Annotated in this window: 61 protein-coding genes (1 of these 61 running past the window's edge); 35 read left to right on the forward strand and 26 right to left on the reverse strand. The window is 41.5% G+C overall.

Annotated elements, in window-relative coordinates; all coding sequences use genetic code 11:
- Positions 1 to 232: 232 nt before the first annotated feature.
- Positions 233 to 1,114, forward strand: a complete 882-nt coding sequence (locus BA1_RS01070; protein WP_008354793.1) for a Cof-type HAD-IIB family hydrolase — start codon at positions 233 to 235, stop codon at positions 1,112 to 1,114.
- A 56-nt stretch (positions 1,115 to 1,170) separates the two neighbouring features.
- Here the strand turns inward: BA1_RS01070 and BA1_RS01075 are convergent, their stop codons facing one another.
- The 5 genes from BA1_RS01075 to pgsB form a co-directional block, all read right to left on the reverse strand.
- On the reverse strand, positions 1,171 to 2,394 hold the full coding sequence (locus tag BA1_RS01075) for a C40 family peptidase (protein WP_008354795.1): 1,224 nt from the start codon (positions 2,392 to 2,394) through the stop codon (positions 1,171 to 1,173).
- A gap of 101 nt (positions 2,395 to 2,495) precedes the next feature.
- Positions 2,496 to 2,666 carry an extrachromosomal elements maintenance protein EdmS gene (gene edmS / locus BA1_RS19220; RefSeq protein ID WP_008354797.1) on the reverse strand — a complete coding sequence of 57 codons (171 nt, stop codon included), beginning with the start codon at positions 2,664 to 2,666 and terminating at the stop codon, positions 2,496 to 2,498.
- The gene (locus tag BA1_RS01080) at positions 2,663 to 3,829 is read right to left on the reverse strand and encodes a CapA family protein (RefSeq protein WP_008354799.1); all 1,167 of its coding nucleotides are present in this window, start codon (positions 3,827 to 3,829) and stop codon (positions 2,663 to 2,665) included. The genes edmS and BA1_RS01080 overlap by 4 nt, the downstream gene beginning before the upstream one ends.
- Positions 3,830 to 3,847: 18 nt before the next feature.
- The gene (pgsC, locus tag BA1_RS01085) at positions 3,848 to 4,297 is read right to left on the reverse strand and encodes a poly-gamma-glutamate biosynthesis protein PgsC (RefSeq protein ID WP_007497520.1); all 450 of its coding nucleotides are present in this window, start codon (positions 4,295 to 4,297) and stop codon (positions 3,848 to 3,850) included.
- Positions 4,298 to 4,312: 15 nt separating this feature from the next.
- A complete protein-coding gene (pgsB, locus tag BA1_RS01090) occupies positions 4,313 to 5,494 on the reverse strand; it encodes a poly-gamma-glutamate synthase PgsB (protein WP_008354802.1) in 1,182 nt (393 codons plus the stop codon).
- 748 nt (positions 5,495 to 6,242) lie between these two features.
- Between pgsB and BA1_RS01095 the strand changes: the two genes are divergently transcribed.
- The 9 genes from BA1_RS01095 to rbsB all read left to right on the forward strand — a co-directional run bounded on the left by BA1_RS01095 (position 6,243) and on the right by rbsB (position 15,694).
- Positions 6,243 to 7,724: a spore germination protein gene (locus tag BA1_RS01095; protein ID WP_008354804.1), complete on the forward strand. Its 1,482-nt coding sequence runs from the start codon at positions 6,243 to 6,245 to the stop codon at positions 7,722 to 7,724.
- Positions 7,714 to 8,811, forward strand: coding sequence for a GerAB/ArcD/ProY family transporter (locus BA1_RS01100; protein ID WP_008354806.1), 1,098 nt, complete (start codon positions 7,714 to 7,716; stop codon positions 8,809 to 8,811). The genes BA1_RS01095 and BA1_RS01100 overlap by 11 nt, the downstream gene beginning before the upstream one ends.
- Positions 8,801 to 9,943: a Ger(x)C family spore germination protein gene (locus BA1_RS01105; protein WP_008354808.1), complete on the forward strand. Its 1,143-nt coding sequence runs from the start codon at positions 8,801 to 8,803 to the stop codon at positions 9,941 to 9,943. The genes BA1_RS01100 and BA1_RS01105 overlap by 11 nt, the downstream gene beginning before the upstream one ends.
- A 117-nt stretch (positions 9,944 to 10,060) precedes the next feature.
- Complete coding sequence (locus BA1_RS01110; protein WP_008354810.1) at positions 10,061 to 11,047, forward strand: LacI family DNA-binding transcriptional regulator; 987 nt, start codon at positions 10,061 to 10,063, stop codon at positions 11,045 to 11,047.
- Positions 11,044 to 11,922 (forward strand): ribokinase, encoded by an 879-nt coding sequence (gene rbsK / locus BA1_RS01115; RefSeq protein WP_008354812.1) that lies wholly within the window; start codon positions 11,044 to 11,046, stop codon positions 11,920 to 11,922. The genes BA1_RS01110 and rbsK overlap by 4 nt, the downstream gene beginning before the upstream one ends.
- Positions 11,919 to 12,311: a D-ribose pyranase gene (rbsD, locus tag BA1_RS01120; RefSeq protein ID WP_008354814.1), complete on the forward strand. Its 393-nt coding sequence runs from the start codon at positions 11,919 to 11,921 to the stop codon at positions 12,309 to 12,311. The genes rbsK and rbsD overlap by 4 nt, the downstream gene beginning before the upstream one ends.
- Positions 12,312 to 12,326: 15 nt before the next feature.
- Entirely contained in the window at positions 12,327 to 13,808 is a 1,482-nt protein-coding gene (locus BA1_RS01125; RefSeq protein ID WP_008354816.1) for a sugar ABC transporter ATP-binding protein, read from the forward strand.
- Position 13,809: 1 nt separating this feature from the next.
- On the forward strand, positions 13,810 to 14,763 hold the full coding sequence (gene rbsC / locus BA1_RS01130) for a ribose ABC transporter permease RbsC (RefSeq protein ID WP_008354818.1): 954 nt from the start codon (positions 13,810 to 13,812) through the stop codon (positions 14,761 to 14,763).
- 13 nt (positions 14,764 to 14,776) lie between these two features.
- Entirely contained in the window at positions 14,777 to 15,694 is a 918-nt protein-coding gene (gene rbsB, locus BA1_RS01135) for a ribose ABC transporter substrate-binding protein RbsB (RefSeq protein WP_008354820.1), read from the forward strand.
- A gap of 36 nt (positions 15,695 to 15,730) precedes the next feature.
- Here rbsB and BA1_RS01140 read toward each other — a convergent pair whose 3' ends face one another.
- Positions 15,731 to 16,348, reverse strand: coding sequence for a flavin reductase family protein (locus tag BA1_RS01140; RefSeq protein ID WP_034738156.1), 618 nt, complete (start codon positions 16,346 to 16,348; stop codon positions 15,731 to 15,733).
- A 32-nt stretch (positions 16,349 to 16,380) separates the two neighbouring features.
- Positions 16,381 to 17,295 carry an acetoin biosynthesis transcriptional regulator AlsR gene (gene alsR, locus BA1_RS01145; protein ID WP_008354824.1) on the reverse strand — a complete coding sequence of 305 codons (915 nt, stop codon included), beginning with the start codon at positions 17,293 to 17,295 and terminating at the stop codon, positions 16,381 to 16,383.
- Positions 17,296 to 17,445: 150 nt separating this feature from the next.
- Here alsR and alsS point away from each other — a divergent pair, with 150 nt between their 5' ends.
- The 5 genes from alsS to BA1_RS01170 all read left to right on the forward strand — a co-directional run bounded on the left by alsS (position 17,446) and on the right by BA1_RS01170 (position 21,713).
- Positions 17,446 to 19,146 carry an acetolactate synthase AlsS gene (alsS, locus tag BA1_RS01150; RefSeq protein ID WP_008354827.1) on the forward strand — a complete coding sequence of 567 codons (1,701 nt, stop codon included), beginning with the start codon at positions 17,446 to 17,448 and terminating at the stop codon, positions 19,144 to 19,146.
- A gap of 35 nt (positions 19,147 to 19,181) precedes the next feature.
- Positions 19,182 to 19,952: an acetolactate decarboxylase gene (gene budA, locus BA1_RS01155; RefSeq protein WP_008354828.1), complete on the forward strand. Its 771-nt coding sequence runs from the start codon at positions 19,182 to 19,184 to the stop codon at positions 19,950 to 19,952.
- Positions 19,953 to 20,105: 153 nt separating this feature from the next.
- Positions 20,106 to 20,582, forward strand: coding sequence for a chromate efflux transcriptional regulator ChrS (locus BA1_RS01160; RefSeq protein WP_008354830.1), 477 nt, complete (start codon positions 20,106 to 20,108; stop codon positions 20,580 to 20,582).
- A gap of 16 nt (positions 20,583 to 20,598) precedes the next feature.
- Positions 20,599 to 21,180, forward strand: coding sequence for a chromate efflux transporter ChrB (locus BA1_RS01165; protein WP_008354832.1), 582 nt, complete (start codon positions 20,599 to 20,601; stop codon positions 21,178 to 21,180).
- Positions 21,177 to 21,713, forward strand: a complete 537-nt coding sequence (locus tag BA1_RS01170) for a chromate efflux transporter ChrA (RefSeq protein WP_008354833.1) — start codon at positions 21,177 to 21,179, stop codon at positions 21,711 to 21,713. The genes BA1_RS01165 and BA1_RS01170 overlap by 4 nt, the downstream gene beginning before the upstream one ends.
- A gap of 39 nt (positions 21,714 to 21,752) precedes the next feature.
- Here BA1_RS01170 and BA1_RS01175 read toward each other — a convergent pair whose 3' ends face one another.
- Together BA1_RS01175 and BA1_RS19225 are read right to left on the reverse strand one after the other, a co-directional pair.
- Positions 21,753 to 23,072 (reverse strand): UDP-glucose dehydrogenase family protein, encoded by a 1,320-nt coding sequence (locus BA1_RS01175; protein WP_008354835.1) that lies wholly within the window; start codon positions 23,070 to 23,072, stop codon positions 21,753 to 21,755.
- Between the two features lie 122 nt (positions 23,073 to 23,194).
- Entirely contained in the window at positions 23,195 to 23,338 is a 144-nt protein-coding gene (locus tag BA1_RS19225) for a YwzD family small protein (RefSeq protein ID WP_003214884.1), read from the reverse strand.
- A 186-nt stretch (positions 23,339 to 23,524) separates the two neighbouring features.
- Here BA1_RS19225 and BA1_RS01180 point away from each other — a divergent pair, with 186 nt between their 5' ends.
- Entirely contained in the window at positions 23,525 to 25,132 is a 1,608-nt protein-coding gene (locus BA1_RS01180) for an SWIM zinc finger family protein (RefSeq protein ID WP_008354837.1), read from the forward strand.
- Positions 25,119 to 27,896 carry a DEAD/DEAH box helicase gene (locus BA1_RS01185; RefSeq protein WP_008354839.1) on the forward strand — a complete coding sequence of 926 codons (2,778 nt, stop codon included), beginning with the start codon at positions 25,119 to 25,121 and terminating at the stop codon, positions 27,894 to 27,896. Before BA1_RS01180 ends, BA1_RS01185 begins: the two co-directional genes overlap by 14 nt.
- Before the next feature lie 71 nt (positions 27,897 to 27,967).
- Here the strand turns inward: BA1_RS01185 and ytvA are convergent, their stop codons facing one another.
- From ytvA to BA1_RS01200, 3 genes are all read right to left on the reverse strand, one after another.
- A complete protein-coding gene (ytvA, locus tag BA1_RS01190) occupies positions 27,968 to 28,756 on the reverse strand; it encodes a YtvA family blue-light photoreceptor (RefSeq protein ID WP_008354841.1) in 789 nt (262 codons plus the stop codon).
- Positions 28,757 to 28,907: 151 nt separating this feature from the next.
- Positions 28,908 to 29,768, reverse strand: a complete 861-nt coding sequence (locus BA1_RS01195; protein ID WP_237739176.1) for a Cof-type HAD-IIB family hydrolase — start codon at positions 29,766 to 29,768, stop codon at positions 28,908 to 28,910.
- 402 nt (positions 29,769 to 30,170) lie between these two features.
- Positions 30,171 to 30,527, reverse strand: coding sequence for a hypothetical protein (locus tag BA1_RS01200; protein ID WP_008354845.1), 357 nt, complete (start codon positions 30,525 to 30,527; stop codon positions 30,171 to 30,173).
- A 117-nt stretch (positions 30,528 to 30,644) separates the two neighbouring features.
- Between BA1_RS01200 and BA1_RS01205 the strand changes: the two genes are divergently transcribed.
- Positions 30,645 to 31,055, forward strand: a complete 411-nt coding sequence (locus BA1_RS01205; RefSeq protein WP_008354847.1) for a YwpF-like family protein — start codon at positions 30,645 to 30,647, stop codon at positions 31,053 to 31,055.
- Between the two features lie 28 nt (positions 31,056 to 31,083).
- Here the strand turns inward: BA1_RS01205 and mscL are convergent, their stop codons facing one another.
- Positions 31,084 to 31,479, reverse strand: a complete 396-nt coding sequence (gene mscL / locus BA1_RS01210; RefSeq protein WP_008354849.1) for a large conductance mechanosensitive channel protein MscL — start codon at positions 31,477 to 31,479, stop codon at positions 31,084 to 31,086.
- Positions 31,480 to 31,605: 126 nt separating this feature from the next.
- Entirely contained in the window at positions 31,606 to 32,040 is a 435-nt protein-coding gene (gene fabZ / locus BA1_RS01215; protein WP_008354851.1) for a 3-hydroxyacyl-ACP dehydratase FabZ, read from the reverse strand.
- A 219-nt stretch (positions 32,041 to 32,259) separates the two neighbouring features.
- Between fabZ and BA1_RS01220 the strand changes: the two genes are divergently transcribed.
- Positions 32,260 to 33,315 carry a tetratricopeptide repeat protein gene (locus BA1_RS01220; protein WP_008354853.1) on the forward strand — a complete coding sequence of 352 codons (1,056 nt, stop codon included), beginning with the start codon at positions 32,260 to 32,262 and terminating at the stop codon, positions 33,313 to 33,315.
- 14 nt (positions 33,316 to 33,329) lie between these two features.
- Here BA1_RS01220 and BA1_RS01225 read toward each other — a convergent pair whose 3' ends face one another.
- The 4 genes from BA1_RS01225 to spoIIID all read right to left on the reverse strand — a co-directional run bounded on the left by BA1_RS01225 (position 33,330) and on the right by spoIIID (position 36,617).
- Positions 33,330 to 34,148, reverse strand: a complete 819-nt coding sequence (locus tag BA1_RS01225; RefSeq protein ID WP_008354855.1) for a flagellar hook-basal body protein — start codon at positions 34,146 to 34,148, stop codon at positions 33,330 to 33,332.
- Between the two features lie 30 nt (positions 34,149 to 34,178).
- Positions 34,179 to 35,018 (reverse strand): flagellar hook-basal body protein, encoded by an 840-nt coding sequence (locus BA1_RS01230; protein WP_008354857.1) that lies wholly within the window; start codon positions 35,016 to 35,018, stop codon positions 34,179 to 34,181.
- 134 nt (positions 35,019 to 35,152) lie between these two features.
- Positions 35,153 to 36,154, reverse strand: a complete 1,002-nt coding sequence (gene mbl, locus BA1_RS01235; RefSeq protein WP_007497573.1) for a cell shape-determining protein Mbl — start codon at positions 36,152 to 36,154, stop codon at positions 35,153 to 35,155.
- A 184-nt stretch (positions 36,155 to 36,338) separates the two neighbouring features.
- The gene (gene spoIIID / locus BA1_RS01240) at positions 36,339 to 36,617 is read right to left on the reverse strand and encodes a sporulation transcriptional regulator SpoIIID (protein ID WP_008343327.1); all 279 of its coding nucleotides are present in this window, start codon (positions 36,615 to 36,617) and stop codon (positions 36,339 to 36,341) included.
- Between the two features lie 347 nt (positions 36,618 to 36,964).
- Between spoIIID and BA1_RS01250 the strand changes: the two genes are divergently transcribed.
- The 3 genes from BA1_RS01250 (at position 36,965) to BA1_RS01260 (ending at position 39,290) form a co-directional block, all read left to right on the forward strand.
- The gene (locus tag BA1_RS01250) at positions 36,965 to 37,378 is read left to right on the forward strand and encodes a MarR family winged helix-turn-helix transcriptional regulator (RefSeq protein WP_008354859.1); all 414 of its coding nucleotides are present in this window, start codon (positions 36,965 to 36,967) and stop codon (positions 37,376 to 37,378) included.
- A 15-nt stretch (positions 37,379 to 37,393) separates the two neighbouring features.
- Positions 37,394 to 38,581, forward strand: coding sequence for an MFS transporter (locus BA1_RS01255; protein ID WP_008354862.1), 1,188 nt, complete (start codon positions 37,394 to 37,396; stop codon positions 38,579 to 38,581).
- Between the two features lie 109 nt (positions 38,582 to 38,690).
- Positions 38,691 to 39,290, forward strand: a complete 600-nt coding sequence (locus BA1_RS01260) for an undecaprenyl-diphosphatase (RefSeq protein ID WP_034738166.1) — start codon at positions 38,691 to 38,693, stop codon at positions 39,288 to 39,290.
- Between the two features lie 38 nt (positions 39,291 to 39,328).
- Here BA1_RS01260 and BA1_RS01265 read toward each other — a convergent pair whose 3' ends face one another.
- Entirely contained in the window at positions 39,329 to 40,714 is a 1,386-nt protein-coding gene (locus BA1_RS01265) for an MFS transporter (RefSeq protein WP_008354867.1), read from the reverse strand.
- Between the two features lie 184 nt (positions 40,715 to 40,898).
- Between BA1_RS01265 and BA1_RS01270 the strand changes: the two genes are divergently transcribed.
- The 5 genes from BA1_RS01270 to BA1_RS01290 all read left to right on the forward strand — a co-directional run bounded on the left by BA1_RS01270 (position 40,899) and on the right by BA1_RS01290 (position 45,019).
- Positions 40,899 to 41,777: a transporter substrate-binding domain-containing protein gene (locus BA1_RS01270; RefSeq protein ID WP_008354869.1), complete on the forward strand. Its 879-nt coding sequence runs from the start codon at positions 40,899 to 40,901 to the stop codon at positions 41,775 to 41,777.
- Between the two features lie 60 nt (positions 41,778 to 41,837).
- On the forward strand, positions 41,838 to 42,500 hold the full coding sequence (locus BA1_RS01275) for an amino acid ABC transporter permease (protein ID WP_008354871.1): 663 nt from the start codon (positions 41,838 to 41,840) through the stop codon (positions 42,498 to 42,500).
- A 10-nt stretch (positions 42,501 to 42,510) separates the two neighbouring features.
- Positions 42,511 to 43,251 carry an amino acid ABC transporter ATP-binding protein gene (locus BA1_RS01280; RefSeq protein ID WP_008354875.1) on the forward strand — a complete coding sequence of 247 codons (741 nt, stop codon included), beginning with the start codon at positions 42,511 to 42,513 and terminating at the stop codon, positions 43,249 to 43,251.
- A 193-nt stretch (positions 43,252 to 43,444) separates the two neighbouring features.
- Positions 43,445 to 44,653 carry an ammonium transporter gene (locus tag BA1_RS01285; protein WP_008354877.1) on the forward strand — a complete coding sequence of 403 codons (1,209 nt, stop codon included), beginning with the start codon at positions 43,445 to 43,447 and terminating at the stop codon, positions 44,651 to 44,653.
- 18 nt (positions 44,654 to 44,671) lie between these two features.
- Entirely contained in the window at positions 44,672 to 45,019 is a 348-nt protein-coding gene (locus BA1_RS01290) for a P-II family nitrogen regulator (RefSeq protein ID WP_007497589.1), read from the forward strand.
- A gap of 86 nt (positions 45,020 to 45,105) precedes the next feature.
- Here the strand turns inward: BA1_RS01290 and BA1_RS01295 are convergent, their stop codons facing one another.
- Positions 45,106 to 46,002, reverse strand: coding sequence for a stage II sporulation protein SpoIIQ (locus BA1_RS01295; protein WP_008354880.1), 897 nt, complete (start codon positions 46,000 to 46,002; stop codon positions 45,106 to 45,108).
- Positions 46,003 to 46,129: 127 nt separating this feature from the next.
- Between BA1_RS01295 and BA1_RS01300 the strand changes: the two genes are divergently transcribed.
- Positions 46,130 to 46,627 (forward strand): GNAT family N-acetyltransferase, encoded by a 498-nt coding sequence (locus BA1_RS01300; RefSeq protein ID WP_034738194.1) that lies wholly within the window; start codon positions 46,130 to 46,132, stop codon positions 46,625 to 46,627.
- Between the two features lie 186 nt (positions 46,628 to 46,813).
- Here the strand turns inward: BA1_RS01300 and BA1_RS01305 are convergent, their stop codons facing one another.
- From BA1_RS01305 to BA1_RS01315, 3 genes are read right to left on the reverse strand one after another with little or no spacing between them, the layout of a single operon-like run.
- Positions 46,814 to 47,344, reverse strand: a complete 531-nt coding sequence (locus BA1_RS01305) for a TlpA family protein disulfide reductase (RefSeq protein ID WP_008354884.1) — start codon at positions 47,342 to 47,344, stop codon at positions 46,814 to 46,816.
- On the reverse strand, positions 47,341 to 47,910 hold the full coding sequence (locus tag BA1_RS01310) for a MauE/DoxX family redox-associated membrane protein (RefSeq protein WP_008354886.1): 570 nt from the start codon (positions 47,908 to 47,910) through the stop codon (positions 47,341 to 47,343). Before BA1_RS01310 ends, BA1_RS01305 begins: the two co-directional genes overlap by 4 nt.
- 1 nt (position 47,911) lies before the next feature.
- Entirely contained in the window at positions 47,912 to 49,702 is a 1,791-nt protein-coding gene (locus BA1_RS01315; RefSeq protein WP_008354888.1) for an ABC transporter ATP-binding protein, read from the reverse strand.
- Between the two features lie 98 nt (positions 49,703 to 49,800).
- Here BA1_RS01315 and BA1_RS01320 point away from each other — a divergent pair, with 98 nt between their 5' ends.
- Positions 49,801 to 50,310, forward strand: coding sequence for a hypothetical protein (locus BA1_RS01320; RefSeq protein ID WP_008354891.1), 510 nt, complete (start codon positions 49,801 to 49,803; stop codon positions 50,308 to 50,310).
- Positions 50,311 to 50,356: 46 nt separating this feature from the next.
- Here BA1_RS01320 and BA1_RS01325 read toward each other — a convergent pair whose 3' ends face one another.
- Entirely contained in the window at positions 50,357 to 50,761 is a 405-nt protein-coding gene (locus BA1_RS01325) for a hypothetical protein (RefSeq protein ID WP_008354893.1), read from the reverse strand.
- A 529-nt stretch (positions 50,762 to 51,290) separates the two neighbouring features.
- On the opposite strand from BA1_RS01325, the gene BA1_RS01330 reads away from it, so the two are divergent.
- From BA1_RS01330 to rpsN, 4 genes are all read left to right on the forward strand, one after another.
- The gene (locus tag BA1_RS01330) at positions 51,291 to 51,713 is read left to right on the forward strand and encodes a DUF5362 family protein (protein WP_008354895.1); all 423 of its coding nucleotides are present in this window, start codon (positions 51,291 to 51,293) and stop codon (positions 51,711 to 51,713) included.
- A 142-nt stretch (positions 51,714 to 51,855) separates the two neighbouring features.
- Positions 51,856 to 52,005, forward strand: a complete 150-nt coding sequence (rpmG, locus tag BA1_RS01335) for a 50S ribosomal protein L33 (protein ID WP_003214771.1) — start codon at positions 51,856 to 51,858, stop codon at positions 52,003 to 52,005.
- An 82-nt stretch (positions 52,006 to 52,087) separates the two neighbouring features.
- Complete coding sequence (locus BA1_RS01340; RefSeq protein ID WP_008354898.1) at positions 52,088 to 53,284, forward strand: GTP-binding protein; 1,197 nt, start codon at positions 52,088 to 52,090, stop codon at positions 53,282 to 53,284.
- A 16-nt stretch (positions 53,285 to 53,300) separates the two neighbouring features.
- Complete coding sequence (gene rpsN / locus BA1_RS01345; RefSeq protein WP_008354900.1) at positions 53,301 to 53,570, forward strand: 30S ribosomal protein S14; 270 nt, start codon at positions 53,301 to 53,303, stop codon at positions 53,568 to 53,570.
- Between the two features lie 254 nt (positions 53,571 to 53,824).
- On the opposite strand, the gene moaA is transcribed toward rpsN, so the two are convergent.
- The gene (moaA, locus tag BA1_RS01350; RefSeq protein ID WP_034738170.1) at positions 53,825 to 54,832 is read right to left on the reverse strand and encodes a GTP 3',8-cyclase MoaA; all 1,008 of its coding nucleotides are present in this window, start codon (positions 54,830 to 54,832) and stop codon (positions 53,825 to 53,827) included.
- 10 nt (positions 54,833 to 54,842) lie between these two features.
- Positions 54,843 to 55,631, reverse strand: coding sequence for a formate dehydrogenase accessory sulfurtransferase FdhD (fdhD, locus tag BA1_RS01355; protein WP_008354904.1), 789 nt, complete (start codon positions 55,629 to 55,631; stop codon positions 54,843 to 54,845).
- A gap of 133 nt (positions 55,632 to 55,764) precedes the next feature.
- On the opposite strand from fdhD, the gene BA1_RS01360 reads away from it, so the two are divergent.
- Complete coding sequence (locus BA1_RS01360) at positions 55,765 to 57,030, forward strand: L-lactate MFS transporter (RefSeq protein ID WP_008354906.1); 1,266 nt, start codon at positions 55,765 to 55,767, stop codon at positions 57,028 to 57,030.
- Between the two features lie 82 nt (positions 57,031 to 57,112).
- On the forward strand, positions 57,113 to 57,671 hold the 5' portion of the coding sequence (locus BA1_RS01365; protein WP_008354909.1) for an FdhF/YdeP family oxidoreductase. It continues 1,790 nt past the right edge of the window; only the first 559 of its 2,349 coding nucleotides appear in the window; the start codon lies at positions 57,113 to 57,115; its stop codon lies beyond the right edge, outside the window.

Below are 57,671 nucleotides of genomic sequence, written 5' to 3' on the forward strand. Positions count from 1 at the left end.
AATTTAACATTCTTGAGCACCGGCACGCAGGACTGCGGGAGAATGAGAGGGTTTTTTCTACACGCTGAAAGCGTCCCTTTGGGCGCTTTTTCTTTTGACCTTGATCATTTGTCCATTTTTGTTTAGCCTTGATCATGAGGAACCCACGATTTTTTATTCTTTCATGAGAATGAAGGAAATCGTACATACTTTTGAAGAAGCGATTGCTTGAACGAAGGAGGATTTGACAACAATGAGAAAGATGATTGCGATTGATTTGGACGGCACACTCTTAAATACAAAAAGTGAAATTTCCATACAAAACCGGCAGGCACTGATTCGTGCGAAGGAGGCTGGATATATTGTAACCATTTGTACAGGGCGGGCGACTTTTGATGTGAAGAATCTTCTTGGTGATTTGGACATTCCCATTATTGCGGCAAACGGAGGAACAGTCCATACCGAAGGATACAAGCTCTTCAGCAGAATCACACTTGATCAAGAAACAGGGAAACGTGCTGCTAAGGCATTAGTGGAACGGAACATTTACTTTGAGGTATATACAGACGATGCCCTCCTCTCCCCCTTTGATGGAAAAGAGAAGCTGAAAGCAGAATTTGATGTGCTCAAAAGTGCAAATCCAAATGAGGATGCAGCTGATTTATGGGAAGGGGCCATGACCCAATTTAAACAATTTGGCATCAAACCAGTAGATGATATCCGCCAGATTTTCGAATCGAATGAATCGACCTATAAATTACTGTGCTTCTCATTTGATATGAACAAGCTGCAGGAAGCACGAAATCTTCTTGCCGAGATGCCTAAGCTCTCATTGACTTCGTCTGGAAAACATATCATTGAGGTGCTGCCGAAAGAGTCAGGGAAAGGACATGCCCTTAAAAAGCTCGCCGCCCATTATGGCGTAGACCGCTCCAATATTTATGCGATCGGTGACAGCCCTAATGATCTATCCATGTTCGAAGAAGCAGGTCACCGAATTGCGATGGGGAATGCGGTGGATGTCATTAAAGAAAAGAGCACATACGTCACAAAAGGCAACCACGAGGATGGCGTCGCCTATTTTATTGATCTGCTTTTACAGAATCAATTCCAAGAAAAAAAGACGCTTGTCTGATCAGCGCCTAGTGAGAAGTCCAGAAGTCCGATTCGCGTGTTGGTCGGGCTTTTTCTTTATTTTTCGATTCTAACAGCCGTCTCATATTTATCCTTCCAGTACGAGCTTGTTTTCATATTGGTAATGACAACGCCATTTGAGACCGTCACATGAATGACTTGATTTGATCCTGCATAAATGGCCGGCATCAATGAAGTCCCATTGAAGAAAACGAGATCTCCCGGCTTAAGTTCCGAACGTTTCACAGGCGTTCCTGCTTTGATTTGTCCTGATGCATAGCGGGGCAACTCAATGCCAAGCACTTCTTGATAGATAAACTGTGTGAATCCTGCTGTATCAAATCCTTGTTTTGGGTTCGTACCGCCTTTCACATAAGGAACTTCCCCAATATACGTAGCGGCTTTTGAAACGACCTTGTCTTCCTTCGCTAGTTTCAATTCAGTTAATCGTTTCGCACCTGTCCATTTCTCGCGCCAATATGATTCAGACAAATAAGAGATCGTCACACTTTCGGAACGGCTCGCGTGAATAAAGCGGTCACCTCCAATGTACATCCCTACATGAGAAATCCCTTTTTTATACGTGTTGCTAAAAAAGACAAAGTCCCCAGGACGAATATCGTCTAGTGCCACTTTCTCTCCAACCAGCCATTGCTGTTCAGCACTTCTAGGCAAATAAATCCCAAGTGATTTTTCAAATAAATATTGTAAAAAGCCTGAACAATCAAAACCGACTTTTGGATCTGCTGCACCAAACACATAAGGAATTCCTAGATATTTCATCGCATCTTTCACAAGTTGATCATCCGAGATTTCTTGGGAGGAAGGCAGCCGTTTAACCGCATAAAACCGGTCTGTCCAATATTTGCTTTTGCTGATATCTGTTTTCACCACACCTTGACTGAGCGTGATGTGGATCACCTGATTGTTTCCAGCATACAAAGCCACATGTGTCGGAATATCTTTTGTTTCATCAAGACTGCGGAAATAGACAAGGTCTCCAGGCTTTGCTTTCTCCCATGATACCTTTTCCCCAAGCTGATATTGATCAATCACCTTTCGCGGCAAATCGAATGTACCGGATGTTTTGTATACATATTGAATAAAGCCAGATGCATCAAACCCCGTTTTTGGATCGGTTCCTCCTTTATGATAAGGGGTACCCATCAGCGTTTCCGCTTGCTCTAAAGGAGATTTTGTTTGAGCAGACACCTCTGATTGAGACATAAACATCAGTCCTACGAGTGCACATCCTCCAAGCAGCATCCCTTTCCATTTCATAATCTATTCCCTCCTTTCTTCTATAGTTTCGGCAAGACACCTTTCATTTTACACCTTTTTTCGCCAAAAAAGAGCACGCAAGGCGTGCCCTCATTTCACCATTATTTACTTGCTTCCATTTTTGACTGCTTTTGCTGTTCGATTTTCTGCATTTCAACTGAGATCTTTTGTTTTTCATGATCTGTGAGGCTATCACTAAATTTAAAAGCAGACATAAAGACAAATACTAAAATTAACGCAACAAACGGCCAGCTTGCTTTTAGGAATTTCATTTCTTATCCTTCCTTTCGTTTTCTTTTAATGTTTGAACTTTATCGGCATGATCGACTTCAAAGAAAATATGTCCGTCTTTTTCTTTCCAATCCGCATTCGTGCCATTTGTCAGCATACGGATAATGGATTTTGATTCAAAGGATCCTGCTTTGACTGGAGCAGGCGTTGCTTCTTTGATATACATTGGGATCACTTCAAAAGTTGCTTTTCCATCTTCATTCAGATGATACTGAACAAGTGCAGAATCACGTGTTCTTGACCAGCCTTGGTCAAAAACAAAGTTCCCTAGGCTATAGAAAATCGCTGTTCCATTGTAGACTTCCATAGGCTCAAGAACGTGCGGATGTGCACCGATAATGATATCAGCACCAGCCTTTGACATCGCTCTTGCCAATTCTCTTTGTCTGTCGTTTACTTCATTGTTGTACTCCTGTCCCCAGTGAGCATGAACAACGACGATATCTGCCTTTTCAGCAGCTTGTGAAATCATCGGAATAAAGATAGATGGATCGGCTGGCAAAATACCTGCCTTGCGATTCGATGCTTTAAAAGCTTTTCCATATACATCTGTAAAACCAAGGGTAGCGATTTTGACACCATTCACTTCTTTGTACGAAATGTTCTGCTTCGCATCTTGGAGGTTACGCCCTGCCCCTGTGTATCCAATACCTGATTTTTCAAAGGCATTGATTGTGTTGTTCAACCCTTTTTCACCGTAGTCTGATGCATGGTTATTCGCAAAGTTTAGTACGGAAAAATTCAAATCCTTTAGCGTTTGGACAGATTCTTCATCTGTTTTCAAATGAATATTCTTTTGCGCCGCCTGTTCTTTATCTGATGCAACTGGATGCTCAAAATTCCCTGTTACATAATCTGACGCATCAAAATATGGTTTAGCGTAGCGAAAGAGATGCTGTTTTCCATAGCGGTCTGTCACTTTCTCTACATTTCTTCCAAACATAATGTCGCCAACAAACGAAGCGGTTAGGATGTTCTCTGGATTCTTTTCTACAGTTGGCACTTGTGCTTTCCCGATAAATGTAAATAGGAATGTACAAGCAATGACAATCGGTAAAGCAATCAGTACGTGTTTATTCGTCTTTTTCTTTTGATTCTTTGTGATTTTCAGCAGCTTTTCCTGAAAGCTCAATTTTTTATTCATCATTGGACACACCTTATCTTAAAATAGATAGTAAACATACATGATGGCAAATGTTGCACCACTTAGAAGTAACGTGCTTCCAAGGGTAATCGTAAGACCTTGCTTTTGAATTGTATTCGCAATCAATCCAGGTACGATAATTCCGATTCCGCGGAATTCTGCTATTTCAAAAGGGACCACTGGATAGAAGAAATCAAATATGAGCTTTAAGGCAATCCCTGTAATCAGCATCGCCGCAAACTTTCTGCGTCCGTACAAAATCATAAATTTTGATAGACCAAAGCGAACGATCACGTACGTCAGCAAGCTGACAGATAAGACGACTAAGATGAAGACTGGCTGGTTAAATACAAGCGCAAGATAACCTGGAACAACCAGTCCAGCTGGTACGATACCTGTTTTTTCTGCAAAGATTAAACTGAGTAGAACACCTAAAATTAACGAGATATAAAGATCTGATCCGAACATTTTCTATATTTCCTCCTAGCTGACAAGCTGCTTAATTTTGTATTCTTGAATTTTTTCGATTAAAGGTTCAGCGGCTCCGTGAATATTGCCGACTCCATAAACCACTCGATTATGAAGCTTTTTCTCAAGCATGTTCATAATTTGTTCTGTAGATTGATATTCAAGGTTGTGTAAGTGGTCAGCCGGGATTTTTCCTTCCTCAAATGCCTTCACAATTGGATCAGTCGTTTCACCAATTAAGACAAGATCACTTGCTTCAATATAAGGGAGTACATCCTCTGCAAACTGGATCGTTCTATCTACACGATCCGCACGGCAGTTCATAATAATAATCGGTTCATCTGTTGGATATCCAATTTCCTTCACACGCTTCCAAATGTTCAATGTAGATGCTGCGTCATTTGCCGCAAATCCATTTACAAAGTGGCCAGGTGTTTTCGCGTCCATTAATGGAAGAATTCTCATCGCTCCTGGATCAGGCGGCGCATTTAACATTCCTCTGAATGCCGTATCTTCATCAATCCCTAATGCTTGAGCGACACCAAGTGCAAGCGAAGCATTATCTGGGAACACCATGTACTCAAATTTCCGTAAATACTCATCAGTAATCTTGGAATTATCTGCAACAATCACTTCAGTGTTGCGTTTTTTCGCAATCTCTTTAAAGAAATCTGTATATTCACTATCCGTAATAACCAAGTGTCCATTGTAAGGAATTGTCGCTGTAAAGGCTTCAGCTATTTCATCAAGAGTTGGCCCCATTACATCCATATGATCTTCAAGAACGTTTACGATCACGCCGATATTCGCTTGAAGCAGCTCTTCCTGAAAGATAATTTGGTAATCTGGATTGACCGCCATACATTCACTGACGATGGCATTTGCTCCTCTTTCAACTGTTTCTCTCATAACTTCTTTCTGCTCACCGATATTTGGTCCTTGCGGTTTCCTTTTAATCGGTTTCTCTTCTGGCGTATCCCAATAAATCATTCTTGCATCCGTTCCTGTTGTTTTGCCGACAGTTTTATAACCTGCCTCCATTAAGATACCGGTTGTCAATCTTGTAACGGTGGACTTTCCGCGAATACCATTAATATTGACGCGCACCGGCAGGGCATCGATATTTTTCTGATGACGCTTCTTTTCAATAAAGCCAATCCCTAACATGATGACACAGGCTATAACGATTAACCACATCGCTTATCTACATCTCCTTTTTTATATGAGTGTGATATGTAAATTCAATCAACAGTATATCTGTTCAGCATAAAATCACAATCGGTATTATGTAACATAATCTTTCGCTTCCTCGTATGCCAAATTCCTCTCATCAGAAGGCGTATTTGCCTAGCTCTCGCTCAAATGAAAAGGCCAAAAGACGGACTAAAACTATTCTAAATTTCTGCTTTGAAGATGAGAAAGCGTTACCATCAAACACCCCAAAATTTTTTGTCCTTTTCTCCCTAAATTTTTCGACAATTATTAAGATGTATTTCGAATCAATGTTTTAAAACCCTTTCATCTCGATGAAATCAGTCATATCAACGCTTTAAACGAATAGTGTGTGTTTTAGAATGTTTTATCTTTTTAAATGAACAGGTTAGAAAGTCATCCTCATTCATCAGAATGCTGCACGTTGACCTATGACAAAGGTCATATCCAAAAAAATCAAGTCTTATGCTTATTTTCGGGTCACGAAAAAATGGTATAAGATGTCAAATGTTGATCAATTTGTTATAGCTTCTCTTTACGATATTCGCTCCTTATGACCTAAACAATGAAACATTATTCATTTCTTTTTATCAAGATTCATCATTTCTTAACATTTTTAATATGATTTTAGTTGAAAGTTGTCGGTTCATGTCATCCTTTCTCCAAAGATGACGCATAAAATCATCTTCTCCGCTTACACTATGGTTAAAAAATCTGTGAGAGGAGGCTAAAGATGCCAAACACGAATGAGCAAACACGCTTACACTTCCTATCAGGCAATTTCGAGGAAAAAATTCGAATACTGAAAAAAGCATTTCAGCAAAGTGGGGATTTTGAATATCGAGAATTGATGGTAAATGAAACGAAATCTGTCCTTTTCTTTATTAAGACAAGAATTGATGAAGGCAAACTAAACGATTTTATTATCGGAAACTTGTTAGGCCCTCCTGGAAAGCAGGACTATACAAAATCTCTTAGTACGCTTGAAACAGGAGACTTAACGCTGATTACCGACAGCATTATTGCAGGAAGTATTGCCTTTCTTGATGAAAAATCCTCGCAGATCAAATTATTTGCCGTTGGACAGCCGCCGCTGCGCTCTATTTCTGAACCTTCTTCTGAGAGTATTATTGCGGGCGCACATGATGGGTTTGTTGAGAGTCTGGATACCAATTTATATTTGCTGCGTTCACACTTAAATGATCGCAAACTCGCCATCCAGTACCATAAGGTCGGCACAAAATCAGAAACAAAGATTGCCACTATTTATATTTCTGATATTGCCAATCAAGAAAAGGTAGACGAGGTCAACAAACGAATTTCTTCTATTAAAGTAGACACGCTGCTAAGCCCTGGGTCTATTGTGGAGGCAATTGAGGATGATTCGTATTCAATATTCCCGCAGCTCATAGATACGGAAAGACCAGACAAGGTGAGATCAGCGATCCTTGAAGGGAGAATTGTGGTGTTGATGGATGGCAGCCCGATGGCCCTCATTCTGCCTATTACGTTCTTTAGCTTCTTTCAATCTCCAGATGACTATAATAGCCGATGGATTCCGGCTACGTTTATTCGTATGCTACGTTATCTTGCCTGTATGATCGCTGTGATTTTGCCATCTTTTTATATTGCTGTGATTGGTTTTCATTATGAGGTTGTCCCAGATGAATTAGCGATTACGATGAAGAATTCCATTATCGGCATTCCTTTTCCACCTTTAATAGAAGCGATGCTGATGGAAATTACGATTGAGCTCATACGCGAGGCTGGGGTGCGTCTGCCAAAGCCAATTGGTCAGACGATTGGGATTGTAGGCGGTTTGGTCATTGGGGACGCAGTTGTCAAAGCTGGACTGATTTCAAACGTCCTTGTCATTGTGGTCGCAGTAACAGCCGTAGCATCCTTTGTCCTGCCATCCTTTGAAATGACGTCAACCATTCGTATGTTGCGTTTCCCCCTCATGTTTATGGCATCAATGTTTGGGTTTATTGGCATTTCCTTCGGCCTTTCTATCGTACTGATGAATTTATGCCGCCTAGAATCACTAGGTGTCCCGTATTTATCTCCAGTTGCCCCATTTAACTGGCAGGACTTAAAAGACACTGTGATTCGATTACCGATGTGGATGTACAAAAAGCGCCCTGTTTACTTAAATCCACAAAAGAAGGAGCAAATTGAAAATTTGAGAGGATGGAAAAATAAAAATGAAAAATAAAATATCTCCACCTCAAGCTGTCTTTTTTATCATTCAATCTCAAATTGGTGTCGGTATTTTAGCTCTCCCCAATTTGCTCATGAAAGACATGGGACACGATGGCTGGATGGCGATTATTTTAGCCTGTTTTTTTATCCAAATCATCAACACTATTTTTATATATATTATCCACAAGTATCCAGACACATCATTTTTTCAAACGTTAATTGAGGTGTTTGGAAAATGGGTCGGCCGGTCTTTGGCGGCGCTTTATACGATATATTTCGCATCGGTTTGCATCGTCGTGCTCTCCATTTTCACAAGAATCCTTGGTATTTGGGTGCTGCCACTTACGCCCAACTGGGTCATTAATCTGTTATTGATGATATCCATTATCTATATTGCAAAAGAACAAATTACAGCGATTGTCAGGTTAAACTTTATTTTGACTCCCTTTTTACTCTTTCTGTCTCTCTTAATGTTCTATTCGTTAAAAGGGACCAATATCGACTATCTCATGCCCTTTTTCCAAATGGACCTTTCTGAAGTTGCACTTGGATTAAAGGATGTCGTTCTATCTATGAATGGATTTGAGATGATTCTTATTATCTCACCATTTATGAAAGGCAGCATCAAAGTACGGTATAAGGTGATGACCATTGCAAATATATGCACGACGCTTTACTACCTATTCATTACATTGATTTGCTTTATGTTTTTTAGTCCGATTGAGCTGAAGGTGATTCCGAGTCCTGTCCTTTACTTACTAAAGACCATTTCATTCGGTATCATTGAGCGGACAGACTTAATTTTTCTCAGTTTCTGGGTGTTTGTCATTCTTGCCACACTTAGCAACTACCTTTACTTCTGTGCAAACGGTTTATCCAGCATTCTAAAGAAAAAGGATCACAGAAAATATGTGTATTATTTTGCCATTTTGGTCTATGCTGCTAGCTGCTTTCTTTCAACTGATAACTTTAGGATTCAGCGCTTTAATGACTTTACCACCATTGCACAGTATTCATTTATTTACACACTTCCGGCCTTTATGGCCATTATCATTTTCATCAAACATCGCAAAGGGAAGGTGAAATCACATGCGTCATAGGTTCATACTGACGCTGCTTATGTGTATTTCTCTCATCTTCATGCCTGGCTGCTGGGATCAGAATTTATTAAAAAATATCTCTCTTGTATTAACATCTGCTGTTGATCAAGGAGAGGATGACAACGCAAAGTATTCAATTACCTATCGAAAGGTGCAGCAGTCCCAAAGCATGGAGCAAGGAAATACAGGCAGTTACTTAACCACACTCCTCACAACGGAAGCACCTACTTTACGCAAGGCAAGATCGAACTTCAGCCGGATTGTGGACCAAAAAATCGACATATCCAAAATGCGGGTCATGCTCATTGGTGATGAGTTTGCACAAAATCGCCTGCTCCCTTACCTAGATATGTTTTATCGCGATCCCAAAAGCCCTTTACTCGCAAACCTGGCTGTGGTACAAGGGGGAAGCTGTGTGGATGTGATCAACGAGCTACTGAAGGAAAAGCTCATTGTAAGCGACTATTTAAATAACTTAATCACAACCGCATCACGCTCCTCCCAAGTAGCACCTAAAAACATTCAAAGTATCCGGTCTAAAATGCTCCAAACCGGCGAGGACTTCACACTGCCATTAATTCATTTCGATCAATCGAAGAAATTAATCAGCGTAAAAGGGGTTGCACTATTTGATAATGAGAAAAAGAAGGGCGAGCTGTACGGTCAAGATGCGATCTTGCTCACCGTGATGGATAATAAAATGGGCAGGTATGCCAATTTCACCAAAAAAATCAGAAATGACATGAAATTAAAGGAGAACAATTACATCACCATTCAAGTCACAGATACAAAGAGAGATATCAAGATTGAGAATCCTGGTCACCGAGACTTAACATTTTCACTCGAATATGAATTCAAGACCTCGGTTCTCGAATACCCAAAAGATAATCTAGATACAGACAAAAAAATTGAAATGCTCAACAAAAGACTTTCAGTCATTTTGACAAAAGAAGCAGAAAAAATCATCGCTACGATTCAAGAAGCGAATTCTGATGTTCTCAGCCTCGGCAGAAAATATCGGGTGAAACATTATGATGAGTATATGAAAATGAACTGGATAAAAGATTATCGCAAGGTGAAAATCATTCCAAAAATCAAAGTGAATATTACACAAACAGGCATTATTAGTTAAGAAAAGGAAGACACCCTCTTTCTTTTCTTTTTTTTATTTTTTAAGATTGTCTTTTCAATGCTTTCGTGATAACCTATCTGTGTAAACGGTTACACATTGACGAAGGGAGGCACTCCATTGGCTACAATTAAAGATGTTGCAAAAGCTGCACAAGTGTCTGTTGCGACTGTTTCACGCGTGCTCAACGATACTGGATACGTCCATATTGATACGAAAACCCGAGTGACACAAGCGATGCAGGAGCTGAACTACTTCCCCAATGAAGTGGCACGATCCCTTTTTAAAAGAGAATCAAGATTAGTTGGTCTTATCTTACCTGATATCACTAACCCCTTCTTCCCTCAGCTGGCTAGAGGCGTTGAGGATGAGATACATGCGAACGGTTTTCGGTTATTATTCGGAAACAGTGATGAAGATCGAGAGAAGGAAATGGCCTATTTACAAACCTTTAAGCAAAATCAAGTGGTCGGTGTCATCGCTGTCACAAACGAACCTGAATCGGATCTGTACAATGATGATGAGCTGCCTGTTGTGTTTTTAGACCGAACCGTTCCAAACGCACCTTCTGTTTTTGCAGATGCTATGGCAGGCGGGAAAATAGCTGCAATGGAATTAATCAAACGCGGCAGCCAGCAGGTCACATTGCTAAAAGGGCCCGCTCATCTTCAAACAGCGCGGCAAAGATTCAAAGGCGCTCTCGATGTTCTGACTGAAGAAGGTGCCAACTTCCATGTGATGTCTAACGCTTCTTTTTCCTTTCAGGAAGCCCGAAAAAGCGCCAAGGCTCTGTTTCAGCTGTACCCTGAAACAGATGGCATTATTGCCAGCAATGACATCGTAGCAACAGCCGTCATACACGAAGCGCTTCGAATCGGAAAAGCCATTCCAGATGAAGTCCAAATCATTGGATTTGATGATATTCCGCAAAGCGAACTGCTTTTCCCTTCTTTATCAACGATACGGCAGCCCGCCTATGACATGGGGAAAGAAGCTGCAAAGCTGATCATCAAAGCCATTCAGAAGCAGCCAATAGATCAATCAGTTATTCAAATGCCCGTCTCTTTTATTGAACGAGAGACCACAAGAAAGGTGGATTCACAATGAGTCAAATTGTTGTCGTAGGAAGCTGTTCCATGGATTTAGTTGTCACATCGAATAAGCGGCCGAATGCCGGAGAGACCGTCTTGGGCGAATCATTTAAAACGGTCCCAGGCGGAAAAGGCGCCAATCAAGCCGTTGCAAGTGCAAGGCTGGGCGCAGATGTATATATGGTTGGCAGAGTCGGTGATGACGCTTACGGTCAGGACATTATTCGCAATTTACAAGCACAAGGTGTTCGCACCACCTATATGAAACCGGTTACCGATATGGAAAGCGGAACAGCTCATATCATTTTGGCAGAAGGAGATAACAGCATTGTTGTCGTCAAAGGAGCAAACAATGAGGTCACACCTCACTATGTAAATGAGGCACTTTCTTCTATTGAAGACATTGGAATGGTCCTCATTCAGCAAGAAATTCCTGAAGAAACAGTCGAAGCCGTCTGCGCCATTTGCAGTGAGAAAGGGATTCCAGTCATCTTAAATCCCGCACCAGCTCGTCAAGTGTCTCAGCAAATATTAGATCAAGCTGCCTATATTACACCAAACGAGCACGAAGCAGCTCTTATGTTTGATGGACTCACAATAGCAGAAGCTTTGCGTCAATATCCAAACAAATTACTCATTACAGAAGGAAAAAATGGCGTACGATATTTTGATGGATCAAAAGAAGTATTAGTCCCGGGCTACCCTGTCAAAGCAGTCGATACAACAGGAGCGGGCGATACCTTTAACGGAGCTTTGGCTGTAGCACTAATAGAAGGAAAGTCTCTGTATGACGCACTGGCCTTTGCAAATCTCGCAGCATCCATCTCTGTCACTAAATTTGGCGCACAAGGCGGCATGCCGACAAGAGACGAATTGGAGAAGAAAGAATGAAAAAAAACGGCATATTAAATAGTCATATCGCCAAGGTGCTTGCTGACCTTGGTCATACAGATACAATCGTTATCGCTGACTGCGGTCTGCCAATTCCAGCAGGTCCAATCAAGATCGACCTTGCATTATCAATCGGCACACCATCTTTTCAGGAGGTCACCTCCCTCCTGCTTCAGGAAATGGCCGTTGAAAAAATCACCGTAGCCAGTGAAATCAAAGAAGCCAATAAGAGCGATCATTTGTTTTTAAAGAAAGCGCTCTCACATCCGTTAGATGAAGTAGACCACGAGACTTTCAAAGACATGACCAAACAGGCAAAAGCAGTCATTCGAACGGGCGAAGCGACCCCATACGCAAACTGCATTCTTCATGCCGGTGTCATCTTTTAAAAGGAGGAACCACATATGAACATTGAGATGCATAACATCCATAAGGCCTTTGGGAAAAACACCGTTCTATCCGGGGTCTCCTTTGACCTCGTCACAGGTGAAGTCCATGCGCTCATGGGTGAAAACGGAGCAGGAAAATCCACTTTAATGAACCTGCTGACAGGCCTTTATTCAGTGGATCAAGGAACGATTCAAATTGACGGAAAAGAAACCGCTTTCAAAATTCCGAAAGAAGCTGAACAGCACGGAATCGCCTTCATTCATCAGGAGCTGAACATATGGCCTGATATGACCGTACTCGAGAATTTATTCATTGGAAAAGAAATCTATACAAAGCTTGGTCTCCTAGACACCAAGAAAATGAAAGCCCTCGCCCAAGCGCAGCTGGACCGATTGTCTGTCAACCTCTCACTTGATCAAGAGGCAGGAAGCTGTTCTGTAGGACAAAAACAGATGATTGAGATTGCAAAAGCGTTAATGACAGATGCGAAGGTCATCATCATGGATGAACCAACGGCTGCTCTCACAGACCGAGAGATTGACAAGCTATTTCAGGTCATTGAATCACTCAAAAAAGAAGGCGTTTCCATCGTCTATATTTCTCACCGTATGGAGGAAATCTTTGCGATCTGTGATCGGATCACGATCATGCGTGACGGAAAAACGGTTGATACGAAAGCTATACCAGACACGAATTTTCATGAAGTCGTCAAAAAAATGGTCGGCCGCGAATTAACAGATCGTTACCCTGAGCGCACACCTTCTAAAGGTGATGTTGTCCTAGAGGTCAAACAAGCGACGAGGAAAGGACGATTTCAAGATATCAGTTTCTCAGTCAGAGCAGGAGAAATCGTTGGTGTCGCCGGCTTAATGGGAGCTGGCCGGACGGAAATGATGCGATCGCTATTTGGCCTCGATTCACTTGACCAAGGGGAAATCTGGGTACACGGAAAAAAGGCTGTCATTAAAAAGCCCAGTGATGCCGTCAAGCTAGGCATTGGCTTTATCACAGAGGATCGCAAAGATGAAGGACTGATGCTGGATGCATCTATTCGAGAAAACATCAGTTTACCTAACTTAGACAGCTTCTCTCCAAAGGGGCTGATTGACAAGAAAAATGAACAAGATTTTGTAGACCTGCTCATCAAAAGGCTGACGATCAAAACTGCTTCATCTGAAATTTCTGCACGCAGCCTGTCTGGTGGAAATCAGCAAAAAGTCGTCATCGCCAAATGGATCGGCATTCAGCCGAAGGTATTGATTCTAGATGAGCCGACAAGAGGTGTTGACGTCGGGGCGAAACGAGAAATCTATCAGCTCATGAACGAGCTGACGGATCGAGGCGTTGCGATTTTGATGGTCTCCTCTGAGCTCCCAGAAGTTCTAGGGATGAGCGACCGAGTGCTGGTCATTCATGAAGGAACCATCAGCGGAGAATTAGATAAAACAGAAGCCACACAAGAACGAATTATGACACTAGCTACAGGAGGGAAGTAACATGAAACCACTTACTTCAAATGGACGATTCGACCACATCATGCAAAAGCTTGGGCCATTCTTAGGACTCATCATCCTTGTCGCCATTGTTTCTATTTTAAATCCAGCCTTTTTAGAGCCATTAAACATTTTAAACTTACTAAGACAAATCTCCATTAATGCCCTCATTGCCTTTGGAATGACGTTTGTTATTTTAACCGGAGGGATTGATTTGTCTGTCGGTGCAATTCTAGCGCTGTCTAGTGCTCTGACCGCCGGCTTTATTGTGTCTGGCATGGACCCGATTCTCGCCATCATCGTTGGATGTATCATCGGTGCCATTCTTGGAATGGTCAACGGTCTTTTAATTACAAAAGGAAAGATGGCTCCTTTTATCGCAACACTTGCCACGATGACGATTTTCAGAGGATTGACGCTTGTTTATACAGACGGAAACCCCATTACAGGGTTAGGCTCTAACTATGCGTTTCAGCTATTTGGCCGCGGATATTTCTTAGGTATCCCTGTTCCAGCGATCACCACGCTTCTCACCTTTATTGTGCTTTGGGTGCTGCTTCATAAAACACCTTTCGGCAGAAGAACGTATGCCATCGGAGGAAATGAAAAAGCTGCGCTCATCTCAGGCATTAAAGTACCACGCGTGAAAATCATGATTTATTCATTAGCGGGCTTCATGTCTGCTTTAGCAGGGGCGATTTTAACCTCTCGACTAAACTCTGCTCAGCCAACAGCTGGTACGTCGTATGAGCTTGATGCGATTGCTGCCGTTGTACTTGGCGGGACAAGCCTGTCTGGCGGAAGAGGACGCATTGTTGGCACACTGATCGGGGTACTCATCATCGGGGTCTTGAACAATGGGATGAACTTACTTGGTGTTTCATCATTCTATCAGTCTGTTGTGAAAGGGATTGTCATCTTGATTGCAGTCCTACTCGACAGAAAGAAATCTGCTTAAGGAGGCAGCTGCTATGAAAAAATATGTAATCCTGATCATGACTCTCTCATTATTCATGCTTTCTGCCTGCTCGCTAGAACCGCCAGAGTGGGCCAAATCAACAAAGGATGGCAAGAAAAAAGATATTAAAATTGGTCTGTCGATCTCGACGTTAAATAACCCATTCTTCGTTTCTCTCAAAAACGGTGTGACAAAAGAAGCGAAAAAGCTTGGCATTGAAGTGGTCATTGCAGATGCACAAAATGATTCAGCCAAACAAACAAGTGATGTTGAAGATTTAATTCAACAAGGGGTCGATGCATTACTCATTAACCCAGCCGATTCCTCTGCCATCTCAACCGCTGTCGAATCAGCAAATGCTTCAAATATACCTGTCATCACATTAGACCGCTCAGCAGAAAGTGGAAAGGTAGAAGCACTCGTTGCCTCAGATAACATCAAAGGCGGCGAAATGGCAGCGAACTTTATGATCGACAAGGTTGGTAAAGGAGCAAAAGTGGCTGAACTAGAAGGTGTACCAGGCGCTTCTGCGACACGTGAACGAGGAAAAGGCTTCCATCAAATTGCAGACAAAGAGTTAGATGTGACAGCCAAACAAGCCGCTGACTTTGACCGGACAAAAGGACTGAATGTCATGGAAAACCTGCTTCAAGGTAATCCAGACATCAAAGCCGTTTTTGCCCATAATGATGAAATGGCACTTGGCGCTTTAGAAGCGATCCAAAGTTCTGGAAAAGACATCCTTGTCGTCGGCTTTGACGGAAACGAAGATGCACTGAACTCGATCAAAGCAGGAAAGCTATCCGCAACAGTCGCGCAGCAGCCAGAGCTGATCGGTCAGCTGGCAGTCGACGCTGCAAGCGATGTATTAAAAGGCAAGAAAGTAGAGAAAAACATTGCAGCTCCATTGAAACTCGAACAAAAGAAATAAACACTAAACCCCCGGCAACCTCGGGGGTTTTTCACATTATTCTGGTCTTTTCAGCACAAAGGACGTGCCTAAATGGGCATAATCATTTCCCGCTAAACGCGCAACTGGCTTCAATTCATGAGTAGAAACATAGCCTTTTTCCGCATCATAAACAGTCTCATCTAAATGCGCACACACCACCCGTCCAATGATATGATCGACTGTGATCTCCCCTTCATCATTTTGAAAGGTGAGATGCTTTTCCAGCTGACATTCAAAGCGAATGCGCGCTTCCTGAACCCCCGGCACTGAAACGACATGGCTCTTCACTTGATGAAGACCGGTGCGATCCAGCTCACTCTCTTCCTGCGGCAAAGTAGCAGCTGTTTCATTAATATCTTCGATCATCGCTTCATCACTCACATGGACCACAAACTCTTCCCTGTCGATGATATGCTGCGCTGTATCTTTCATCTGTCCTTGACGTCGCCCGATAGAAACAGCGATGAGCGGCGGGTGTCCGCTGACGACATTAAAGAAACTAAATGGTGCGGCATTGACGACATGTTCTTTAGACAGACTTGTAATAAACGCAATGGGTCTTGGAACAATGGAACCAGATAATAATTTATATGCTTCTTTTCGTGACAGCTGATCCATTTGTAATGTAATCACTTCAAGCACGCCTCCTCTTTTATGTAACGACATCATACCATGTCTATCTCTGTCTGCCCTTGCTCCGGCTCAGCGCGATGGAGTATATGGTGGACAAGATGAAATAAAGCCGGATTATGGTTTTCTCGTCTATAGGAAATGGTCCATTCCGCCAGCAGCTGTTCATCTTCAATTGACCGATACACCACATCTAAGTTAAATAAACGACGGGCTGATTTTGGAATGACAGCAATACCGATACCTGCTGTAACAAGTCCAATAACCATTTGATATTCCGCCGCTTCCTGCACGATATTCGGAGAAAATCCATACTTTTCACATAGCAGAATAAAGTGCTGATAAAGGGACGGCCACGATTCCTTACATAAAGAAATAATCGGTTCATGACGAATATCTTCAATGGTGACCGTTTCTTTTTTGGCCAATGGATGATTTTTCGGAATCGCAAAAATACATTCACTTTGTTTCATTAAACGACTGACCAGTTCTTCATGCGGTGAGGTAGGATGTAAAAATCCAATATCAATTTCCCCGTTCAAAAGTGCCCTGAGCTGCTGCGGTACAGAAAGCTGCTTCAGCTCAATACTGACAGAGGGATAGAGCTCTCTGAATTCACGTACAACTGGCGGCAGAATATCATACGTCGCTGTTCCAACAAAACCAATGATGATTTTTCCAAGCTCCCCTCTTGCTGTATGACGGGCATGATCGACGGCTTTATCCAGCTGATGCAGCACGCCCCGGACCTCATGTAAAAAAACCTTCCCAGCAGCCGTTAACTCCACCACTCGTTTAGACCGGTGAAACAAAGGAAATCCCAATTCTTCCTCAAACTGCTTAATTTGCTGACTAAGTGGAGGCTGTGTCATATTCAATCGTGCGGCCGCTCTGCCGAAATGCAGCTCCTCCGCCACTGTGACAAAATACTGCAAATGTCTCAGTTCCATCCTTTCACTCCTCACACACTTATTCGTGAAACATATTAAAACTACGTTAAACATATATTGGAAAATCTAATTTGTGAAATGTATAGTAAATCATATCATGAAAATATATTTTCATAAAAAATTTTACTTGCCGAAAGGAGTGCGGGGTACATGAATTCTCAGACACAACCCCTAACAAAACGAGGAGCAGAGTTGATTGTCGATACGCTGATTGCTCAAGGTGTGACCCATGTTTTTGCGATTCCAGGCGCAAAAATTGATGCGGTATTTGATGTATTGAAAGACAGAGGTCCAGAGCTTGTACTATGCAGGCATGAACAAAATGCAGCCTTTATGGCAGCAGCTGTCGGCCGTTTAACTGGTAAACCAGGTGTTTGTCTCGTCACATCAGGTCCTGGCGCATCCAATTTAGCGACAGGTCTATTAACAGCCAACACGGAAGGTGACCCTGTTGTTGCAATCGCTGGAAACGTCATGCGTGCGGATCGGCTCAAACGAACACATCAATCACTCGACAATGCGGCATTATTCAAACCAGTGACAAAATATAGCGTTGAAGTACAAGACGTAAACAATATACCAGAAGCATTAACAAATGCTTTTCGCGCGGCACAAAGTGGTCAAGCTGGAGCAGCATTTATCAGCTTTCCACAAGATGTCGTGACAGAACACACCACACAAACACCAGTGTCTGCTCACCCTTCTCCAGAACTAGGTCCTGCACCGGATGCTCTCATCAGTTCGGCCATCGCCAAAATTCAAAATGCGCACTTATCTGTTGCGATTGTGGGAATGAAAGCTAGTCGTCCTGCTGCGGCAAATGCCACAAGAAAATTATTAAAAACACTTGGTATCCCATTTGTCGAAACGTACCAAGGAGCCGGCGTTCTTTCAAGAGAGCTTGAGCCTCAATATGTGGGCAGAATCGGCTTATTCCGTAATCAGCCAGGAGATCTTCTCATTGAACAAGCAGATGTTGTGTTAACCATCGGCTTTGATCCCATCGAGTATGATCCGAAGCATTGGAACCTAAAGCCGCAGCAGCGTCAAATCATCCATGTTGATGACATCCAGGCAGATATCGACCATTTTTACGAACCTGCGCTTGAGCTTGTGGGCAATATATCTGAAACCGTCCAACATCTAGCCCTCGACAGCGTTCCACTTTCACTATGCAAAGAGAACGTAGATCTCGTCACTGATTTACAAGAGCTTTTAAACGACATCGAAAAAGCACCGGAAAGAGAAAGTCATTTATCTCACCCGCTGGATGTCATTCATACGTTGAGAAGACTCATTCCAGATGACACGAAGGTCACATGTGATATCGGCTCTCATGCCATTTGGATGTCACGTCACTTCCGCGTCTATGAACCGAATACTTTCCTGGTGAGTAACGGCATGCAAACCCTCGGCGTGGCCTTACCATGGGCGATTGCCGCTTCCATACTGAATCCAGATGAAAAAATTATTTCGGTCTCTGGGGATGGCGGTTTTCTCTTCTCTGCGATGGAATTAGAAACAGCCGTACGAATGAAAACAAACCTCGTTCATCTCGTTTGGAACGACAGCACATACGATATGGTGGCTTTCCAGCAGGAAATGAAATATAAGCGCACATCTTGTGTTGAGTTCGGCCAGATCGACTTAGTGAAATATGCCGAAAGCTTTGGAGCAACTGGATTACGCGTGAACTCACCTGAAGAGCTTTCAACAGTCCTTCAAAAGGGTATAAACATAGAAGGACCTGTCATTATTGATATACCGATTGACTATCAAGACAACCCAGACCTCGCCAGTCAAAAATGGCCAGAAGTCTTTCGTGAAAAACGAACGTTACATGTCAGATAAGACTTCCATACATGACATCAAAGGAGTGAGCGAATATGGGGATGATGCACCCAATGAATCAACAAAACGACAAAAAACAGCATGACAAACGGCATGAGATCTATCAAGTATCAACGATGACCTCATTGCTTGAAGCCGTATATGATGGAGATTTCTCTCTCTCACATATTCCTGAACATGGTGATTTCGGCATTGGTACATTTAATCAATTAGATGGAGAGCTGATCGGCTTTGACGGCACATTTTATCGACTGCGCTCTGATGGAACAGCCACACCGGTAACAGATCAAGATTATTCACCTTTCTGCTCTCTAGCCTTCTTTGAAACAGACATCGTTCATCGAATTGATACACCGATGACGTCCAAAGAGCTAGAGGAAGAAATCGACCGTATCTTACCAAGTAAGAATATCTTTTATGCGATTCGTATTGATGGCTCCTTCAAAAAGGTTCAAACCCGTACGGTCGAAAAACAGGGAAAACCTTACGTTCCAATGGTGGAAGCAGTCAAGTCACAGCCTATTTTCGATTTTGAGGATATTCACGGGACTATCGCAGGCTTCCGAACACCGCAGTACGCACATGGCATTGCGGTGAGTGGATATCATCTTCATTTTATTGACGATGATCGAAGTGTCGGCGGGCACGTATTTGATTACACCGTTGATCAAGTGACCATTCGAGTGTCTCAAAAACGTCATATGAATTTACATCTGCCAAATACGCAGGATTTCTTCCAAGCAGACATTGATCGAGCTGACCTTGCACAGCAAATTGCCAGCGCGGAAAGCAGCCCAGAAAAATAAAATGATAACACCTCGGTGATCCGAGGTGTTTTTTATATACATAAAGACTGTTTATTGATCATTATATTTTCATTTCGTTAGCAAACGATAAAATAAACATTCTATTCGTAATAAAATATGATAGAATATCAACAGAAGAAAGGTGGTTATATGGTGTCTAACGACTATAGTATTCCAAACTTAACATTAGACGAAAGAGACAAACAAATTTTATCCATCTTACATGAGGACGGTCGTATGTCCTATACAGATCTCGGAAAACAAGTCGGTCTTTCGCGTGTTGCCGTTCAAGCCCGGATTCAGCAACTCATTGAGGCAGGTGTCATTGAACGATTCACCGCTGTCATTAACCCAGCCAAGATCGGCATTCATGTCTCTGTCTTTTTTAATGTAGAGGTTGAGCCGAAATTTTTAGAAGCGGTCGCTCTTCAGCTTGAGGAGGAAACAGCCGTTACAAGCCTTTATCATATGACAGGACCAAGTAAGCTGCATATGCATGGCATTTTTCAAAACGAACAGGAAATGGAGACTTTCCTGACAAAGAAGTTATACCCGCTTGAAGGCGTCGTCAGTGTCGACTGCCAAATGCTCATTAAACGATACAAAAGCCGAATGGGCATGAAATTGTAGATAGGAGTTGAACCACTTGCAATCATATATTGAACTGATTATCGCTATGGTACGAACCGGTATTCTCGGCTTTGGCGGAGGCCCTTCCGTGATTCCGCTCATTCGCCATGAAGCGGTGGTCAAATACCAATGGATCAATGACGACGAATTTGGAGAAACACTCGCCATTGCTAACGCATTACCCGGTCCGATTGCCACAAAAATGTCGGCTTACCTCGGCTATCGATTAAAAGGCGTATCCGGTGCAATTGTCGCAACAGCTGCTCATATTTTACCGACCTGTCTCGCCATGGTGGCACTTGTCACACTTGTCGGTGTCTTAAGCTCCTCAGTTATTATTCAAAATATGATCGGCGCTGTGACACCTGTCATTGCCGTTCTGTTAGGCATCATGGCATATGAATTTGGACAAAAAACGCTGAAAGGCTTCGGCATGATCTTTGGAGTCGCTTTATTTCTTTTGGCATTTGTCGGTCTTCAGGTGCTGTCGATCCATCCAGGAATTATTGTCATCATCTTTTTATTCTACGGTGCCCTTCATTTCAAACTGAAAAATCGCTGGAATCGGACAAATAAAGAGAAAGGAGTGTCTTCATGATACTGATTCTCTTTTTATTCTGGGCATTCTTCTTGTCCAATCTATTAGGGTATGGAGGAGGCCCTGCATCTATTCCGCTCAATTATGAAGAAATTGTTCATCATTTTCATTGGATGACGAACGAAGGGTTCTCCAATATGCTGGCTTTAGCCAATGCACTCCCAGGACCAATCGCGACGAAAATTGCGGCATATGTGGGCTATGATGTCATGGGCTGGCCAGGATTCATTGTGGCACTACTTGCCACCGTATTACCTTCAGCTGTTGGATTAATATTGTTACTAAAACTCATCGACCGCTTTCGCCAATCCCCTGTCGTAAAAGGCATGACCTTATCCGTACAGCCTGTCATCGCAATGATGATGCTTTTATTAACTTGGGAAATTGGCGAGGATGCCGTGAAAGCCATTGGCTGGACTCAATCGCTCACCATTGCCGCTATTTCATTTTTCTTAATGACCAAATTCAAATTGCACCCTGCCTTTTTGATTGTGGCTGCATTTTTATATGGCGGATTCATTCTTCCACATTAACGTGAAAACCGATAACATCAGCTGTTATCGGTTTTCTTTTTACATATAAATAGGCGAGACTGGACGACGCCCGATCGAATGATATTCGACCCCTGCTAATTCTGCCGCTTCAAGCGTATGACAGTTTCGTCCATCAAAAATAAGCGGGTGTCTCATCCAACCCTTGTAGGCTGAGAGCGGAAAAGTCTGAATATCCGCCCATTCTGTTAAAATACAGACGGCATCGGCATCCTTTATCGCTTCTTCAATGGTTTGAGCAAAAAAGACTTGCTTAGGCAATTCACGAGCTGCTTTGTGTGCGGCAACTGGATCATAGGCCACCAGATCGGCACCTAGCTCATGCATCTCATGGGCAATCGCAATCGACGGCGCTTCCCGCATATCATCGGTATTCGGCTTAAAAGACAGACCAAGAAGGGCGATTCTCTTCCCTTCCAGGTTTGCCCCCATCCGCTCCTGCACACCTCGAATAAAACTTGCTCGCTGCTCATTGTTCACTTTAATCACAGCCTTTAAAAGCTCAAAATCATGGGACACATTCCCTGCAATTTGGACAAGTGCATTTGTATCCTTCGGAAAACAAGAACCACCGTAGCCAATGCCTGCCCGGAGAAACGAAGAACCGATCCGCTGATCCAGTCCCATCCCCTCTGCCACCCTTTCAACATCAGCCCCCGTTTTTACACAAATCGAAGCAATTTCATTCATGAAGCTGATTTTTGTGGCAAGAAAAGCATTTGATGCGTACTTGATCATTTCTGCACTTTTACGATCTGTTTTTACAAATGGCAGGTGAAAATCAACATACATGTCCTCTAGCTGGTCTAAGACGTTCTGTGTTTCCGCTCCAATCACAAGCCGATCCGCCCTCAATGTATCTGAAATGGCAGACCCTTCCCGTAAAAATTCTGGATTAGATGCGACAGATAATGGCTCCTTCCGGCCTAATTCTTGATGAATCAAACGATCAATTTGATCACCCGTTCCGACAGGCACTGTACTTTTCACCACAAGCACCGCGCCTGGCTTCGCTTTTAAGCCCATTTCCTTTGCAGCCTGAAAGACATACTGCAAATCAGCTTGACCATCTGCCTGCTGCGGGGTACCGACAGCAATCATTAACACATCAGCCTCTGAGTAGGCTGCCGCTCCATTGATGTGAAAATGAATGTGTCCTTGCTCTAGATTTCGTTTGAGAAGCTCTTTTAATCCCGGCTCATACATCGGAGGAGTCCCTTGCTTCAGCTTCATGACCTTGCGCCGGTCAATATCAATACATGTCACATGATGCCCTGCCTCCGCTAAACATACCCCCGTGACAAGCCCCACATACCCACAGCCTGCAATCGCAATATTCATGATCCATCAGCTCCCCATACTCCTTATGCTTGTAATGTCATCGTATGCCGGGAGTTTTCGTTCCATTCATAAAAGCATACAAAAACCCCCTGCTGTCACGAGCAGGGGGTTTTTGTATGCTTTTATGAAACAAGACCATTTCGAATATGAGCAATCAGATTTTCAAGCATTTCTTTTGTTGTGACATCATTTGAATTTTCACCAATATCATGAGCGTACATCAAAATCTTTAAAAATTCTTCTTGATTTAAACCCTTATTATCCATGTCTGTATCCTTTCGAATCCACTAATTTCATTATTATATGCTGTATGGTTGGTTTATGCAATACTCTAATACATCATTCGACAGCTTTTGAAATTTATGACCATTTTCATGAAAAACTTTTTTATAAATCACCATTGAGCTATAATAAAAGAATTGGAATCTTTTACTTGGTTAGGAGCGGATCAAATGCTTCAGCACAACATCAACGAGGAAGAAATCAAACAAACAGCCGAACAGATCAAAGAACTTCTTCCTGCAACAGATGAAAACAAACAACTCATCAAAAAAGCATTGATTACTTATAGACAGGACAGCGTATATCGTCTCAAGCAAGAGTCTGATACCGAATGGTCAGCTTATGTCCATGATGTCGTGGTAGCAAAGGTGAATCTGCAACTATTATTACCAATCATCAGTAGATGCACTTGTCCAGCTGATGGATTTTGTAAACACATCCTCGCTGTCTTCTTTTCGCTGTACGCTCAAGTAGAGAGTGTGACCGGCTTTACAGAGAATTGGTCAGAAAAGGATGAGTTACAGCGCAGCAAAGAACTGCTTCGCCAGCACTTCCAAGTGAAGCGCCCAAACGAACAATCACTCCAAAGCTGGCTGACTTTTTTCCAAGAGGAATTTAACCTCTGGCTTAAACGAACACCGAAGCATCAGCAAACACCACAGCATTTGTATTACGGCTATTTATCGGTTCTGAAAAAACACGCACCCACTTCACCTGAATTCAAGAGTTTGTATGCGATTCATATGTCTATCGATGTGTGGCTAAGGCTTCATGAGCTCATCGACCTCGGCCGGCTTGATGCCGAAAAGGACTTTTATTCCATGAATCCTTATGTAGAACAGCTCATGAACACCATTTTTGATTCAGTGGATCATTTAAAGACATATGCACTTTCCTTTTCCCTCGATCCGTTTCTTGAAAACACACCAACTGCCGTTCGGACACTTCTTCAAATAGACGGACCTTTCCAGCATGAACGAGTCGTGGTCTTTATGGAGATTTGGGGAACTATATTAAATAGAGGGAAATGGGTCAAAAATGAAACCACATTACTCAAAAAAGCACAGCAGCAAGAACAAACAGTTGAGCGCACCATCGGGCTGATGCATATGGATTATTTGCTAAAAGAAGACGAACGACTCTTTCAGCAATTACAGCTGCTCAATGCAGATATGCTGCCAAATGTGCTCAATTGGCTAAAGGATCTCACAAACCGCAAAGATTGGAAGCGGCTTAATCACTGGTATCACGAGATCACATATATATTAGAAGAATATTGCCAGCTGGACCTTTCCTACAGAGAACTGCGAGGAGCCGTCAGTGATTTCTTCTTTTATTTAGATGCATACTTTAAGCAGACGAAAGATCATCACTTGTATGAACGCTACCTCCAAGTCTGTATGCCTTATGCATTTACTGAATATAGCCAGCTTTTATATGCACAGCAGCGCTACGCAGAATGGATTGAAATACACAGCCTCGTTGGTTTCTCCATCAGCGAATTGGAGAAAGAACTGATCAAACAGATTGCAAAAGAAGAACCTGAAGCGCTCATTCCTTCGTACCATCGTGAAATCTCACTGCTCCTCGATCAAAAGAATCGAAGTGCCTATCGAGAGTCTGTGAAAATGCTCAAAAAACTGCGTACGCTTTATCATAAAACGAAAAAAACCGTGATTTGGGAAAGATATGTAAAGCAGCTGCAAGATTCAACGAAACGGCTGCGTGCGTTCCAAGAGGAAATGAAGAAAGGAAAATTGATTGATGACACGCCATAAACAAATTGTCATTCATGCAGAACAAACAGAAGATTTCTCTTTCACCATTTCAGCGCAAGCAGAGGACGGACACCCTGTTCCGCTTAATGAAATGAAGAGGCAGCTTTTTCAATGGCACGAATCTTCTTTTTATGGAACATTCTTAGAAGATGTGAGCTTTATTGGCACACCTGCCTTCCTATTAAGCCCTTGGATGACCGTGGAATTGCTAGGAAAAAATTCATTTAATACCTTCAGCCATGTGACATTAACGGATGAAACAGAGCCGCTTATGAAAACAGCCTCTACCATTTACGAATTCATCGAGGATGAAGATTTCGTTCCAGATTACGAGGCATGGACAGAGGGCGTGCTCCGGTTTAAAGACAAAGAAGGCTTATTAGAGGGCTATACGGCTGATTGGTTTTCCGCTGCCGTACAGGATTATATTCAATATGATGATGCCCTGCAGCACAAATGGAACCGAATGACTGCACAATCGCCTGCCCTTTCATCCTTCCAAGGACATTTTTTAGATGAGCAGGATTTCTTGGAGACGATTGGCTGGATTGAAGATGAGACGCCTTTCACTGTCGGCTTGCGCTTAAATGAGCCGGAATTCGACGGGGATGATTGGAAAATCGAATTGTTTTTGCGCGATAAGAAAAACAGCAGTCTTCACTTCTTTGAAGGCAACCGTTCATTAAAAAAATCTTGGCGTCCATATCAAGAAAAAATCGCAAGAGAACTGGAGCGATTCAGTCAAATTGTTCCCTGGCTCTCTTTCACATCTGGTACAACGCTCATGTCAGAAGAAGAAGCCTGGCTTTTCCTATCTGAAGCAAGTGAAACACTTGTGAATATGGGCATCGAGATTCTGCTTCCATCGTGGTGGCAAATCGTCAAAGAAAGCACCATGATGCTAAAAGCAAAGGTTTCCTCAACACCGCGAGGCGAATCGCATGTTGGAATGGATGCCTTAATGGACTTTAATTGGCGCTTTGCCACAAATGGCATTGAGCTGACAGAAGATGAGTTCAATGAGCTTGTTCAAAGTAAACGCCGCCTTGTCAACATTCGTGGACAATGGATCAAAATCGACCCGACCTTCATCCAGCAAATGAAAAAATGGATGGCGCGCGCCGAAAACGAAGGGCTTCACATGTCTGATATTTTATCTCGTGAACTAGCAGATCAAGAGGCCTCCTCTGAAGCGGTTCCAGAACTATTGGACAGCTCGGCATTTGCTCATATTCAATTTGAACTTTCTTCTCAATTAAGAGGCCTTGTCCATCAGCTAAATGATACAAAAGAGCTGCCTTCCTACAAAATGAGTGAATCCTTTAAAGGTACACTGCGCCCATATCAGCAGCACGGTGTCAATTGGCTTTTATTTTTAAGATCTCATGGATTCGGCGCTTGTTTAGCAGATGATATGGGACTTGGTAAGACGATTCAAATGATCGCTTATTTCACCTATTTGAAGGAGCAGGAGCAAGACGCCGCTCCTTCTCTCATCATTGCGCCAACCTCTGTTTTAGGTAACTGGCAAAGAGAGCTGGAAACATTTGCACCACACTTGAATGTCGCTCTGCACTACGGACCATCACGTCCACAAGGCGAAAACTTCACCAAAGCATATGAGTCAACAGATATTGTCCTGACATCTTACGGACTCTCTCACTCTGATCGTGATGAATTAACATCAGCCAAGTGGAATACCATTTGCTTAGACGAAGCCCAGAACATTAAGAATGCCCATACGAAACAATCGAGAGCGATCAGGCAATTAAAAGGGCAGCATCACATTGCCCTCAGCGGGACACCGATGGAGAACCGCTTGACAGAGCTGTGGTCCATTTTCGACTTCGTCAACAAAGGGTATCTCGGCAGCCTGACCAGCTTTCATAAAAAATTCGTCCTTCCAATTGAAAAAGATCGTGAACAAAAAAGAATTGAACAGCTGCAGCAGCTGATCAAACCTTTCTTATTAAGACGAACAAAACAAGACGAAGAGGTCGCCCTGAACCTGCCTGAGAAACTAGAAGAAAAAGAATTCATCCCGTTATCGGCTGAACAGGCATCTTTATACGAACAGCTCGTCAAGGATACATTCGAACACATGGCTTCATTAACAGGGATGCAGCGGAAGGCCATCATCTTAAGTATGCTCGGCAGACTCAAACAGATTTGTGATCACCCTGCCCTCTATTTAAAAGAAAGCGGGACAGATGTGAAGCTGTTGAAACGTTCATTAAAAATGGATAAATTAGCAGAGCTGTTAAAAGCCATACATGATCAAGGAGAAAGTTGCCTCATCTTTACGCAATATATTGAAATGGGCAACATGATCAAACAACTTGCGGAAAAGATGTTTGGAGAACCCGTTCAATTTTTAAATGGCAGTTTATCAAAACTTGAGCGGGACAAAATGGTGGAACGCTTCCAGAAAAAAGAGTTCAACATCTTAATTCTTTCTCTAAAAGCAGGAGGAACAGGACTGAACTTAACCGCCGCCAATCATGTCATTCATTATGATAGATGGTGGAATCCTGCCGTGGAAAACCAGGCGACAGACCGTGCGTATCGTATCGGACAAAAACGATTTGTGCACGTCCATAAAATGATCACAACCGGCACAATTGAGGAAAAAATTGATCAAATGCTCGAAACAAAACAAACACTAAATGATCAAATTATCCAAAGTGAAAGCTGGATTACAGAGCTATCGACGAACGAACTAGAAGATTTATTTACATTAAGTGCGGCCGCTCAATCATCTTAAACACAGCAAAAAGAGGACTTTTCTCAAGCTCGATGAAAAGTCCTCTTTTTTCATTTTCATATGAAAAAATGTTAAATTTGCAGATTTTTCAAAGCAGATTTTACATTCATATACGTATTCAAATCACGGAAGTCTTCTCTCATTTCTCCCATTTTCATCGCAAGATTTGGTTTAATTCCTGTCACAATCAGTTCAGTGCCAGTCATTAAAATCAAATCGTTCAACTTAAAGATGGCATCCGCCACAAATGAATCGACCTCTAATAAACCGGACAGATCCACAATAAAATAATCGTCCTTGGATTGAGAGATATAGGTGGAGACCGTTGAAATGATTTTATTAAATCTTGGCGCTGTTAACGTACCAATGATCGGTAACACAGAGATACCATCCTTCACCGGAACAATCGGTACAGAAATATTCAACACTTCATCAATTGATTGCTCAAGAAGCTCCTGCTGTTCCTTCTCCTTCGTGACATCCTTTTGCAGGCCAACGAAATAAAGACGTTTCCCTTCATTTTCGTCTATCCAAAGAGGAGCCACACTTAACTCGTTCCAAAACATTTGTCCAGATTTTTTATAATTTTTCAGCTGAACAGTGACAGCCTCTTTGTTTTCAATGGCTGCCCTCATTTGTTTTAACACGATTTGCTCAGTTTCATCCCCTTGAAGGAAACGGCAATTCTTCCCTAATACTTCGGTTTCTTGATAGCCTGTCATATCTAAAAAGCCCTTGTTCACATATATTAAAGGATTATCAGGTAAAGACGGGTCCGTTACCGTCAGGCCAACCTGAGTATAGTCTAAGGCTTCCTTGATTAAATGCAGATTTTCGGACTTATAAGATTCCAGCGCCATTCGTGTACTCTCCTTCATTTCCTTACAAGCGGGTTATACTCATAATGAAATTATATGATGTTCCACACCAGGTGTAAATAGAAGTAGTTCTGATTTCTCTTTTGTAGAATGCGCTTCATCCTATTAGAATTATTCAAAACACCCAATTTGTCTATTTCAGCAGATGTTGAATCATATGCGCCACACCATGTTCATCATTTGTTAACGTGACATGGTCGGCTAGTTCTTTTATATCCTGTCTCGCATTCCCCATTGCAACACCAATACCAGCTACCCGAATCATGGATTCGTCATTTAAACTGTCTCCTACAGCCGCTGTTTGGCTTAGAGGAATACAGAGCTTTTCCGCCAGCCTTGTCAATGCCTGCCCTTTTGACGCATCCTTTGAACCAATTTCAAAGTTATGATCAGCCGAACTGACCAATGTTAATTCTGAATCATGTCCAAACGTATCCCACCCGGCTTTCAATCTGTCTTGGAAGAACGAAAAGCCTAAGATGTTGTAAAATGACAGCTTTTGATCCTCACGAAATAACTCTTTATATGTATCAATATAGGCAAAGCCCGACTGGCTGTATTGCACTTCAGCCGCTTGCTTCAGGACATTCATATCCGTTTCTGGATTTGCACTCTTTAAGCGGTCCATTTCGATGGCAAGAAGCTCTCTGCCACGGTTCGGTGTGAAAATGGCCTCATTCGTGAACACTTCATAGTAGTAATCACGCTCTTCAAGCCATGATAAGATGTGTTTTGCTTTTTCTTCGGTTAAAGCAGCCGAATGGTACACCTGCCCATCTGGATCATGAATGACAGCTCCATTTGCACTAATCACCCACGTATTCATACCTAGCTGGTCAAAAATAGATTTCACATCAAAATACGCTCTTCCTGTTGAAACGACAACCTCAATTCCGCTCGCGGCTGCTTCCTTTAATGCCTGCTCGTTTTCCTGACTGACTTTGTGTTCACTGTTCAATAAGGTTCCATCTAAATCGGTTGCGATTAATTGAATGTTTGTCATCGGTCTCTCCTTTTTTGACTTCATTTTCAACTGACATTCCGTTTGTTACATCCATCATCATTATGAAATGAGTATCCACTATTTGCAAGAGATGATCGGCTTATCAGTCAATAAAAGGGTACCCGGTCATGAACACATAACCGGGTACGTATAAGGGGAGACATAGGGGACACATGACCTTTACAAAAAAGCATCGGTTTCTATTACGCAGTGTAAATGTGCACAAGGCAGTGTCTATCAGCTTTAGCTAGAGGGGGGCTGTCAGATGCTAGACCTTTGCCTTTTGATTCAAAACTGACCTCCTTTCCTTTCAACTAGCCCTAGTCTACTAAGAATAAGCGCAGCAGACAAAACACGAAAATGGCAAAATAGCCCTTCAAATTCTCTATTTCCTCACTCATTTTTGTTTTTTACCGCTTGTGTATAAAACATCATCTTGTTTTGTTTGACGAAATACTTATTTTTCATAAATTGATAAAAAACATCTGAATGAATCCAATTACTAGCAGGCATGTGAATATAATCAGATCCGTCCCACGCAAACCAATAAAAACAAAGCCTCCCGTCATGAATCGACAATTGGAATTCAAAGCAGTCCATTTGATCGGCGGTGACGTATTGAAAAGTGAGAGACTCGCCTTCCTCCATATACACATCACAAAATGAGAGAATGTCTCCCCATGAATACACTCTCATATCGCGTTCCTTTTCCTTACCAATATGTATTTTTCGCAGTTGATAGGACGTCATAAAACATCTCCTTTCACTAATGTACTGCCTGTTCTGAGTAGGCAGCGGTTTCATTTATACAGATGTTGTATGCTATAATGATACATACGAATAATGAACGCTTGTGAGGTGATAAATATGAAAACCTTTAGGCTGATTGATTTAAAAATCGAACTTGATCCAAAACAAGATAAAATGTCCAGTATTCCCCTTCGAGACGGCTTAATCATTAATAAAGAAGACGGCGAAAATCACTGGATGATCGAGGCACTCCTTCCAAAGAAACATAGACAGGTGTTTGAGGTACTCTTTCAGCAGCATACAGAAGTGAAGATTCTCGTGACGATCACAAAAGAAAACAATCGCCCGGTTCATCTATCTGTCCAAGTCAAAAACATCGTTGCCTTAGAAGAAAATATTTCTGTGCTACTCGATGGTAAAATGATCACAAATCGTTACAGAACAGAAACCGAAGAAGTATTAAAGGACCTCGTCAAAGAGGGCCTTTCAGGAGAAAAACTGCTGGATGCTTTTAAACAAAACACATAAAAAAAGAGCGGGTTCAGCCGCTCTTTTTCTATTGCACATCTTTCGATTGGCTTTGATTTTTCAATAGATCTCTAATTTCCGTTAGCAGCACTTCCGTTTGATCTGGTGTTTCCACAACTTCTTCTTCCTCTACCTTTTCTCGTTTTAATTTATTTAAATAACGAATAAAGATAAAAATGGAAAACGAGATAATTAAGAAATCGACCACTGTTTGAATGAAGTTTCCATACAAAATTTGCGCAGAGCCGATTTTAATGGACAACCCGCTAAAATCATGTCCACCAATTATAATCCCGACAAGCGGCATGATCAAATCATTCACAAGAGAAGTGACAATTTTGCCAAATGCTCCCCCAATGATGACACCGACAGCGAGGTCAATGACATTCCCCTTGACTGCAAACTCTCTAAACTCTTTCAGCATCCTTATCACCTTCATCTTTTTTTGTCTAATATGACGTTTTTTTGTCAAAAATGCAAGTCCTTATCCGTTTCGACTGAACTTCCCCATTAAAAAAAGCGGTTCATGCAAGATGAACCGCTGGATCAATCACGATACTTTAGGACCGATAGAAAATGTAAGTTCTGCTTCACATGCCACTTCGCCATCCACCGTTGCTACCGCTTTTCCTTTGGCAACTGGACCGCGAAGACGCGTCACTTCAACCTCTAAACGAAGCTGATCGCCAGGCTTGACCTGTCTTTTGAATCGGCAGCTGTCAATCCCTGCAAATAGACCAATTTTCCCTTTGTTTTCTTCTTTGCCTAACATAATCACCCCAAAAACCTGTGCAAGGGCTTCTACAATCAGCACACCCGGCATGACTGGGTATCCTGGGAAATGGCCGTTAAAAAATTCTTCATTCACTGTCACATTTTTAATTCCGACCGCTCTTTTCTCACCATCAACCTCTAAAATACGGTCGACCAATAAGAATGGATAACGATGTGGTATCATTTCTTGAATTTGCTGAGCATCAAGCATGTCTTGATCTCTCCTTCTTTTCTATATCGCTGATCTTCATTTGATTCCTCTAGAAGTATATTATGAATGCGGTCATTTTTCAATGTCCAGTCAACAAATATGGTAAAAAGTAACATCTACCATTACCAATTGTCATGAAATATAATCCACACTACACTCATCGTTTTTTCACAAATATGGTAATATATATTACATCATTGATTGAATAAGAGGGTAAAAATGAATTTTATGAGCGATAAATCCATTAAAAAACTTCTCCATTCGTGGTATACAATGCTGAAGCATCGACATTTTTCGAAGGCTGAAGAGATGAAAACGACCTTACTCAAATATAAACGCAGATTATCGAAAAAACAGGAGCTCTATTTACATTATCAGCTTATGCTTTTTCGCCATCAGCTCTGGATGAATCAGAATGAGGACTTAGAAAAACTCAAACATGAACTGATGCAGCACAAGGATCAAATGAACGAAGAACTGCAATATTACTTCTACTTCTTTCTCGGACTATACGAATCTTTAAAAAGTGATCAACATGATGCCATTCACTATCTTGAAAAGGCAGAGGAAAAACTGCCATTACTAAACGATGAGCTGGAAGAAGCAGAGTTTCATTTTCGTACAAGTGGTGTTTATTACAACAACCGCTATTCGTTGTTATCCATTCGTCATGTTCAAACAGCCATGGATATCTTTGCAAAGCACGGAGATGTCCATAGCATTTATCGGTGCAAGATTGTGCTCGCACTTAACTTTAGCGACCAAAAAAAATATGAGGAAGCTGAAGCTATTTTTAATGAGATTATCGAATACGTGAAAATGATTGACGATCAGGAACTGCTCGGCATTGTTTATTATGACGCTGGTTTTATTCAATCGAGACAAAACCGTCATAAAGAAGCACTTGAATACTTTAAAAAAGCGCTTCGTCTCCCAGCATACCGAAAGTCGGCACACTCCTACGTATCGTGTCTCTACGAAACAGTGCGCTCCTGCTTTAAAGAAAATTTAACCGATGAAGGAATGAGGTATATTCAAAAGGGGCTAAAAGAAGCGGTTGATTCCCAGTTTGATCTATTAAGAATCAAGTTCCAAATCTTATTCCTTCTTTACAGCCAAACACCTAAGGCAGATGAGCAAATTGCCAATCTCGTCACATGTCTTGAACGAAAAGAAGCCTGGGTTGATCTTGAGGATTTGCTTGCAGATGTCTCAGATTTTTATAAAAAAAAGGGCGACTTTGAGCGAGCCGCCTTCTTTATCATGAGAGGCTGATATCAGCCTGCTCATTATCTAATCGTATTGATTAACCCTAGCATCTGATCGCCCATCGTAATGGTTCTTGAGTTCATCTGATACGAGCGCTGTGTTGTCATGAGGTCTGTTAATTCTTTAGACATGTCCACATTCGAGGTTTCAAGCGCACCTTGCTGAAGCTGAATCGCTTGGCGGTTTGCCCCATTCAGTGCCGTTAATGCGCCTTGATAGTTGCCGTCTACTGAGAACAAATTATCTCCTTCAGAGATGAGCGCTGAAGAATTATTCACTTGTACAACTCCCAGATTCACCTGCTGATTCGGTTGATTATCTCGAGAAACTGCCGTAAGCCGTCCATTCTTATCGATAGAAATATCGCGGAAATTCGCATTTAAGACGATCGCATTTCCGTTTTCATCAAGAATTGGATAGCCTTCGCTTGTCACAAGCTGGACCTGATTACGATTGTTACCTGGCTGTAAATAAAGAGAGCCGTCTCTTGTATAACGGATATTACCGCCGGCATTGACCTGCAAATACTGCGATGGTGCACCAAATGCAACATCAAGATCACGGCCTGTTTCTTTAATAGAGCCTTGCAATGAGTTAATGGATGCATTGACCATTGTACCAGTTCCAAGCCTTAGCCCGGCAGGTGTTAAACGACTGTTTGCCACCTGCTCATTTTTTTCATCAACCTGATCAAACTGCTGCCTGATCAGCTCTGAGAAGCGGGTGTTTTTTGCGCGATAGCCTGTTGTTTCACTGTTGGCAATGTTATTACTGATGATATCAAGCTGCTTTTGCACCTCGTTCATCGACACTGCTGCATTGATCATCGTTCTAAGCATGAGAATCCTCCTTTCTCTTTCTTTTCTTCATTAGTACACTCTTCCAATTTCATTCACAGCTTTTTCTAAGCTTTTATCATACGCCTGAACCACTTTTTGGTTTGTTTCGAATGCTCGATAGGCTGTAGTCATTTCAGTATACGATTTCGTCACATCAACGTTCGACAGCTCTGATACACCTTGGCTTAACGTATAGGACACTTGACCGTTATTGACTGCACTTGGCAGAGGCTGGTTATCAGCTGTACGGTATAAATCATTTCCTTCACGCGCAAGGTTTCTTGTATCCATCGCAACACGTACATCAATTTGTCCGAGATTTTGTCCATTTTCACTCACAGTACCATCTGCATTCACTTTAAAATTCTCACTTTGAACTGTTATCGGCTGGCCCGCAACTGAGAGAAGGGGACGGCCATTGATGGTCAACTGATTTTGGTCGTTCAATGTAATGGAACTGCTTTTCGTATAACGAACGCCTTCTGGTGTATTCACAGCATAAAAAAGCGCTGACTTTTGATTTGTCTCCGGGTTGATGGGTACATTATTTTCTACTAATGCGATATCAGTTGTTTGATCCGTTGTTTTTAATGTTCCTTGGGTAAATTGAGGAATCAATTCCTGCATGTATGTCCCCGTATTAATGCCGCCAATCGCCGTTTGCTGCGGGATACTAAAGCTTTTGCCTGAAGATGTTTGGAAACGTCCCGATTCCATTCGGCTCAGCAGCATTTCGGGAAACGCCCGCATAGCTCCTTCATCCGCTTTATAACCTGGTGTATTCGCATTTGCGATATTATTTGAAAGCATTTCTGTCCGCCGCTCTTGAGCGATCATGGCAGATGTTGCGGTGTATAATCCTTTTAACACATGCTCACCTCATTCAAATTCTTTCACATGACCTAAAACCATCAGTACACAATCTTCTAAGAAATATATCGGCATATTTGCAGGCTTCTTTAATAAAAATCCCTCATTCTTTCTAAAAAGAATGAGGGAAATCATTAGCTGAGTTTACGCTTTGGCAGCTTGTCCATATTATCAAGCATCACGCCAGTACCTACTGCTACACAATCCATTGGATTTTCAGCAACGAAAACTGGTACTTTCAGCTCTTCTGCAAGCAATTGATCAAGCCCATTTAGAAGAGCTCCGCCACCTGTAATGATGACGCCGCGATCGATAATATCAGCTGATAATTCAGGCGGTGTTCTCTCAAGAACTTGTTTCGCAGCCTGAACAATCGCAGATACAGATTCACGCAATGCTTCTTCTACTTCTTTGCTTGTGACGGTAATTGTTCTTGGTAATCCTGTCACCATGTCTCGTCCACGAATTGAAATCTCTTCGTGACGTGCGTCTGGGAATACCGTTGCAACTTGGATCTTAATATCCTCAGCCGTGCGCTCACCGATCAACAGCTTGTACTCTTTTTTAATGTAGTTTAGAATTTCCAGATCAAATTTGTCTCCAGCCATTTTAATAGAAGAGGCGGTCACAATGTCACCCATTGAGATGACAGCGATATCTGTCGTTCCGCCTCCAATATCTACGACCATGTTTCCACTTGGCTGAAAAATATCCATACCAGCACCAATGGCTGCTACTTTTGGCTCTTCTTCAAGAAATACATGCTTACCACCGCTTTTTTCAGCAGCTTCTTTGATCGCCTTCTGCTCAACAGATGTAATGTTTGTCGGGCAGCAGATGAGCATACGCGGCTTAGAGAATAGCCCTTTCACATTTAATTTGTTAATAAAATGCTTGAGCATCGCTTCAGTTACTTCAAAATCAGCAATTACGCCATCTTTTAATGGACGAATCGCAACAATATTCCCAGGCGTACGTCCAACCATACGTCTCGCTTCTTCTCCAACAGCCAATACTTTTCCGCTGTTTTTGTCAAGAGCGACAACAGATGGTTCATTTAACACAATTCCTTTTCCTTTGACATGAATCAGTACATTGGCAGTACCTAGATCAATTCCAATATCCCTAGCAAACATCTATATATATCCTCCTTGATAATCTGTTTCCATAGCAAATACCACATTCTGCCCTAATTATATATTCTATCATAATTTGAAGAAAAAAAGATATTTCTTTACAAAAGTCTTTACAAAATTTGTGGTTAGAAACTACCGATAAGAGGAAGATATATATATCATGTTTATGAACAAAGAACTAAGCTTACTGTTTCACAGGCTCGCCTTCTAAAATTTCTTCTTTTTTATACTTTAACTTGGTGGCTTCTCCTCCTCGCAAGTGGCGGATTGATTTATGATAATCCAGTATCTCCTTCACTTCATTAGCCAGATCTGGATTAATTTCTGGCAGTCTTTCTGTTAAATCCTTGTGTACAGTACTTTTAGAGACTCCAAATTCTTTCGCAATTACACGAACGGTTTTCTTTGTCTCCACGATATACTTTCCTATCTTGATTGTTCGCTCTTTGATGTAATCGTGCACACCACTCGACCTCCCTAAAATGGATGTGAGAAGTGTGAAATGAGATCCGTATCAATATTATCTATTTTCAGCGGCGCTTGTTCGTCTTAATTTCTCATCCATTAGGTAGTAAATGCCAAACACGATCCCTCACCTCAAACACTCTCTTTGTCAGGTTTGTAACAGTGTATTAGCATTGCAGAGGGAATATGCTAAAAATGAAGTGGGACAAGGGATTTATCAGAAAAATGCAAAACAAAAAATCATTTCGAGTGGCGAACATTTCCCCTTTACAAGTAAAGGTGTAACACGTAAAATAGGAAAGGTGATTTTATTTACCTAGCTAAATATTTAATGAAGGTGAGCATATGGATACGTTAAACAGAGAGTGTTTACATCAAATACATCAAAGCGCCCGGCTGCTGTCTAAAAAGGCGAACGAAGCGCTTGCTGCTTATGACTTGTACATGTCCCAGTGGACTGTACTTTTTTGTTTGGATACATTCGGCCCGAAAACACAAAAAGACATTTGGACCTATTTGAACGTCGAAGCACCGACCATTACCCGAACCGTTACGCGTCTAGAAGCAAACGGCTGGGTGAAGCGTGTCCAAGGAACAGACAAACGTGAAAATCTCATCGTCATGACAGATGACGCAAAGGCCCGTTTTGAAGAAATCAAACAGACGATGGAACAATTTGAAGAAGAATGTCTTTCGGATTTTACCCGCGAAGAAAAACAACTCCTCCATACACTTTTACACAAATTATCAACTGAATAGGAAGTGACATACATCATGAACGAACGCATTTGGACAAAAGACTTTATCATGATTGTCCTGGTGAATTTATTTACCTTCACCTCTTTTTATGCCCTTTTGACATTGCTGCCCATTTACACAATGGATGAACTAAATGGAACAGAATCACAGGGCGGCCTCCTTGTGACGGTCTTTTTATTATCTGCCATTGTCACGAGGCCATTTTCTGGTGCCATGATTGAGAAATTCGGCAAAAAACGCATGGCGATCTTCTCTTCAACGGTCTTTGCCTTACTCACTTATTTATACATTCCGATTGATCAATTCCAAACGCTTCTGATCCTGCGTTTCGTACAAGGGATCTTTTTCAGCATTTTGACCACAGTAGCCAGTGCCATTGCGGCCGATATGATTCCGAAACATAAACGCGGGGAGGGTCTTGGATACTTTGTGATGTCAATGAACATCGCCGTAGTTATCGGTCCGTTTATCGCACTGAATCAAGTAGGAAAAGTAGGTTTCCATTCTTTATTTCTTCTCTTTTCCATCATTGTCACCATCGGAGCGGCTTTTACGATGTTGATTAGACAACCAGAGCCTGCAAACGGCGGCAGCGTCATCTTTCGATTCACTTTTTCTCATCTGTTTGAAAAAGGCGCCTTAAAAACGGCGGCAGTTGGAATCATTATCTCTTTCTGTTACTCGCCGATCATTTCATTTATTTCAGTCTATGCCAACTCCCTTCATCTGATGGGGGCAAGCAGTTACTTCTTTATTGTTTTTGCAGCTGCGATGCTCGGTTCACGTCCATTTACAGGGCGACTGTTCGACCGAGTCGGACCTCACATTGTGATCTATCCATCTATCGCTCTTTTTGCAATTGGTTTATGGATGCTGACCGCTACACATTCAGCCACAATGCTTCTTCTATCAGGTGCTGTCATTGGTCTTGGCTACGGCTCTTTGGTACCATGTCTGCAAACCCTTGCGATTCAGCACTCACCAGCTCACCGTACAGGCTATGCAACCGCCACTTTCTTTACCCTGTATGATACCGGAATTGCTGCTGGCTCATTTGTATTCGGTCTCCTTGTCAGCTTCACAGATTTTTCAAATGTGTATCTCATTGCAGGCATTGTCGTTTTACTCAGTATGGGTGTTTTTTATTGGAGCGAACGAAAACCGCAAGAAGCAAAAACACAAAAGGTTTCCCTATCAGAATAGGATACTGTTTTAAACTTCACCGAAAACATGCTAAAATATAGGATGTTTCAAATGGACATACAGACCGTTTGAAAAATAGGTGGCGTTAAGCGAAAGTATAGGTGATGTTTTGAATTACGAATTGTTTAAAGTCATACACGGGATGGCTCATCATTCTGAGTTTTTAGATCAGACCATGATTTTCATTACAAAAAAGGCCCTTCTCGTGTATGCCCTTGTCTTATTGATTTGCTGGTTTTTAGGTAATCACACATTTAAGAAGCACGTCTTCTTTTCCGGTGTAACAGGCATCGTGGCACTTGTCGTCAATTTTGCCATTACGCTGTTTTATTATGAAGAGCGGCCGTTTGTGGCGCATAAAGTCGACACACTCATCCCGCACTCAGCAGACGCTTCCTTCCCAAGTGACCATACAACAGGCGCACTGGCTCTTTCATTAGCCATTAGATCCCGTAATAAAAAGCTCGGCAACATATTGCTCGTTTTTGGATTACTTACAGGGTTCTCCCGCATCTGGGTCGGCCACCATTATCCATTTGATGTTTTAGGCAGCTTAATCGTATCCATTGTGGTTGTCTTCATCATGAATAAATTATGGAAGTTCTTTGACTCTCCAATTGATCGCATCGTGACATTTTACGAGGCCATTTTGGGAAAAATATTCAGAAGGAAGCAAAAGGATCAAGGCTCTGACCTGTCCAACTCTTAAGCGGCTTGTGATAAAGTGATGAAGATGTCTCTTCTCCTTTATCCAGCCGCTTTTTTGATTGTTTGTCTTCCTCTGACCATACTTGAAAAGTAAAGACTGACACCAATACCGATCAGAGAAATCATGATCAATGTCCAGCCTAATTGTTCAAAATGAGAACCCGCAATTTCCTCACCAAACAGCATCCCAAGCACGGCAGATGACAAAATGGAACCAAGGTACCGGCATGTTTGAAAAAGTCCAGATGACGTGCCAATCATTTGCTGAGGGCTTGCTTTTAGCATCGCAGCTTGAAGCGCAACATTCCCAATGCCGTAACTCACTCCAAGCAATGAAAGGACCACTCCTTTTCCCCATAACGGCGCAGGAATAAAAAAGAAAGTCATGGCTGAAGCCCCGGCCAGCATCAGCACAGCACTTGCTAAAACAGGATGACGTTCATCCCCGCGATCCACCCACTTTCCAGTCAGCGGCGATACAATGATGCTCATTCCAGACATGCACAGCATAAAGAGACCCGTCATCTCCACACGCCAGCCCAATTCATCCTGAAAATAACTAGGCAAACCAAAAAAGAGACAATAGAAGAAAATATTCAAAATGATAAATTGCCCATACACAAGTGACAGCCGCTTCTCTTTTCGAAACATCCGAATTTGAATGAACGGTTCATCCACCTTGTGTTCCCACCAAACAAAAGCACCTGCACTCAAAAGACAGAGAATGCCCTGTACATACTGAATACCATCAGCAAATGATAATAAAAATGAAAGCAGCGATACAATACAAGCTGTAAAAAGAAGCATCCCTGGCAAATCGAGCTTACGTACCATTTCTCCTATGCGAAGCTTTTTCTTCTTCTCCTTAGGAAATAAAGAAAGACCAAGGAAAAAACTGATCAATATAAATGGCAGATTCACTAAAAAGATCGCCGGCCAGCTGCCAATTGTCATTAAAAAACCGCCAAGCGTTGGCCCAAGCGCTGTCATCGCTGAAGCAAAGATGGACAATACCGCTAAAGCCGAAGCCTGTCTTTCCTTCACATGATCCCGAATGAGCCCGACGCCAGAAGGATAGATCGCGCTGCTTCCAATCGCCTGCAGCAGCCGAATCACAATCAGCACAGCAAATGTCGGGGCAAACGGGGCACAAATAGCTGAGACTGCCACTAGAGCTAGTCCAAATAAAAATAAGGTTCTCCTGCTCATCACATGATCTCCAATCCGTCCGCTCACTGGCTGCGTGACCGCACTGGCCAAATAAAAGGTTGAAATGAGCCAGGATACCGTCGTAAACGACAAACCGAATTCATGCTGAATTTGATGCAAGGCCAAAGAAATCATCGAGGAATTCAGTGGATTTAACATCGTTCCAAATGCGATAGCAGTTAAAAAAACTTTCCGGTTGTTTTTCCATTTGTTCATACACCGGCTCCTCCTTGTAAAATGGCATGTTATTGGCCTGTTCTTCCGTTATTATGAGATTCATTTCCCTTTTTTACCCTAAGCAATTCAAGTTCTCTCTCACAAAAGCATGTCATACATTCTAAAAAGGGTGTGTGCTGGAAAAACACATATAAAATTGAGAATAAAAGGTTCAAATGGTAAGATGCACACATATGAAAATGCCTACTTTCTCCTTATATGGAGAACGGCTGAAAAGGAGGAAAAGCCAATTCATAAAAAAAGACGGTTGTGGGTCCCAGCCCTTTTCTCAGTTGCAGTATTACTTCTGTCTTCGTGTGGTTCAAATGAAACGAATGGGAACGGAGATAAACGTAATTCTACAGCGAAAGGGTCACCGATTTTGGAGGATGGAAAGTTTATTTTTGCAGCATCAGGTGAATTTCACCCATTCAGTTACATGGATGGAAACCAGATGTCAGGCTTTGATATTGATGTAGGCAATGCGATTAGTGACAAGCTCGGCCTCGAGCCTGTACAGAAAAAATATAAATTCGCAGGCATCGTCGAAGGCGTCAAATCAGGGAAATTTGATGCGGCAGTTGCAAGTCATACCATCAATGAGGAACGAAAAAAACACGTCCTTTTTTCTCAACCTTATTACTACTCCGGTCCGCAAATCTTCACACGACCTGGAGCAGACATTCAAAGTGCAGATGACTTAAAAGACAAAGAGATCGCTGTCTCTAAAGGCTCGTCCTATGCTGATATTGCGAAAGAACATAGCGGGAAAGAACCAAAATATTACGACAGTGATGTTGTCGCTTTAGAAGCACTAGCCAACGGTAAACACGATGCGGTCGTCACTGATTTCGCCACAGGTGCAGAAGCCATGAAGAAAAAACTAAAAATCGAAGCGCAAGAAAGACTCGGACAAAGCGAGCAAGCAATCGCTGTCTCTAAAGACAATAAAGGACTGATAGAAGAGATCAACGATGCGATTGATGCACTAAAAAAAGACGGAACATTAAGACAAATTAGCGAGAAGTATTTTGACGAAGATATTACCGTCAAACAAGATTAAAACCACGATTGTGCGCCCTTCTACTCTAGGCGCACTTTCTTCAAATGGAGATGATTTGTTTTGCCTACCCTATCACACTTTTTCCAAACGCTGATTGAGTCTAGAGGCGTTTTCTTAGAAGGGATGCTACTGACCTTACAACTGACTGTGATCAGCATCCTCATCGGTATGTTCATCGGGCTTTTCTTTGCTTTAATGAAAATATCCCGTGTGGCGGTTTTCGGATATATCGCGAATGCTTATATCTTTCTTGTGCGCGGGACGCCACTCATTGTGCAAATTTTCATCTTATATTTTGGACTCACGGAATTAAATATACCTGACTTTTGGGCGGCCTCTATTGCCCTTGCCTTCCATAATGGTGCCTATATAGCAGAAATATTCAGAGGCGCTATCCAATCAATTGACCAAGGTCAAAAAGAGGCAGGACGTTCTCTTGGCATGGGACGCTTTTTAACCATGAGACGCATCATTCTCCCGCAAGCGATGCGGCGTGCCCTTCCCCCACTTGGCAATCAGTTTATTATCGGCTTAAAAGACTCATCTCTTGCCGCCTTTATCAGCGTCAATGAACTATTCAACGTAGCGACCACTCAAGGCTCCAACAGCTTTGACAATATGACCTATTTACTGGTTGTCGCTGTCTATTACTTAGTTCTTGTCCTGCTGTTAACATTCGCTGTGCAAACCTTTGAAAAGAAACTTTCAGTCAGTGATCATTAGGAGGAGAAGCATGACAGAATCGCAGGAAATCATTCGTGTTGAAAATCTCAATAAATACTTTGGGGAGCTACATGTCTTAAAGGATATCAATCTTACTGTATATGAAAATGATGTCGTCGTCTTAATTGGTGCAAGCGGCTCTGGGAAAAGCACCTTGCTCCGTTGTATGAATTTTTTAGAAATAAAAAATGACGGTCAGATCATCATTGATGGCAGTCCCGTTCATCCAAAACGAGATCAATTAAACGAAATGAGGCAGAAAATAGGCATGGTGTTTCAGCATTTTAATCTCTTCCCTCACAAAACCGTACTTGAAAACATTATTGAAGCACCTGTGATGGTGAAGAAAACAAAGAAGGCACAGGCCATCGCTGAAGCCAATATCCTGTTAGAAAAAGTCGGCCTTGCGGATAAAGCCAGCGTCTACCCCTCTAAGCTATCAGGCGGTCAGAAGCAGCGCGTTGCCATCGCACGAGCTCTCGCCATGAGGCCTGATGTCATGTTATTTGACGAGCCTACATCCGCCCTTGACCCAGAGCTTGTAGGCGAGGTGCTGCTTACCATGAAAATCCTCGCAAAAGAAGGCATGACAATGGTCATTGTCACACATGAAATGGGTTTTGCAAAAGAAGTAGCCGACCGAGTCGTCTATATGCACGAAGGTCGTATCATCGAAGAGGGCATCCCAGCAGAATTGTTCGATTCCCCTCGAGAGGAGCGAACCAAATTGTTTCTCAGCTCCATTTTATAGGTCAAATGCCCTTTATTTTTAGCGATCCACACACGTTTTTTCTCATTTTTTACGAACTTTTCTTCCATTTATATTGATAATGACTAAAAAACCATGTGAGATAAACTTACATGAATATGTTATATATGACTTTTCTCTCTATAATGAAGAATTAAGAAATCTTTTAATTCTGAATGATTCGGGGGAATGCAGCATGCAAATGGGTGATACAGTATTTATGTTCTTCTGCGCACTACTCGTGTGGTTAATGACACCGGGTTTAGCATTATTCTACGGAGGACTTGTGAGAAGTAAAAACGTGTTAAGTACGACCATGCACAGCTTAACATCACTAGCCATTGTCTCTATCGTCTGGATTGTGTTTGGCTATTCACTCGCCTTTGCGCCAGGCAATGCATGGATCGGAGGCTTTGACTGGGTTGGACTAAAAGGCGTTGGCTTCGAGCCTGGTTCATATAGCGATACCATTCCACATTCATTGTTTATGATGTTCCAAATGACCTTTGCCGTCTTAACCACAGCCATCATCTCAGGCGCCTTTGCTGAACGTATTCGTTACTCAGCAGTAGTCGTGTTTACACTCCTTTGGGTCACATTTGTATACGCTCCAGTCGCACACTGGGTTTGGGGCGGTGGTTGGATTGGAGAAATGGGTGCGCTTGACTTCGCTGGCGGAAACGTCGTTCACATTTCTTCCGGTGTTGCCGGTCTAGTCGTTGCGATTGTTCTCGGAAAGCGAAAAGAAGCGGCAAGTTCTTCCCCACATAACTTAATTTACACACTTCTTGGCGGAGCTGTCATCTGGTTTGGCTGGTTTGGCTTTAACGTTGGAAGTGCCCTGACTTTAGACAGCGTCGCCATGTATGCCTTTATCAACACCAATACAGCAGCGGCCGCAGGAATCATCGGCTGGCTGTTAGTCGAGTGGATGATCAACAAAAAACCAACGATGCTAGGCGCCATCTCTGGAGCCATTGCTGGTCTTGTAGCCATTACACCTGCCGCAGGTTTTGTTACACCGTTTGCTTCTATTATAATAGGATTGATCGGCGGAATCGTTTGTTTCTGGGGAGTCTTCTCACTCAAAGCCAAATTCGGCTACGACGATGCACTGGATGCATTCGGACTTCATGGAATTGGTGGTACTTGGGGAGGAATTGCCACAGGTCTTTTCGCGACAACATCTGTCAATGACGGCGGAGCCAATGGCTTATTTTATGGAGATCCAAGCTTACTTTGGAAGCAAGTGGTCGCCATTGTTGCCACTTATGTCTTTGTTGCGGTCGTCACATACGTGATCATCAAAATCGTCAATATCTTCTTCAAGATTCGCGCAACTGAAGAAGAAGAATCAGTCGGTCTTGATTTAACGATGCACGGCGAAAAAGCATATCAAGATTAAAGAAGAAGGGGTGTCTCTATGAGTAAAATGTATAAAGTGGAGATTGTCACACGTCCAGCTAATTTTGAAACATTAAAGGTGGAGCTTGGAAAGATTGGTGTCACCTCTATTACCTTTTCAAATGTGCACGGCTGCGGCTTACAAAAGGGACATACAGAACTATACCGCGGCGTCAAAAAGGAAAGCAATGTATACGAGCGTTTAAAGATCGAAATCGTCCTAAGCAAAGTACCTGTCGAACAGGTTGTTGAAACAGCTCAAAAGGTACTTCGCACAGGCGAACCAGGGGATGGGAAAATTTTTATATATGAAATAGAAAATACGATTAACATTCGGACAGGTGAAGAAGGACCTGCCGCGTTATAGCACCCCCTCCGCCAAATGGCGGAGGTTTTTTTGAAGACAGAAAAAAACCTCTGCGTACGCATCTACACAGAGGATCTTACAAGACATTAAGATTGTTTGGTTTCTTCTGACTGACTGCTGTCTTTAGATGAATCTGAAGACTTTTCCTGATCAGAGGATTTCCCCTTCTCATCAGACTTTTCTTCGGTTTTCTCTCCAGCCGGCTCTTTTGCCTTATCTTCAGCAGCAGGTTCCTTCGTTTTTTCATCAGCTTTTGGCTGAGCAGGTTCTTTTGCTTCTTCCGTCACTTCTTGAGCTGCTTTTTCAATAGTAGAAACAGGCTTATCAATGAAGTTAAGTGGATTGAGCGCTAAACCTTCCATACGAATTTCAAAGTGCACATGGTTGCCGCTTTCAGCACCATATAGATTCTTACCAGAAGCACCGATGACATCATTCTGCTTCACTTCATCGCCTTCTTTTACACTTACTTGAGACAGCGATTGATAAACAGTTGACAATCCATCTTCATGTTCAATTTCAACGACATGACCGAGAACTGGATCTTTTTTCGCCTGAACGACAGTTCCACTAAGAGCAGCTGTGACATCAAACACTTTGCCATCTTTATCTGCAAGATCAATACCTTTGCTTAAGGTATAGGTGTTATTATAGTTTACAAGTGCTGCTTCTTTTTCTTTTTGATCAGCATCTGCTTCATAGAACTTTTTCACGACAGAAACATTATCAGAATTCTGGACCGGCATGGCAACATTTTCAATTGGCTTTCCAACTTCAACGGCATCATCACGCTGTTCTTGTCCTGTTTGATTTCCATCAGATAGTTGGTCTTTCACATCTTTTGATACAGCTTGATACCAAAGAACGGCTGTTAACACGACCGCTGCGCTGACCAAGTAAATAGCAGGGAATACCCAGCGCTTACGGAAAAATTGCTGAACTTTTGTGATTTTGGAAGTACGTTTCTTTTCTTCCTCTCTCATTTTTCATCACCTCAGCAACATTCTGAACACTTTTCAAAAAATATATACACACGAAATCATTTTTCTTTTTATTTTGCGCAATCACATCAATAATATGTATGATGAATGAAAAAAGGTGGAGGACTTTATTGTGAAAACTTTCAACCGCATTGCAACAGAAGATGACCTCAAAGCGATTGTCGATATTTACAATTCAACGATTGCTTCAAGAGAAGTTACAGCCGATACAGAACCTGTTACAGTTGAGGACCGCCGGCAATGGTTTTTAAATCATTCAGAGAAAAGACCTCTCTATGTGAAAACAGATGAAGCAGGCAATATCTACGGCTGGCTCAGCTTTGAAACGTTTTACGGCAGACCCGCATACAACGGAACCGTTGAAATGAGTATATACTTGAACCAAGACTATCGCGGAAAAGGTTTAGGCTCTCTTTTCTTACAAGAGGCCATCGAATTGGCGCCCTCATTAGGCATCCGAACATTACTTGCCTTTATTTTCGGCCACAACGAAGCCAGCATTCGATTATTTAAAAAACACGGCTTTGAGACATGGGGACACTTACCGCGCATCGCAGAAATGGACGGTAACAGGTACGATTTAGATATATTAGGAAAAGAATTATAAACGAGCGAAAATGATCTTTATTTCAGCTCTTCTTTTCAAGCGTGATGGAACGCCCTTGAAGTCTAGGAAGGACGAGTTACTAACGCAAAGCGAATTTGACATTCGTGAGCACCGAGCGCAGGACTGACAAAAGATGCGAGGGTTTGTCTACACGCTGGAGCGTCTCTTAAAGAAAGAGACGCTTTTTTATGAGGCTTGTAAGAGCTGTTCAAATTGTTTTGCATTCTTAAGCGATTTCCTTTGCAAAATGATTCCTTGTTCATCAATGAGAATCGCTTGCGGGACAACCGTTACCCCATACAGCTCCACCATTTGTGAAGAACGTATATATACGGCTTGTGCAGGCAGCAATTGTAGCAGCGAATCGTCATCCGCTTGTTCATCGCCATTTATAAAAATGACATGAACATCATCACGTGAAAATGAGTGCTGCATATCAGCTAAAATGCTTTTACACGTCATACAGGTAGAATTCACAAAGAACAGCATCACGCCTTTCCCATGTTGCAAATATTCCTTTAACATCACCTTTTCGCCTTCATGCGTATAGCTTCGAAATAACGGCGCCGGCTCACCAACATCCGCTTCCTTCAATTCAATCCCATCAAAGGATTTTATTTTATTCATAAACCTTCCGATAAAACGGGCAAGCAGAAACACCACCGCCAGCTGAGCAATGACAATCAATAACACAATGATTAATAGAATATCCGTCATTTCATTTTATCTCCTTCTATCATTGATTCATTTTCAATATCGAATTGATTGATCCACTTTCGCTTGAACAGCATAATTTCTTGACTGAGCGCTATGATGAAACAGACAGCTGCTGCAATGAGAAAACAAATGATGTTTAAGTGCCATGGCATCGTATCTACATAAGGGTGTACATAAAATAACCCAACCACAAGAGCAAGCATCAACAGATTACGGATCACTATTCCCCAATGAAGGCGATCGTTTTCAAGAAGCCCTCCACAGCCGCATGAAATATCATGATGCCCTCTTAACAAATTGAACGTGACCGCTCCAGTATAGATACATAAAAGGGCTGTAAGCCCAAATGCAGGTACGACAGACATGTTCCATATGAACAAATGAACCGTACACACCAATTCAATCAACAAGAATAAATAAAACATAGGTCCTGCGAAAGAAGGCGGTAGCAGACGATAAGCCTTCATCTGCTGCACATGTGCTGTCTGCTTTCTTACTTTATCGAGCCATGCACCTGCAAAAATGATTCCTAGTAAATAGACACCTATGAAATAAAAGACACTCACCTTACACCATCTCCTTTTGTTGGAATAGTTGAGATTGTGCCTCGTAAAGCCTTTTGTACTCACCTTGTAACGCCATCAGTTCATCATGGTTCCCTTCTTCAATGAAAGCACCATCTTTCATGACGATGATACGGTCTGCTAAGCGGGCCGCTCCCATACGATGTGTAATAAACAAAACACCTTGATTTTGCGTGTGATCGAATAGCTTACGGATGAGTGAAATCTCCGACAATGGATCAAGAGCCGAAGTCGGTTCATCTAAAATGATAAAATCACTTTCTCTAAAAAAGGTTCTCGCCATCGCAAGCTTTTGCCATTGTCCGCCAGACAGTTCATGCCCTTCTTCAAAAAAACGACCAAGTTGCGCATCATATGTGTCTTCCATTTGATTAATTCTTTTCTCTATCCCTGCTTGCCGGGCAGCTGACATCAACCGCTCTTCATCATCTATATCATTGATACGACCAAACCCTATGTTTTCTTTCACAGTGAATTCGTACTTCATAAAATCTTGAAACAGAACCGCCATTCTATCGTGATATGTCTTTTTATTAATAGTCGAAATAGATTCACCATTGACTTTGTGCATATTCGGCTGATCTGGATCGTATAATCCGGTTAAACATTTGATTAAAGTGGTTTTACCAGAACCGTTATCCCCTACTAATGCAAGGCGTTCACCTTTATTCATATGAAAGTATATACGCTCAATAGCAGGCTTTTTCATATTTGGATAAGTAAAAGAAAGATTTTCTAGTGTGATGGACTGGATATGATCAATTCTCCGAAGCGATGCTGCCTGTTCATGATGTTCCTCTTCCCTCTTTTGGAATGATCTCATTTCATCAACATAAAGGCTCGTCTCATATAAACTAGAACATTCCCTCGTTAAATCTTGAAAACCACTTTGAATGTTCTGTACAGCTTGCAGCACTGCGACAAATGTCCCGGCTGCTAATCTTTTTTGAAAAATAAGATAGACAATCAAAAGCCCACAGCACATATAGGCAAATGTCATGAGCAACCCGCCTGCCATCTCCCAGCGAACTTGCCGTTTCAGCAATTTATATTTCTCATCTGCACTTTTGACATAATGACCTTTCCACTTTTGAAGCAGATAATTCCCTATTCCATATAAACGTATTTCTTTTAGAGAATCTCGTTGCGCTACAAGATCGGACACATACATTTCTCGTCGATCATTAGCAGTTAACAGACGGTTTAAACGATAACGCGCACCTCCAAAGAAAAGCTCAATCCACAATACAGGCAAGGTAAACACGAACAAAATGGCCGCCAAGCCCCAGTGAATACCCACCATATAGATAAGAAGTGATACAACAGTAATCAACGCGCTCATGATTGTAAAAATACTTCTGACCATACTGAGAACATGCTGATGACTGTTCATCACACGTTGACTTTCATTATAAAAAGATGGGTGTTCAAACGTAATAAACGGGAGCCTTATCGCTTTTTGAAGCAATTCACCCTTCAAATGCAGACCAATCAAATTTGTCGCTCTCTGCTGACTAAGCTGAAGAATGAACTGAAGCCCATATCCTAAAATCACAATGACCATTTGCAGTCCAAATAACCACAAAACCTTTTGGATGTCACCTGAAGACGTCATAAATAAAATAATTTCATTAATCAATGTTTGAATAATCCAGACACTAGCCAAAGGCATAAAACCAACGATCACTTGAATCAACAAGGTTAAAAGAAGATATGAACGACTTTTTTTCCAAGTATAGGAGATTGCATATAAACAATGGTTCACTGTACTCATCAAACGCTCCACCTTACACCATTTAGTATAATTGACATATTTTTGATATTTGTATTATGATAGCTTTGCGCAACTTCACATTGAGAGGACGATATGCAATGAATTCAATCTTTCTTTTACAAATCGCTCTGATACTTTGCACCCTTTTATTCACTGTCGGAATCATCATCTATTTAAAACAGCAGATGCAGCTTATCATCTTACCGAACGAACATATTGGACAAAAACTTGCGCATCCGCTTCTCGAACAACCATCACCCATTCAAATACATGATCTGCTGCAAACAAATAGCAAGCAGCAATTACTGATTTTCACTGACACAGCATGCCCGCACTGCATCCCATCACTTGAACAATTCCTAGAAACGAAAAAGCAGCGTAAATTAAACATCTCATTTAGTATCTTGTTGAAGAATGGACAAAAGGAAGATCAAGAATTATATCGTGATAACCAAACTAACATGCGAATAATCCCAGTGGGCGAACAAATAATAGACGCATTTCAAATCCAAGAGTTTCCATATTACATCATGGTAGAAGATGATGAAACAATCTCATATGCAGCACCTTTTCCAGATGGTCTTTATTCAAGGCGGCCTGCAAACTAAAGATAAATGAGGCATGTGAAGAATATCAAACACGCCTCATTTTTTATTATTTTGGTGTTGGCTGAACATCCTTTTCTTTTTCCTCCGCAGCCATTTCACTAGCTTCGCTTGAAGCGGATACTTGTTCCTCAGCTTGTTCAAACTCACTGCGAGCTTCATTTGAAATGTCAACTTGATCACCATGCTGATTCACAGTAACGGACGAAGAAGACCCCTCTTTTTGAACCTCTTTCTCTAGTTCCTTTAATTTAGACACATGAAGCTCTAAATCTTTTCCTTGCTGAACCAAAGCCAGTTGTTGAAATAATGCCTTTCTCTCTTCTGGAGAGTGGTCACCTTGAACAATTTGCGCTGCTTGGGTTAAAAAAGAATTTGATGTTTGGCCCGCTTGACGGCTAACCGACGTCTGCATAGTAGCATTTGTTACGAATGAAATTGAAGATATGCTCAATGCGTTCACATCCTAATAAGTGAAATACTTAAATTTAGCAGCCACATTTAACGCGTTCTTGGCTAGTACAAATCTCACCTGTGTCACGATCCACATAGTAACGGAAAGTTCCAACGCCTTGAAGGAAACAAGTTGGTGCTGATTGACAAGAAGTCACCAATCTTTGCAAAATACATCGAGCAGCTGCAGGTTGAACATTGGTCATTTTGTTTAAAAAACGATCTAACATATAAATTCCACCTTCCAATTTTTATGGTATTACAACACAATAATAACCAATTAAAATACAACTAACAACATTTTTTGATAATTTTACTAATTATTTTTAACTATTATTCTAATTTATGACATAATTTTAATTTAAAAAATCTAGTATTTATTACCTTTTTCTTATTCAGAAATAATTTATTTATCCATAAATAGATGAGTAAAGATAGAAAAAAAAAGGCTATTGCTCAATATTCGATCTTCCTAAAGTACTGCTGGGTCAAGTATGATAGAGAGTGAATACATAAAGGAGTGAACACAATTGCAACAAACTGAGAAAATCATTCAGTCTCTTCATTCAATAACAAAGTGGGGAAAGGTTGGCAGCATCTTTCTCTATATCTCGGGCGGGCTGTCTATCCTTATAGGATTTTGGTTAGTTCTTCCTGCTGCCGTTGGCGTTTTTCTCATTATGATGGGCGTTCATGTTCAAAAATCTGTGAGAGCAGCTGAACAATTGATTCAAGCGCCTGATACTTCTTACGAAGAACTATTAGAACAATATGCTAAAATGATGAAAATGCAGACACTGTTTGCCATTTCAAGTATTGCCGCAGTTATTCTCTCGTTCATCGCTATCATTTTGATGTTTATACTAGGTGGATTAGCCTTTCTCCAAGATTTTCCTAGTGATGTTCAACAGTACGATGATCATTATGAAGAAGAACTCGGTGACTTTTATTAATGAAGAGGGGTATCAATTCAATTTGATACTCCTTTTGTTTTGCAATTTGGCATTGATCATGATACTTAGCTTGACAATCAACCTTTATCATTTTAAAATACAAATCGTAACCATTACGAATTAAAGGAGGATCATATCACTTATGCGCGTGAAAATCACCTTAGCCTGTACTGAAACAGGTGACAGAAACTATATCACAACAAAAAATAAACGAACGAATCCAGACCGATTGGAGTTAAAAAAATATTCTCCACGATTAAAGAAATATACACTTCATAGAGAAACAAAATGATTTTTCACAATTTAAATCGTAATAATTACTTTTTAAGTGAGGGGGAAAACAAAATGATCGTTTTCAAAAAGGACAAAAACCAATGAATAAGAGAATACCTGTCACAGTATTAAGCGGCTTTTTAGGAGCTGGAAAAACAACGATATTAAATCATGTTCTTCAGAACCGTAAAGGGCTAAAAGTAGCTGTTATTGTAAATGACATGAGCGAAATTAATATTGATGCGGAATTAGTCAAGCAAGGCGGCGAGCTCTCTCGATCAGATGAAAAACTTGTTGAACTCTCTAATGGGTGTATTTGCTGCACATTGAGAGAGGATTTATTAATTGAGGTAGAGCGTCTTTGTAAAGCTGGTAATATAGACTATATTGTCATTGAGTCTACAGGTATTAGTGAACCAATCCCTGTCGCTCAAACTTTCTCTTACATTGATGAAGAAATGGGCATAGATTTGACACGCTTTTGCAGGCTAGACACGATGGTAACAGTGGTAGATGCAAACCGTTTCTGGACTGATTTCCAATCAGGAGAAAGTTTATTGGATCGCAAGGAAGCTGTTTCCGATGATGATGAACGAGAAATTTCCGATTTACTTATTGATCAGATTGAATTTTGTAACGTGCTGATTATCAATAAATGTGATCTTGTATCAGTAGCAGAACTAGATCGACTGGAGCATGTACTGACCACACTTCAACCAGAAGCAACTATTATTAGAACCTCAAAAGGTAATATACAGCCAAGTGACATTTTGAATACTGGTTTATTCGATTTTGAAAAATCAAGTGCTTCTGCAGGATGGATAAAAGAAATCAATGCTGGACATTCTCAGCACACGCCCGAAACAGAAGAATACCGAATCTCATCATTTGTTTATGAAAGAAGGCTCCCTTTCCATACTGGCAGGCTGAATACATGGTTAGATCATATGCCGGAGCAGATCGTTCGTGCTAAAGGATTTGCATGGCTAGCTACGCACCATGATTTAACCATTTTAATTTCACAAGCCGGGAAATCCGTTGCGATTGAACCCATTGCATACTGGATTGCTGCCTTGCCGGAGCAAGAAAGAGCACGCGTTTTAAATCAGGAACCAGAAATTCTAGATGAGTGGGACGCAGAGTTTGGTGATCGACATACAAAACTTGTTTTTATCGGTGTAGATTTACCTAAAGCAGATATGATTCGTACACTAGATCAATGCCTACTTACACCTGAAGAATTTGATCAAGACTGGACAACGTTTGAAGACCCCTTTCAATGGAAAATACACAATTAAACCAGGAGGGTTTTAAGTGGCAAAGAAATCAAAAATAGCAAAAGAAAAAAAACGGCAGCAGCTTGTTTTGAAATATGCAGAATTAAGAAAAGAGTTGAAAGAAAAAGGTGACTATGAAGCTTTGCAGAAATTACCTAGAGACTCTTCCCCCACTCGCTTAAAAAATCGCTGTGAATTAACGGGCCGTCCTAGAGGTTACTTGAGAAAATTTAAAATGTCTCGAATTGCTTTTCGTGAGCTTGCCCATAAAGGACAGATCCCCGGAGTGAAAAAATCAAGTTGGTAAAGATTGATTCGATCTTATCATAGTTCCTGTCAAAGTAAAGCAGCACAAAATGAATAAAAACCTCTTTTCCAACCTTACCTCTGCATTTTCGAGGTGAAAAATTGCATTTTAAAAAACAGCAGAATCTCTGCTGTTTTTTTATGCTGATGGACTTATAAGATAACTTGTCCTGTTTTTTAAAATGAGATTTCCAACAATGATTATGACATTTTCTCTGCTTTTCAAAAATCAATGTTCATGATACTTTGTTGTCACTACCCACCGATGTAGGACATCTCAACTTTTTTCTGATCTTTCTTCTGTTCTCTCTCAGCTGAATATTGATCATGTCTGTTTGACCATAATTCCTTCAATGTGTTCACTAGATATTGATCATCTTCTGTCGTACGAATGATTCGTCTCAGATCAAAACCAGATGACGCAAAGAGACAGGTGAATAATTCGCCACGTGCAGATAGTCTAGCTCTATTACACGATCCACAAAAAGCATCTGAAACAGAAGAGATAATGCCAATCTCTCCTGAACCATCCTCATAAAAATAACGATTGGCTACTTCACCTTTATACCGAGGGGGTTTTGGTTTGATAGGATATTTTGAATGAATCAGCTCTATCATTTCTTTTTTCGTCAGCACATGCTTTAGGTTCCATTTATTCGTATTGCCAACATCCATAAATTCAATAAATCGTAGAATGTGTCCTTCTTTTTTAAAATAGGCTGCCATTGGTAAGATATCTTGATCATTCACACCTTTTTGGACAACCATATTGATCTTAATGGCAAGTCCAGCTTTTTTTGCAGCCTCAATTCCATCAAACACTTTTTGGATGGAAATTTGTCTTCCATTCATCTGCTTAAAACGGTCTGGATTTAAAGAATCTAAACTAATGGTGACTCTGTGAAGACCTGCTTTCTTTAGCTTATCAGCGTATAAAGGTAAAAGCGTTCCATTAGTCGTCATAGCGATGTCTTCAATACCTGGAATTTTTGCAAGCTTTTCGATCAAGATGGGCAAATCTTTACGCATTAAAGGCTCTCCGCCCGTAATACGTAATTTCACCACACCTAATTCCTTTGCAAAAAGGGTAGCAAGTCGTTCAATTTCTTCGAAGCTAAGCAGCTCTTCCTTATTCAAAAAAGGATAATCTGGTCCAAAGATTTCAGCAGGCATACAGTACGTACATCTAAAGTTACAGCGATCAGTTACCGATATTCTTAAATCGCGCAATGGTCGATGTCTTTTATCCAAAATACTGCCCATACTTTGCCTCCTATTCTGTAATACGCTGGTGATGAGTATAGATATTAAAAGATTCTCCTCTAACGAATCCAACTGTTGTTATATTTAATTCTTCTGCCATTTTCAGCGCTAGCTCAGTAGGAGCTGATTTTGATATCACAATCGATACTCCTAATTTTGCTGCCTTCAACAAAACTTCAGACGAAATGCGGCCGCTAAATACAAGGATTTTATCTCTCAGTGGGATTCGGTGAAGTAAACAATATCCATAGATTTTATCCAAAGCATTATGTCGTCCTATATCCGTTCTAGTAATGAATAGCTTTTCTGTGTCACACAGTCCCGCATTATGCACACCGCCAGTATGTTGAAATAATTGGCTTTCCTCTTGTAAACATTTCATTAAATGAATACAGGTTTCAGCAGGAATGTTGATTCGATCAATCGCTGTTTTTGCCGTTTTCACATCTTGAAGAAAATAAAAGTGCCTTCCCTTCCCACAGCAAGATCCAATCACTCGTTTGGTAAAGTCTGATGAATGAAAATGACTTGAGTGATGTAAATCAACATATGCAAAACCCATACTTTCATCTATTGTAAACCTTTTAATCTCTTTTTCAAATCGAATAACTCCTTCTGAGGCTAAAAAACCGATAACCAATTCTTTCAAATGATCTGGGGAACAAACGAGTGTTACAAACTCTTCGCCATTCACCAGCACAGTTAAAGGAAATTCTTCTACAACTTCATCTGTTCTGCAGGTAAATTGACCGTCGCGATATTGTTGAATGACTCGTTTCTTTTTAACAGAAGGATTCATGACTGATCTTCCTTTCAACACAAATTTAGTTATATGAACCAGTCAAATTGTGATATTATTTTAAAAAGTCATAAAAATGTAACATATTTCTATCTTATCAAACTTTTTGATTGCTTTATATGGGGGGAACACAATGAACAAATCAAAAAATCGTTGGCTCATCGCTACAAGTGCTGTGGGAATTCATTTATCTATTGGATCTGTTTATGCATGGAGTGTTTTTACGAATCCTTTACATCAAACCTTTCAGTGGTCATTAACAGAAATAAGCCTTACATTTAGCATTGCCATTTTATTTTTAGGCTTATCGGCTGCTTTCATGGGACATTTCGTTGAAAAGTATGGTCCAAGGGCATCGGGGCTCTTTTCAGCTATTTTCTTCGGTATTGGAATGACTGGATCAGGGTTTGCTGTCCACATGTCTTCATTACCTCTCCTCTACTTATTTTATGGTGTACTCGCTGGGATAGGATTAGGTGTAGGTTATATTGCTCCTGTATCAACATTAGTCAAATGGTTTCCGGATAGAAGAGGACTCGCAACCGGTTTAGCCATTATGGGTTTTGGTTTTGCTTCTCTTATTTGCAGTCCAATTATTCAATATCTCATTGAAAAAGTTGATATAGCAAATACCTTCTATATTCTTGGAATCTCTTATTTTATCATCATGGTCATCTCATCTCTTTATTTATCACCACCCACGCCCGATGACGTCAAACAATTTGACGTGTTGAAAACTAGTCGAAAAAAAATTCCTCAAGATTTATCACAGCTCACAGCAAATGAAGCGATCAAAACACGGCGCTTTTATTATTTGTGGCTTATGCTCTTTATCAATATCACGTGCGGAATTGCCATTATTTCAGTAGCGTCGCCGCTTGCTCAAGAAAGTGTTGGCTTCACCGCAGGCGCTGCAGCTACTCTTGTTGGTATTTTAGGTGCTTTTAATGGCCTGGGACGAATCGGCTGGGCTTCGTTCTCTGATTATATCGGGAGACCAAATACGTATACAATTTTCTTTAGTATTCAGCTCATTGCTTTTCCCTTACTTCCATACTTAAAAGAACCGCTCATCTTTTCAATTGTGATGGCGATCATTTATACATGCTATGGTGGAGGATTTGCCTCAATTCCAGCCTATATTGGAGATTTATTTGGTACGAAGCAGCTTGGTGCAATACACGGTTATATTCTCACCGCTTGGGCCGCTGCTGGTTTAGCAGGACCTTTATTTTCGTCCTTCATTCGAGATATAACAGGCAATTACACACAAAGCCTCATGGTGTTTTCCGGCTTATTTTTCATTGCTTTTATCATATCTCTTCTCATTCGGAGGGATATTAAACAACTTAGAGAATCAAATCTTACTGCCACTTCTTCTGTCACAGCCCGTCCGTAATTTGAATTTGACAGAATCACAATCTACAGGTAATTTTTAGATATGAAAACGCATTAAAAGGTAATCGGAGGGTGATGATATCATGGGGAAAACAAAACACAAGGGGCCTATTAAACTTAACAAAAAACCCTCACCAAAGCTATGGGCTTCTTTTGCTCCTATGGGGCTTGGAAAAGTAAAACCGAAACACATTCGAGATACGATGAAGGTGGCATGGGAGAACAAAGATAACCTCCCCTATGCATACCGTATTTTAACACAGGGCGTTTGTGACGGCTGTGCACTTGGTGTATCAGGTTTATACGATCAGACACTTGCAGGGCCCCATATATGCACCACAAGGCTTAATGTGCTTCGTCTTAACACAATGCCAGCTATTGACCCGAAATGGTTCGAAGATATTCATCAGCTAAAGCAAATGGACAGCACCGCACTTCGTAAACTTGGGCGTATTCCCTATCCATTGATTCGAAAAAAAGGTGATAATGCCTTTACACGTATTTCTTGGGATGATGCATTAGATCAGATTGCAGCTAAAATCAACTCAATTGATAAACAGCAGCTCGCTTTCTATTTAACCGCAAGAGGGATTACAAATGAAGTGTATTATACTGCGGCAAAGGTTGCACGATTTATAGGAA

The sequence above is a fragment of the Bacillus xiamenensis genome (genome assembly GCF_000300535.1).
Lineage (GTDB): Bacteria > Bacillota > Bacilli > Bacillales > Bacillaceae > Bacillus > Bacillus xiamenensis.

Bases quoted from the DNA above. Each gene is read 5' to 3' on its own strand.
- BA1_RS01200 (WP_008354845.1), bottom strand. From the start codon at position 30,527: ATGACGTCCTATCAACTGCGAAAAATACATATTGGTAAGGAAAAGGAA.
- pgsB (WP_008354802.1), bottom strand. From the start codon at position 5,494: ATGTGGTTAATCGTTATAGCCTGTGTCATCATGTTAGGGATTGGCTTT.
- moaA (WP_034738170.1), bottom strand. From the start codon at position 54,832: ATGGGCAGTATTTTGGATAAAAGACATCGACCATTGCGCGATTTAAGA.
- BA1_RS01225 (WP_008354855.1), bottom strand. From the start codon at position 34,148: ATGCTTAGAACGATGATCAATGCAGCAGTGTCGATGAACGAGGTGCAA.
- BA1_RS01360 (WP_008354906.1), top strand. From the start codon at position 55,765: ATGAACAAATCAAAAAATCGTTGGCTCATCGCTACAAGTGCTGTGGGA.
- BA1_RS01290 (WP_007497589.1), top strand. From the start codon at position 44,672: ATGAGTAAAATGTATAAAGTGGAGATTGTCACACGTCCAGCTAATTTT.
- BA1_RS01320 (WP_008354891.1), top strand. From the start codon at position 49,801: ATGAATTCAATCTTTCTTTTACAAATCGCTCTGATACTTTGCACCCTT.
- BA1_RS01080 (WP_008354799.1), bottom strand. From the start codon at position 3,829: ATGAATAAAAAATTGAGCTTTCAGGAAAAGCTGCTGAAAATCACAAAG.
- alsR (WP_008354824.1), bottom strand. From the start codon at position 17,295: ATGGAACTGAGACATTTGCAGTATTTTGTCACAGTGGCGGAGGAGCTG.
- mscL (WP_008354849.1), bottom strand. From the start codon at position 31,479: ATGCTGAAAGAGTTTAGAGAGTTTGCAGTCAAGGGGAATGTCATTGAC.
- BA1_RS01075 (WP_008354795.1), bottom strand. From the start codon at position 2,394: ATGAAATGGAAAGGGATGCTGCTTGGAGGATGTGCACTCGTAGGACTG.
- pgsC (WP_007497520.1), bottom strand. From the start codon at position 4,297: ATGTTCGGATCAGATCTTTATATCTCGTTAATTTTAGGTGTTCTACTC.
- BA1_RS01170 (WP_008354833.1), top strand. From the start codon at position 21,177: ATGATACTGATTCTCTTTTTATTCTGGGCATTCTTCTTGTCCAATCTA.
- rbsD (WP_008354814.1), top strand. From the start codon at position 11,919: ATGAAAAAAAACGGCATATTAAATAGTCATATCGCCAAGGTGCTTGCT.
- BA1_RS01175 (WP_008354835.1), bottom strand. From the start codon at position 23,072: ATGAATATTGCGATTGCAGGCTGTGGGTATGTGGGGCTTGTCACGGGG.
- BA1_RS01255 (WP_008354862.1), top strand. From the start codon at position 37,394: ATGAACGAACGCATTTGGACAAAAGACTTTATCATGATTGTCCTGGTG.
- rbsK (WP_008354812.1), top strand. From the start codon at position 11,044: ATGAGTCAAATTGTTGTCGTAGGAAGCTGTTCCATGGATTTAGTTGTC.
- alsS (WP_008354827.1), top strand. From the start codon at position 17,446: ATGAATTCTCAGACACAACCCCTAACAAAACGAGGAGCAGAGTTGATT.
- BA1_RS01305 (WP_008354884.1), bottom strand. From the start codon at position 47,344: ATGACGGATATTCTATTAATCATTGTGTTATTGATTGTCATTGCTCAG.
- BA1_RS01100 (WP_008354806.1), top strand. From the start codon at position 7,714: ATGAAAAATAAAATATCTCCACCTCAAGCTGTCTTTTTTATCATTCAA.
- BA1_RS01285 (WP_008354877.1), top strand. From the start codon at position 43,445: ATGCAAATGGGTGATACAGTATTTATGTTCTTCTGCGCACTACTCGTG.
- mbl (WP_007497573.1), bottom strand. From the start codon at position 36,154: ATGTTTGCTAGGGATATTGGAATTGATCTAGGTACTGCCAATGTACTG.
- edmS (WP_008354797.1), bottom strand. From the start codon at position 2,666: ATGAAATTCCTAAAAGCAAGCTGGCCGTTTGTTGCGTTAATTTTAGTA.
- BA1_RS01185 (WP_008354839.1), top strand. From the start codon at position 25,119: ATGACACGCCATAAACAAATTGTCATTCATGCAGAACAAACAGAAGAT.
- BA1_RS01105 (WP_008354808.1), top strand. From the start codon at position 8,801: ATGCGTCATAGGTTCATACTGACGCTGCTTATGTGTATTTCTCTCATC.
- fdhD (WP_008354904.1), bottom strand. From the start codon at position 55,631: ATGAATCCTTCTGTTAAAAAGAAACGAGTCATTCAACAATATCGCGAC.
- BA1_RS01220 (WP_008354853.1), top strand. From the start codon at position 32,260: ATGAATTTTATGAGCGATAAATCCATTAAAAAACTTCTCCATTCGTGG.
- BA1_RS01270 (WP_008354869.1), top strand. From the start codon at position 40,899: ATGCACACATATGAAAATGCCTACTTTCTCCTTATATGGAGAACGGCT.
- ytvA (WP_008354841.1), bottom strand. From the start codon at position 28,756: ATGGCGCTGGAATCTTATAAGTCCGAAAATCTGCATTTAATCAAGGAA.
- BA1_RS01205 (WP_008354847.1), top strand. From the start codon at position 30,645: ATGAAAACCTTTAGGCTGATTGATTTAAAAATCGAACTTGATCCAAAA.
- rbsC (WP_008354818.1), top strand. From the start codon at position 13,810: ATGAAACCACTTACTTCAAATGGACGATTCGACCACATCATGCAAAAG.
- BA1_RS01280 (WP_008354875.1), top strand. From the start codon at position 42,511: ATGACAGAATCGCAGGAAATCATTCGTGTTGAAAATCTCAATAAATAC.
- BA1_RS01265 (WP_008354867.1), bottom strand. From the start codon at position 40,714: ATGAACAAATGGAAAAACAACCGGAAAGTTTTTTTAACTGCTATCGCA.
- BA1_RS19225 (WP_003214884.1), bottom strand. From the start codon at position 23,338: ATGGATAATAAGGGTTTAAATCAAGAAGAATTTTTAAAGATTTTGATG.
- BA1_RS01070 (WP_008354793.1), top strand. From the start codon at position 233: ATGAGAAAGATGATTGCGATTGATTTGGACGGCACACTCTTAAATACA.
- BA1_RS01295 (WP_008354880.1), bottom strand. From the start codon at position 46,002: ATGAGAGAGGAAGAAAAGAAACGTACTTCCAAAATCACAAAAGTTCAG.
- BA1_RS01250 (WP_008354859.1), top strand. From the start codon at position 36,965: ATGGATACGTTAAACAGAGAGTGTTTACATCAAATACATCAAAGCGCC.
- BA1_RS01095 (WP_008354804.1), top strand. From the start codon at position 6,243: ATGCCAAACACGAATGAGCAAACACGCTTACACTTCCTATCAGGCAAT.
- budA (WP_008354828.1), top strand. From the start codon at position 19,182: ATGGGGATGATGCACCCAATGAATCAACAAAACGACAAAAAACAGCAT.
- BA1_RS01180 (WP_008354837.1), top strand. From the start codon at position 23,525: ATGCTTCAGCACAACATCAACGAGGAAGAAATCAAACAAACAGCCGAA.
- rbsB (WP_008354820.1), top strand. From the start codon at position 14,777: ATGAAAAAATATGTAATCCTGATCATGACTCTCTCATTATTCATGCTT.
- BA1_RS01315 (WP_008354888.1), bottom strand. From the start codon at position 49,702: ATGAGTACAGTGAACCATTGTTTATATGCAATCTCCTATACTTGGAAA.
- BA1_RS01125 (WP_008354816.1), top strand. From the start codon at position 12,327: ATGAACATTGAGATGCATAACATCCATAAGGCCTTTGGGAAAAACACC.
- fabZ (WP_008354851.1), bottom strand. From the start codon at position 32,040: ATGCTTGATGCTCAGCAAATTCAAGAAATGATACCACATCGTTATCCA.
- rpmG (WP_003214771.1), top strand. From the start codon at position 51,856: ATGCGCGTGAAAATCACCTTAGCCTGTACTGAAACAGGTGACAGAAAC.
- BA1_RS01340 (WP_008354898.1), top strand. From the start codon at position 52,088: ATGAATAAGAGAATACCTGTCACAGTATTAAGCGGCTTTTTAGGAGCT.